This window comes from Moraxella sp. CTOTU49097, from assembly GCF_032064105.1.
In the GTDB taxonomy this organism is placed as follows: Bacteria; Pseudomonadota; Gammaproteobacteria; order Pseudomonadales; family Moraxellaceae; genus Faucicola; species Faucicola osloensis_B.
Map to the genome: position 1 here is coordinate 57,672 of NZ_DAMBOA010000005.1, position 57,671 is coordinate 115,342.

Below are 57,671 nucleotides of genomic sequence, written 5' to 3' on the forward strand. Positions count from 1 at the left end.
CTGATCGTTCAACCATGAGTTACCGTACCCGTATTCGTACACCGACCTTTGCGCACTTACAGCAAATGCCGTCAGTCATTAATGGTAGCTTAGTATCTGACTTAATTATTTATCTAGCGTCAATTGACGTTGTTATGGCAGACGTTGACCGTTAGGAGAAAACCACCGATGAAGATTGTAACTGATAAAACCCCAAAGGTGGATGTCGCAAGCATTCTAACCGAAGCAGAAATTCACGACATTCATGAATTTATGCATCACTACCCACAAAGCCGCGCGGCATCACTTGATGCGCTAAAAATTGTCCAACGCCGTAACGGCTGGGTGGATGATGCACAAGTCAACGCGATTGCTAATATCTTAAAAATCCCAGTCACCGATGTGGAAGGGGTTGCAACATTTTATAACCGTATCTACCGCTCACCGGTTGGTCGTCATGTGATTTTGGTCTGTGACTCGATTGGTTGTTATCTGGTAGGTGCAGAGAATTTAGGTCAAGCTTTTGAGCGCACCTTAGGCATTAGTTTTGGTCAAACCACCCCAGACAATCGTTTTACTTTATTACCCATTTGTTGTTTAGGTAACTGTGATAAAGGTCCGGCGGTTTTGATTGATGAAGATACCTACGGTCCTGTCCAAATTGAAGAGATTGCTGAATTGCTGGAGCAATACGCATGAATATAACCCGTCAAATTAATAATCGAAAAATTGGCAAATCACCCAGTCAATTGGGCGAGCAAAGCATTCCTATTTATGGTGACAAAGCGACAGCGACCAGTGAGACCAAGCCCCTGACTTGGCGTTTGGCGCATTATGACTCAGTGCTAGATTTGGCAACCTATGAAAGCCTAAAAGGGTTTGAAGGTCTAAAAAATGCCTTGGCTAAATCTGCCAAAGAAGTGGGCAACATGATTAAAGATGCCAACGTGCGTGGACGTGGTGGTGCAGGCTTTAATGCAGGTCTTAAATGGACCTTTATGACGCCACCCGATGGCGGACCCCGTTACTTGATTTGTAACGCAGATGAGATGGAACCAGGCACGTTTAAAGACCGTTTACTCATGGAGCGCCTACCATTTCAGCTGATTGAAGGGATGATTATCTCAGGCTATGCCATTGGCGCAACCGCGGGGTATATTTTTATCCGTGGTGAGTACATTGAAGCCGCCAAACGCCTAAATAATGCATTGGATGAGTGCCGTGCCAAAGGGTATTTAGGCGATAATATCTTAGGTTCAGGCTATAGCTTTGATTTACATGTGCATACCGGTGCAGGCCGTTATATCTGTGGTGAAGAAACTGCGCTCATTAACTCACTTGAAGGTCGCCGTGCCAATCCACGTACTAAGCCACCCTTCCCACAAGTATCAGGGGCATGGGGTCGTCCCACTGTGGTCAATAACGTAGAGTCTTTAAACAACATGCCGGGCATCATGCTGCATGGCGTAGAATGGTATAAAGGCTTGGCGCAAGGCAAATCAGAAAACCCCGGCACCAAAATCATGGGTTGTTCAGGTCTAGTTAATGACCCAGGGCTATGGGAACTGCCATTTGGTACCACCGCTCGCGAAATTATTTTTGATTATGCCAAAGGCATGAAAGACGGTCGTAAACTAAAAGCTTGGTTACCAGGCGGTGCATCAACTGACTTCTTAACCGCCAGTGATGAGCATTTAGACCTGCCAATGGACTTTGAACCCATCATGAAAGCGGGTAGCCGTTTAGGTACCTGCTTGATTATGGTGGTAGATGAAACGCAAGATATGGTGTCACTGTCGCTCAATTTGCAAAAATTCTTTGCCCGTGAATCCTGCGGTTGGTGTACGCCTTGCCGTGATGGGTTGCCATGGGGGGTCAAAACCTTGCATGCCATCGATACAGGCAATGGTCAACCTGTCGATATTGACGTGCTGCGCCAATTGACCAAAGATTTGTGGTTAGGTAAAACCTTCTGCGCCCACGCACCGGGTGCGGTTGAGCCATTACAAAGTGCGTTAAAATACTTTTTACCAGAATTTGAAGCTAAAATTGGTAACAATGTGGTGCCTGAAGAACAATTGTCCCCAACGGGCGTGCCTTCATTTGCAAACAGCGAAAAAGTTGAAGTGTATCAACCGGTTAAGGCCACCAATGGACAATCAGTGTAAGGAATTAACATGGCAATTATTCATATAGACGGTCAAGACGTCGAAGTTGATGGTGCCGATAACTTGCTACAAGCTTGTTTATCGCTTGGCATCGATATCCCTTATTTTTGTTATCACCCTGCATTGGGCTCGGTGGGTTCTTGCCGTCAATGTGCCGTCAAGCAATATAATAACAAAGAAGATTATGAAGCCGGTCGTGGTCGTTTGGTCATGTCCTGTATGGTCAACCCGACCCCAGACATGTGGATCTCAGTGACTGATGCAGAAGTGAAAAACTTCCGTAAAAGTTTGGTTGAGTTCTTAATGACCAACCACCCCCATGACTGTCCAACCTGTGAAGAGGGCGGTCATTGTCACTTGCAAGATATGACCTACATGTCAGGTCACAATCATCGTAAATACCGCTTTACCAAACGTACCCACCAAAACCAAGACTTGGGTCCATTTATCAATCATGAGATGAACCGCTGTATCGCGTGTTATCGCTGCGTGCGTTATTACAAAGACTACGCAGGTGGTGAAGATTTGGGCGTTTACGCATCAGCAAGCCGTGTGTATTTTGGTCGTGATAAAGACGGTCAGTTTGAAAGTGAGTTCTCAGGTAACCTTACCGAAGTTTGTCCAACCGGGGTATTCACCGACAAAACTCACTCAGAGCGCTACAATCGTAAATGGGACATGCAATATGCCCCAAGCATTTGTCATGGCTGTTCGGCAGGTTGTAATATCTCAGCAGGTGAGCGCTATGGTGAATTGCGCCGTATCGAAAACCGTTTTAATGGGGAAGTCAACGCTTACTTCCTCTGTGACCGTGGTCGTTTCGGCTATGGCTATGTCAACCGCCAAGACCGCCCAATTCAAGCGATTGAAACACTAGGCGGTAAACAAACCAATCTGAGCATTGACCATACTATCGATACCATCAAAAACCGGTTACAAGGCAAAAAAGCCATCGGTATTGGTTCACCCGTTGCCAGCCTTGAATCAAACTATGCGCTCAAACGCTTAGTCGGTGCCGAAAATTTTAGCATTGGTATTACCAATCAAGAAAAAACTGTGGTACAAAAATGTATCGATGTGTTGACCACAGAAAATATCCATAATCCAAGCATGCGTGAGATTGAGGATTATGATGCGGTATTGATTTTGGGTGAAGATATTACCCAAACCAGTCCACGTATTGCACTGGCTGTACGCCAAGCGGCAAAAAATCGCGCCAAACAAATGGCAGATGCGCTAAAAACGCCAGATTTCTTGGCAGAGCCTGTGGCTCGTATCGGTCAAAAAGACTATAGCCCAATCTTTATTGTGGATGTCAAAGATACGCGCCTTGATGATATTGCCGAAGTAAGCTGCGTCGCTACCCCAAGCGATATCGCTGAATTAGGCTTTAGCATTGCTGAGCACATGAAAACGTTGGCTACCTCACAATTACCAAAAGATTTGGTCATCGATGAAGACGATAATGCTGATATGCAAGCATTTGCTAAACGTATCGCGCAGACGCTGCTTAAAGCAACCAAACCACTTATCATCTCAGGCTCATCACTGTATCACACCGCTATCATAGAAGCGGCGGCACAAATTGCCAATATCGCTGAGCAAAAACGCGGTGAAGTGGTCATCTATGAAAAAGGCGTGGTTGACACCCACAATATCCAAGTGGATGCAGAGATTGCCAAAATCGATGCAGAGCAAGCCAAGCTCAAACAAGAGATGGATGAAGCGGCATTTGCTGAACAAGCCAAGCAAGTTAAACGCCCAAGCCGTATGAACCCGACCAAAGGCTATCAAGAAAAAGCAGGTTTGTACTTGTCAGTACCTGCTGCCAATAGCATAGGCGTCAACTTACTTGGTGGTAAAGCGATTGATGAATTAGATGATGATGCCGATGTGGTGATTGTCATGGAAAATGACATCAGCCGCCGCCTAACCGCTGAGCAAATGAACCAATTGCTAATCAACAAATCACTGATTGTACTTGATCATGAAGCTTACCAATGGCATAACCAGGCTGATGTGATGGTACCTGTAGCAACCTTTGCAGAAGCGGACGGCACACTAATCTCAGCAGAAGGTCGTGCACAGCGTTTCTTCCAAGTTTATGATCCTGTTTACTATCGCCCGCAAAGCATGGTGAAAGAAAGCTGGCGTTGGTTGCATGCGGTAGAGTCTGAGCTCAATGGCCGTGCGATTGACTGGACGCAGCTTGATGATGTGATTACTGCAGTCGCAGACACCAATCCACAATTAGCCGCAATCAGACAAGCAGCACCATCAGCCGATTACCGTATTACCGGTCTAAAGGTCGCGCGTGAGCCACGCCGTTATTCCGGTCGTACAGCGATGCGTGCACCGATTTCTGTGCATGAGCCAGAGCAGCCGAAAGATATCGATACGGGCCTGACCTTCTCCCAAGAAGGTTATGTGGGCACCCAAACGGATTCATCAATGATTCCATTTGCTTGGTCAGCAGGTTGGAACTCACCGCAAGCTTGGAATAAATACCAAGATAAAGTGGGTGGTCATCTCAAACATGGCGATCCAGGGGTGCGTATTTTTGATGCGTTAACCGCATTGCCAAAACGTGAGTATATTGCGCCTGCGGCAGCTAGCCAACAAGGTTCCACCCAGCTAGTGCCTGTGTATAATATTTTTGCTAGTGATGAACTCACTGCCCGTAGTGAAGTGGTTGCCTCACAATTGCTGCCAGCTGCTTTTAGTGTATCAACGGATGATGCGGATAAATGGCAGCTGCAATCAGGTGATATGTTAACGGTCACAGTGAAGGGTGTAGCGACCACATTGCCTGTGCAGCTTGTCGATTATTTAGCCGAAAGCTGTGTGGGCTATCCTGTGGGTCAGGCGGGTGAATTAGAAGCCTTGCTAGCGCAACCCTATACGGACATCAGTATCGTAAAATCAGCAACTACCAACACTGTCACCCAAGCGGTACCACCAGCTAATAATGGTGGCGTGACAGCTCAAGTAACTCCAGGGGAGGGGGTATAATGGATTATTCTGTTAGACAGATGCCCGATTTACCTGCATGGCTGGCTGGGGTAATGTCCCCTGAAGCTTGGTCAATTGTATTTTTGGCAGTGCAATCAATTGTTATTTTCTTGGCGGTGGTGATTTTTGCCGCGTTGATGATTCCTTATGAACGTCGCATGTTGGCACTGTGGCAAGACCGTTATGGTCCAAACCGTGTGGGTTGGCAAGGTTCGCTACAAGTTGCCGCGGATATGCTCAAAATCTTCTTTAAAGAAGACTGGACACCCAAATTTGCCGATAAATTTATCTTTGTCTTGGCGCCTGCGATTTCATTGTTTACCGCTTTAGCCGCTTATATCATTGTGCCAGTTACGCCATCACTCGGTGGTGCAGACTGGAGCATCGGTATTTTGTTCTTTTTTGCGATGGCAGGGTTGGCGGTTTATGCCGTGATGTTTGGTGGCTGGGCATCAGCCAATAAATACGCCTTGCTCGGTGGTCTACGCTCTGCTGCCCAAACCATTAGTTATGAAGTCTTTCTAGGATTATCGCTAATGGGTGTGGTGGCATTGGCAGGGTCATTTAACTTACGCGATATCGTATACTCACAAGCCGGTGGTTTTTGGCACTGGAATGTGTTTGGTCAAATTTTAGGGTTTTTAACCTTTATGGTCGCAGGTGTGGCAGTCACCCACCGTTTCCCATTTGACCAGCCAGAAGCAGAGCAAGAATTGGCAGAAGGTTACCATGTTGAATACTCAGGTATGAAATTTGGTATGTTCTTTGTCGGTGAGTATGTGAATATCGTGTTGGTATCATCGCTGATTACTATTTTATTCTTTGGTGGTTGGTTGCCATTATTTGATGGATTGAGTTTTATCCCGCCGATTATTTGGTTCATGTTAAAAACGCTATTTTTCATGACCATGTTTGTATTGGCGCGTGGGGCGTTGATGCGTCCACGTTATGACCAAGTAATGAACTTTGGCTGGAAAATTTGTCTACCCATTACCTTGATTAATTTACTCGCGACGGCGGCCTATGTATTGTGGCGCACTCATGGTGTAGGGTAAGGTGGAGATTAACGTATGTATTTGACTATGGTAAAAAACACGATTACGGGTTTTGGCTCAATCTTGCGCACCCTAATCATGGTCGCAAGTCATGCGACCCGTAAACGTGATACGATTTTATACCCAGAACAACCTGTCCCTGTACCGCCGCGTTTTCGGGGGCGTATTGTATTGACACGTGACCCGGATGGGGATGAGCGCTGTGTGGCCTGTAATCTATGTGCCGTCGCTTGTCCAGTGGGTTGTATTTCACTACAAAAAGCGGAACGTGAAGACGGACGCTGGTATCCAGAGTTTTTCCGTATTAATTTCTCGCGTTGTATCTTTTGTGGTATGTGTGAAGAAGCGTGCCCGACAACGGCTATTCAGATGACGCCAGATTTTGAGATGGGTGAATATAACCGTCAAAACTTGGTGTATGAAAAAGAGCATTTGTTAATTTCAGGCCCGGGTAAATTTCCTGACTACAATTATTACCGTGTGACTGGGATGGCGACCAAAGATAAACCTAAAGGGGCACACCAAAATGAGTCTGCACCGATTGATTTACGGAGTTTATTGCCATGATAACCGGAGCAACGATAGGGTTTTATTTATTAGCGATTGTCGCTATTTTGGCTAGTTTGCGCGTGATTACTCGTACCAATCCTGTGCATGCGTTATTAAACATGATTGTCACGCTGCTAGCATTATCAGGTATTTTCTTTGCCTTAGGGGCGCCATTTGCCGGTGCACTTGAAATCATCGTTTATGCCGGGGCGATTATGGTATTGTTCGTCTTTGTGGTAATGATGCTGAACTTAGGCACCCAAAGCACCTTAGAAGAAGAAAGCTGGTTGGCATCCTCGGCTTGGGCAGTGCCGGCAGGACTTGCATTTATTGTAGGTTTAACCTTGTTTAGTTTGATTGGCATGAAACATGGGTCTGAAGGAATGATGCCAGCGTTTATTGGGGTGGAGCCAGTCACGGCAAAAATGATCGGTGCTAAATTATTTACCGAATATTTATTGTTGGTCGAAATTGCAGGGTTTTTATTACTAGCGGGTTTGGTGGCGGCTTATCATTTGGCAAAATCTGCCTTGGATGATGAAAACGAAAGTCATAACAGTGAGCTTGGTAATACTGTACAACCTGCGGTAACGAATTTTATTGATAAAGAGCCCAGCCAACCGGCTGTGTTACGCGAAGTTCAGGAGGAGAAGGCATAATGGGACACTTTCCATTAGAGCATGTGCCATTAGAGCACGGTCTAATCTTGTCAGCGATTTTGTTTGCCATTGGTTTTTGTGGTGTGATGGTAAGACGTAATTTTTTGTTTATGTTGATGAGTCTTGAGATTATGATGAATGCTGCTGCCTTAGCATTTGTAGTGGCAGGTAGTCGCTGGGTCAGTCCTGACGGACAAATTATGTTTATTTTGGTGCTAACTTTGGCAGCCGCTGAAGTCGCAATTGGGTTGGCTATTCTTTTACAGTTTTATCATAAGCGTGGTCATTTAGATGTCGATACGGCAAATGAGATGAAAGGGTGAAATCAAAATGAGTATGTTACCTTTAACCTTTATGCTGCCGCTGATTGGCTTTCTGATTCTAGCGACCATGCGTGACCGCTTAAGCGAAAACGCAGCCGCAGTGGTCGGTGTCGGTAGTATGGGTTTGGCTGCTTTGTGTGCCTTGATGGCAGGCAGTGATTTTTTAATGAACCACCCACAAGGCGCTGTCATTAATCAGACATTGTGGACGTGGATGCAAGTAGGTAGTTTTGCCCCAAAATTTGGTCTCATGCTGGATGGTTTGGGCGTGACCATGATGGGCGTGATTACCGGTGTCGGTTTTTTAATTCATATTTTCGCGTCATGGTATATGCGCGGTGAAACAGGCTACGCAAGATTTTTTAGCTATATGAACCTGTTCGTCGCAAGTATGTTATTACTTGTGCTTGCTGACAATTTAGTGCTGTTGTACTTAGGTTGGGAAGGCGTTGGTATCTGTTCTTACTTATTGATTGGTTTTTATTATCACGAGCGCGCCAATGGCCGTGCTGCGATGAAAGCCTTTACCATAACCCGTGTGGGTGATGTGTTCTTAGCGTTTGGCTTATTCTTGTTGTTCCGTGAATTGGGTACGTTAAATATCTCAGATATCAATGCTAATGTATCGCAAATGCTAACGTCGGCAGGGTCAACGGTGACTATTTTTGGTCATAGCTATCCTACCATTAAAGTTGCGGCTGTAATGCTAGTGCTTGGTGCGATGGGTAAATCTGCACAGATTCCGCTGCATTCTTGGCTTGCCGATGCGATGGCAGGTCCTACGCCTGTTTCAGCCTTGATTCATGCGGCAACGATGGTTACCGCAGGTGTGTATTTAATTGCCCGTTTACATCCTGTGTTCTTATTGACCCCTGATGTATTGGCAAGTTGGGTGGGTATTGTTGGGGCAACGACATTGTTGGTTGCGGGTTTCTGTGCGCTGGCACAAACCGATATCAAACGTATCTTAGCTTATTCCACCATGAGTCAAATCGGCTATATGTTCTTGGCATTAGGGGTAGGCGCTTGGCAAGTTGCGATTTTCCACTTGATGACCCATGCGTTCTTTAAAGCTTTATTATTCCTAGGGTCAGGCGCTGTTATCTTGGCTTACCATCATGAGCAAAACATCTTTAAAATGGGCGGCTTGTTTTATAAAAATAAATTCCTATTTGCGGTGTTTGCGATCGGGGGTGGGGCGCTTGCTGCGATTCCTTGGATTACAGTGGGTTATTACTCAAAAGATGAAATCATTTGGGAAGCCTTTGCATCAGGTCATATGAATTTATTTTGGATGGCAGTGGTGGGTGCATTTTTAACCTCGATTTATACGTTTCGTATGATTTGGATTGTGTTTTTTGGTGAAGAAAAAACGCCTATTCACGATCTTAAAGGTTGGACATACTGGCTGCCGCTTGCGGTATTGCTAGTGTTATCAACTGCAGTGGGGGCGATGATTCATCCACCATTAGCAGGCGTATTGCCACAGAGTTTTAGCGTGATTCATCCTGAGGTAGAATCAGGTAAGCACACGGCAGAAATGATTGTGATGGCTGCAATGTTGGCGGGTTTGATTGTGGGTGCTTTCTTGTTTGCCCTAGATAAAGGTCGCATCGTGAGTAAGTTTAACCAAACAGGTTTGGGCCGTGCGCTTAATTACTGGTGCTATCATGGTTTAGGCTTTGATGCTTTGTATGACATTGTGTTTGTTAAACCATTCTTATTGATTGGTAAGTTGATTAAAATTGACCCGATTGACCGTACTTGGAATATTTTACCCGCCCTATCGCTGGCAGGTAACCGAGTGGCGACATGGTTCCAATCAGGCTCGATTCGTGGGTATGCTGCAAGCTTCGGTCTTGGCATGGCAGTATTGTTGGTGTTGGTAATGATGATGATAGGGAAGTAACAGTTATGCAAAATAATCTCTTATTACCCGCCTTGATATTTATTCCAATCATTGCAGGTTTTCTGTGCTGGTTGGTTGAAAAAGTTGATGAACGTTTTCCGCGTTGGATTGCGTTTCTTGGCATGCTATTAACGTTTTTGATTACGGTAGCTATTTGGCAAAACGGTAACTTTATTGGTGCAGCACAAACCATTGCGGAAGTGACTGCTAAACCGACTTGGTTGGCAGAGTTTCAACTACCTTGGATGCCCTCATTAGGGGTCAGTTTCCATCTAGCCATTGATGGATTATCGCTGCTGATGGTGAGCCTAACAGCCTTCTTAGGTATGATGGCGGTGGCGTGTTCATGGGGTGAGATTACTCGCCGTGTGGGCTTCTTCCATCTCAATCTACTTTGGAGCTTGGGCGGTGTTATTGGTGTTTTCCTAGCAATCGATATGTTCTTGTTCTTCTTCTTTTGGGAGATGATGTTAGTTCCTATCTATTTCTTGATTGCAATCTGGGGACACAATGCGATTGGTGGTAAAACCAAAGAATATGCGGCAACCAAATTCTTTATTTATACCCAAGCATCGGGTCTGATTATGTTGATTGGTATTTTGATTTTGGTGATGATTCATGCATCAACCACAGGTCAAATAACGTTTAACTATATGGACTTGCTCGGTACAGATCTTGGTAAATGGCAATATCCCATCATGCTGATGTTCTTCATTGGCTTTGCGGTTAAATTACCAATTTTCCCATTGCATGGCTGGTTACCCGATGCGCACGCACAGGCACCGACTGCAGGCTCGGTGGATTTGGCTGGTATTTTGATTAAAACTGCGGCGTATGGTTTATTGCGGTTTGTTCTGCCATTATTCCCAGAAGCCAGTGCTCAGTTTGCACCGATTGCAATTACCTTGGGCGGTATTGGTATTTTCTACGGGGCTTGGCTTGCGTTTATGCAGCAAGATATCAAGCGGTTACTGGCTTATACCAGTATTTCACACATGGGTTTTGTGGTACTTGCGTTGTATGCCGGTACGTTAATTAGTTTCCAAGGCTTGATGATTCAAATGTTGGCACATGGTCTTAGCTCAGCGGCATTATTTATCATGAGTGGTCAGCTTTATGAGCGTCTACATACCCGTGATTTGAGCCAAATGGGTGGTATGTGGGGTCAAATGCGTTATTACCCACCGTTACTTATGTTCTTTGCCGCGGCATTATTAGGTATTCCAGGTACTGGTAACTTTATTGGTGAGTTCTTAATTCTTCTAGGGTCTTTTGCCTCGCATCCTGTGGCAGTGGTGTTTGCCACCTTTAGCTTAGTCGTTGCAGGTTTATACGCATTAATTATGATTTATAAAGCATTATTTGGTACGCCAACAGCGACGATTGAAAAAATGTCACCGATGCGTGATATCAATGCGCGTGAAGCGGCAATCTTGTTGGTGCTTGCGTTTGGTTTAATATGGTTAGGTCTATATCCGCAATCATTCTTAGATACCTCTGATCACAGTATGCAGTGGATTAGTGAGGCATATCATGTCCAGCAAGTTGTACCTACTTCTCAAGAGCCATTTGCTCATATGGAGGTAAAATAGATGAATCCTATTATTCCATTTGCTAGCAATGTGCTCATGCCATTGTTTCCAATGATTTTAATTTCAATTACCACGGTGGTGGTGATGATTGCCATCGCCATGAAGCGTTCAAATTTTGTGGCAGGCACCCTTAGCGTCATTGGTCTTAATGCTGCCTTGGTTGTTGTGTTAATACAATTATTGGGTGGCAATCCTGATAGCATATTGCATGGTCTGTATGAATTATTTACGCCATCGCAAGGCTTGATTGCCCCCTTATTTGTGGTGGATAGCTTTGCCCAGTTCAATATGGTGATTATTTTAATCAGCTCATTGGCGTGTTTTACCTTGGCGTATGGTTACATTGAGGGCTATGGTGACAACAAAGAAGAATTGTATTTGCTAATGCTTATCTCAACATTGGGCGCGCTGTTTATGGTATGCGCTGATAATTTAGCCTCTTTCTTTGTCAGCTTAGAGTTATTGTCGGTACCGCTATATGGTATGTTGGCTTATACTTATGCGCGTGGTAAATCGTTAGAAGCAGGTTTCAAATACCTCATTTTATCGGCGACAGCCTCTGCTACCATGTTGATGGGTATGGCATTAATTTACTCAAACACAGGGACTTTATCCTTCCGTCAAATTGGTATGGCAATCGTGCCCATGTTTCAAAATGGTATGATTATGCCGATTTTGGTGGTGGGTACGGCATTAATGTTATTTGGTATCGCCTTTAAACTCTCAGCGGTACCATTTCACACTTGGACGTCGGACGTTTACCAAGGTGCGCCTGCACCTGTGGCGACTTTCTTAGGCAGTGTTTCCAAAGTAGCTATGATGGCGTTAGGGTTACGTTTTTTATTGTCGACGGCAACCTTAGCCTTGCCAGCAGTCAATACCTTGATTGTGGTGATTGCCAGTTTATCGATGATTATCGGTAACGTACTGGCGCTTCGTCAGCAAAATATAAAACGTCTGTTAGCTTATTCCTCCATTGCGCATATCGGCTATGTGTTAGCCATCATCAGCGCCGTGAAAGTTGAATCAGCAGGTTTTGTCAGCCTGTACATGGCAGTCTATGCGTTTACTACTATTGGAGCGTTCGGTGTCGTGACTATTATGTCAAGCCCGTACAAACGTCAAGGTGAAGCAGAATTGGTTGACAACTTCCAAGGTATTTTTTGGCAACGTCCTGTACTGACCGCTGTATTGACTGTGATGCTATTATCATTGGCAGGTATTCCATTGACCGCAGGCTTTATCAGCAAATTCTTTGCGATTTTTGCTACGGTTTCAGCGCAAAGTTGGTGGCTCACTGCCATGATTATCGTGGGTAGTGCAATTAGCTTGTATTACTATCTAAATCTTATGGTCACCTTGTTTAGACGTCCCCAAGCAGTGCAACCGCACGATGCAGTCAATCATTGGGGTGTTCAAGCAGGCGGCATTATGGTGTTGTTGGTGACGTTAGCAGTATTGTACTTCGGTATTTTCCCCGAAACGTTATCAAAAATTATCACGCTAGTTCGTCTGTATTAATCCAACTTTAGTACTGCGACATAAAAAAGCGTATCTTAGCTCATTAAGGTACGCTTTTTTGTTTATAATGATGCAAAAAAATGGTCAAGATAACATGTCAGATGATAAAAGTATTCGCGTTAAAGTGATTGAAGTGACCCGTTGGGCACCCACTTTGCTAAGTTTTAAAGTCACGCGTCCCGATGGCTTTAAATTTACCGCAGGACAATTTGTTAGGCTCGGTATCCATGGCAAAGATTTGCAATATTTTGGACAAAACCATGAGACCAAGCTAATAACTTCTGAGACGCAAGTTTATGAGGAGCAAGGTCATGAGGCGCAAGGTCAGCCCATTGACCTTGATGGCTATGTGTTTCGCGCCTATTCCGTTGCATCTTCACCCTATGATGAATTTATTGAATTCTTCTCGGTGGTCATTCCTGAGGGGGAATTTACCAGTAAGGTTAATCATATCCAAGTGGGCGATAGTTTATTGCTTAATACCACGCCATTTGGCTATTTGACCTTAGCCCGCTACCAGTTACCCCTGCCCAATGATTTATGGTTGCTGGCAACAGGCACAGGTTTAGCCCCATTTTTATCGATTTTAAAGACTATCGATGTATGGCAGCAATATCAGCGCATTATTTTGGTGTACAGCGCACGCACCTCACAAGAGCTTGCTTATCAAGCGGAGATTGGGTCGATTAAGTCAATCTATGGCGACAATGGGGCGGCGTTTGTATTCTTGCCTATTGTCACGCGGGAAGCGGATTATGCCGGGGAAAAAGCGCGGATTCCTAACTTGATATTGTCGGGCAAGTTAACCCAATTGGTAGGGCAAAAACTGGATAAAGAGCGCAGTCACGTGATGGTGTGTGGTAACCCACAAATGGTCGAAGATACCAAAGAAGCCTTAAAATCGATTGGATTGACCATGAATCGCCGCGGCGAAGGCAATATCGCCGTTGAAAACTATTGGTAAGCACCTCGTTAACTGGCAAAGCACAATCGGTAAAAAAATCAGTAGGGCAAAAGCGGTAAAGGATGAGTAATACCCATGAAAAATACTAAGCCGCTTTTGTTGCGTTAGTGGCCACTGCAGGATTATCCGCTTCGGTAATCAATTGTTCACTACTACCTATGTTGAGAATTTCACCGACGTTGGCATTGGCTCTCATTAGGAGCTGCTGTTCAGCAAGATAGCCATGATTCACCTGCACCTTGCGCAGCGTTGCCATGATTTTTTCGTTTTTCTTCAGCCAGCGACCAATATCGAGATACAAAATATCATCTTTTTGGTGCACCAAATTGATTTTCTCCAAAATCATGCCAAGCGGGTCTTTCTTTAACACCCGTTTAAAAAACCAAAGCGCCGCATGAATCGCTTTTGATTTCAGATATGAATCTGAATACAAGGCAATGACATCGGTGTCAGTCAGTTGCTGAAATACCAGGCGCTGGCGATAACGGTCAAATTGGGCATGTACCACACCTAAATTGACAGCAAGGTCAGCGTAGATGCCATTATAGTTAACCGTTGCATACAGTCGAAGCCAGCCTTCATGAATCTCCAGATGCATACTCAATATCGCTTTGACTTTTGCCACCACAAATTTTTGAATGGCATCGTTTAGCTGCTTTTCGGTGGCGGGCACGATAAACTCTTGACCGGCAAAATCTTCAATTTTCTCATACCACGTTTGCGATTTTTGCATCAGCTCACGTGCAATTTCTTCAGAATGGATGGCAAAAAATTCATCCAGTTGCGTTTTGCTTGTTATCACTATCGTTTCTCAGTTTTTTTATATTTGTATTGAAAGCTATTATTGTAGTCAGTTTTTGGGCATTGTAAAGTTGCTAATCATAAAGTCATTAATCATAAAGTCACTAATCATAAAGCTACTGACCCGTCTACAAAAAATCTTGTACCAGTAGTTGGTAACCATTAATTACTACTTATTAATTGCTCACCACTGATTGCTAATGGCGTATGAATTTAGCTTCAGCCAATGTTTGATTTAATCTATAATATCTGCGCGTTATAATACATGAGTGATTTGTATTTTTTTAGCAAGGTTGTAGAGAAGATAGCGTCGTCATCGTTCAAAGGGTTATATTTTGGTGTATAGCAAAGACAGTCACCGTGATGTTTTTCAAAAGTTAATGCCACATACTGCGGCTTGCAAAGACAGCGTCATGCTATTTGCTACGATTACGGCAGTGGTAATTCATGCGGCTGTTATTTTTGGTATCCAATTTGAAGATAAAAGCTCACCAACCGCAGCGGTGCAAGAAGTCACCACGGTATTGACCGAAAACCTGCAAAAGAATGAAAAAGCCGATTTTATTGCCAATGCCGGCCAGCAAGGTGGGGGTGAGTCCAACGAAAAGCTACGGCTTGAAAACAATACCATGAGTCCCTTAGAAGACCAAGCAGTCAATGAAACCGATGATATCGTGAGTCAAGAACGCCAAACGCGTCAAGAAGCGTTTCAAGAAAGTTATCTACGTACCACGTTAAGCTTTGAAAAAATCCGCAGGGAAAATAATAATAAGAAACAAGATGATAGCGAAAATCTAGCCGCGCAAGAACAACGGGTACAGGCACAAATTGCCACCCTTGAAACCAAAATCAGCAGTAACCGCCAATTACTAGCCAAAAAATCTGCGGTCAAAACTATCAGCAGTAACTCCACCACTACGGGTGAAGCCGCGCGCTATATCGAGAATTTTCGCCAACAAGCCTATCATATTGGCAACCAGCAATATCCGCAAGAAGCCCGCGCCAAAGGCATCAAAGGCGATGTCATGCTGATGGTGATTATTGAGCCTAACGGGCAAGTCAAATCCATCAAAGTTTTACAGTCATCAGGCGCTACCATCTTGGATGAAGCAGCAAAAAATTCGGTGCGTAAAGCCGCGCCATTTGGTAAGTTCTCAAAGGAAATGCAAGATTATTTGGAGCTGCGCATTATCCGTACTTGGCGATTTGGTGATACCTTAACCGTCGATGACCAAAACCCCGCAATTTAACTTTTCACTAACTATGCTAAAGGCTGTCCTATGTCAACCGTACTACACAAAGAATTGGCGCTATTTGACCTCGATAACACCCTCATTGATACTGATAGTGACTATATGTGGGGCGAGTTTTTGGTCAAACATCATCTGGTAGAAGAATCGCTGTATCGTGCTAAAAATCGGGAGTTTTATGAGCACTATATCGCAGGGACGCTCGATGCGGTCGTCTATAATGAGTTTGTGGCAGGCTTTTTAAAACAGCATACTTTAGCCCAATTACACGAATGGCGTGAACAATATTTGCAAGAAGAAATTGCGCCAAAAGTGCGTCCAAAAGCGGTTAACGCTATCCAATCACATTTACAAGCGGGGCACGATGTGGTGGTGATTTCCGCCACCAATGCCTTTGTGGTCAAAGCGATTGTTAACAAATTATTTTTGGTAGCGGAAGATAATATTTTAGCCACTGAGCTTGAAGTCACCAAGCAGGGATACACGGGTAAGGTCGCAGGGCAGCCAAACTTTAAAGAAGGCAAAATCATTCATTTAAAAAATTGGATTGCTCAAAAAAATGCGCAAGGCATTACTTATACCAAAACTTATGCCTATTCGGATTCAAAAAATGATTTGCCGCTATTAGAATGGGCAGATGTGGCGATTGCGGTCTGCCCCGATGATACCCTACACGCGCATGCCTTAGCGCATCATTGGGCAGTGGAAGATTGGTCGATGAAAGCACAGGCGTAGTAGGCGACAGCTAAGATGAATCCAGTGACAGATTCAGGTATAATAGCGTATTTTTCATAGTAACACGTTAAGGTAACCTCGCATGGAAATCAACCCGTATTTAGAGCATATCAAAGACTTAACTGACCGTGGCAACCAGCTTCGGGGGTATCTTTGACATCGAAGCCAAGCAAGAGCGTTTGGAAGAAGTCAATTTAGAGCTTGAAAACCCAGAATTGTGGAACGACCCAGAGCGTGCCACCAAAATCAGTAAAGAAAAATCGCAGCTTGATAATGTCATTGGCGTGATTACCGCTTTAGACGACAAGTTAGAAGACGCCAAAGCCATGATTGACTTAGCGGTGGAAGCCGATGATGCAACGCTATTAGCAGACGTACAAGCGGAACTCGATGAGGCCGAAGCCAAAGTCGCAGATTTAGAGTTTAAGCGTATGTTTAGCGGCGAGATGGATGGTAACAACTGCTATGTTGATATCCAGTCAGGCTCAGGCGGTACCGAAGCACAGGATTGGGCAGAGATGCTGCTGCGGATGTATTTGCGCTGGTGTGAATCACATGGCTTTAAAGCCGAAATCATGGAACTATCAGCAGGTGGGGTTGCAGGGATTAAAAGCGCATCGATTCATGTCAAAGGTGACTATGCGTTTGGCTGGTTACGTACCGAAATCGGTGTGCATCGGTTGGTAAGAAAATCACCGTTTGATAGCAATAACGGTCGCCACACGTCGTTTGCAGCGGTGTTTGTATCGCCTGAAATCGATGATAATATTGAGATTGATATCAATCCTGCCGATTTACGCATCGATACTTATCGCTCAAGCGGTGCAGGCGGTCAGCACGTTAATACCACCGACTCTGCGGTACGTATCACCCACCAACCGACAGGGATTGTGGTTGCGTGTCAAAATGAACGTAGCCAACATGCCAACAAAGACACGGCAATGAAAATGCTACGCGCCAAACTGTACGAACGTGAAATGATGCAGCGCATGGAAAAGCAACAAGCGCTAGAAGATACCAAGTCGGATATCGGTTGGGGTAGTCAAATTCGCTCGTATGTGCTGGATGACTCGCGGATTAAGGATTTGCGTACAGGGGTGGAAACATCGAATACGCAGGCGGTGCTGGATGGTGACTTGGATAAATTTATCGAAGCGAGCCTAAAAGCAGGGCTTTGATTTAACTGCATTGGCCACAATAACCCATTGCTAATTTATCCCCACTTGCTAAAATTAGAGGGTCAATTTTTTAGTTGACGCTCTTTTTTTTCATAAGGATTTGATATGCTGTACCAATGGCAAGACAAAAAACCCACCTATCAAGCACCCTTCACAGGCTGGGTCGCAGACTCGGCTGAAGTCATCGGTGATGTGCATTTAGCTGATAACGTCAGTGTGTGGTTTGGCGCGGTGATACGCGCGGACAACGCGCCGATTTATTTGGGCAAAAATAGTAATGTGCAAGAAAACAGTGTGATACACACCGATGAAGGTATCGCCGTCACTATTGGCGAAGGCGTGACGATTGGGCATTTGGCGATGCTTCACGGCTGCAGCGTTGGTGATAATAGCTTGATTGGTATCGGTGCGATTGTGCTCAATAATGCCCAAATCGGCAAAAACTGCATCATCGGTGCCAATGCGCTTGTCACCGAAAATATGCAAATCCCAGATAATTCCATCGTGATGGGAAGCCCAGCTAAAGTTGTCAAAACCTTGCCGCAGGCGCGTGAAGTGATGCTTCAACAATCAGCATTACATTATGTTGAAAAAGCAAACGCCTTTAAAACGGGACTTAAACCCATAGCGATTGAGTATTAAGTTGTTATAAAGTAATTCAAAAAAAATTAGACCAAAAAAAAGGATAGTCAATTTACTATCCTTTTTTTATGCAGAACATGATTAAGCGATACGTTGTCTTAACGCTGTGGCACGTTCTACCAACGCCGTGTTGTTGCTGTCTTTGATTTCATCAAGCAAGCGTTTGGCACTGTCGTATTCCCCTAAATTCACATACTGTTCTGCCAAATCTACGTTTAACGTATCCGTGTCGATATCCTTAATCACATCCAGTATCGCTGATAAATCCTCAATGACTGGTGCTGTTGTTAGGCTTCCCTCATCTGCCATCGATGTCGTTTCAAGACTAGCGGTTCGGGTCGTAGTTGTCTGATTAGTTGCTTGAGTAGCTGTATCATCAAAAGACAAATCAATCAGGTCATCCGATATGACAGGCTCAGTAACCAAGACATTTGACGTAGGGTCTTGCGCTTTGGTCGTGTCATCGTCTAGCGCAAAATCAAACATATCATCTGAGATAAGTAGCGAATCAGATTGGCTAGGGGCTTTGACTTCTATAGGAGCGTTGACTTCTGCCAAGTCAACAACAGGCTCAGCGACTGATGGGGTAGCAGCTGTGGCTAATGTGGCTGCTTCTGCTTGGCGTAGTAATTCATCATCCAAATCAAACGATGTAATATCTGTGGCTTCATCACTTGCAACCGGTACAGAAGTTGCTGCATCGGAAGTTAGATTGCTAGATGCTTTGGTATCTGACGCGTCAAAGCTTAAGTCGGCTTCTGTAGTAACGTCATTGGTTGGAGTAACCGTAACCGCTGGCTCAGCGTTCAACTCAAAGTCGAAATCAAAATCATCTGCGATATTGTTGTCAGCGCTCGGTGCAGCCGTTGGGGTCGTTATCATTGGTTCTACAGCAGTAGCGGTAGGTGTTGATTGCGTCTCTGGTAAACTAAAATCAAAATCAAAATCAAAATCACTGTCGCTAATAGCATTGTTATTGACGTTACTTGCCGAAGTGGTGGTTACAAGTTCCTCTTTCACTGGGGCAACAATTTCGGTAGGCGATTCTAGGGCAGCGACAGTCTCAGCGGTCGCGGGCTGTTTGCTAGTTAGATCAAAATCAAAATCGTCAAAAGTTAACTCATTTGATTGTGATTGCGCCGCGGTAGTCTCAGTTGTTTTAGTGGCAGGCGAAACAGGTGCGATTTTGGTTTCAGGCACATCGAGTGCAAAGTCAAAAGCTAACTCATCATCGGCATTGCTGCTAACACCATTAGCTAGGGTTGCTGGCTGTGCCGCTTCAGTGACGCTCGGCATGGCAACCTGTAAAGTGCTGTTGACGGCTGGCTTATCACTGTCTTGTTTAAAACCTGGCAAATCAAAATCAAGTCCATCTGATTCAACACCTTCAGCGGTATGGGTCATCGCTGTGCTGCGTGCATTTATCGATTGTTCTTCATCTACCAGCATTTTTAGGTTATTGGCTTGGGTGGTGAGATCAATATCGTTGAGTGCCAATACCTCTAGGTAGAAGGCATTAAAGTGCTGATAATCTTTAGCCAAGGCATAGCTATTAAGTAAAGTAAAATTCAACCCGCTATGTGAGGGATGATTTTTTAGCGCACGACGTAACGTTGTGATAGCGCCATCATAGTCTTGGTTTTGAATCAATTGCTCAGCCGCTTGTAACTCATGCTGCGCACTCTCGGCGGTATTGAGGGTTTGAACAGTCTGTAAAGTCGTTTGCGGTAGGTCAGGTGCAGCTTGGCTTGGCATCTGCGATTGACGTTGCAGTTCTAGTTCGCGCTGCTGTTCAGCCAAGGTTTTTGGACGTTTAACTTGGGTCTGAGTATCAACCGTTGTCTGGTTCTTACCCTTTTTCATCAAGAAAACGCCAGCAATAATCACCAAAATCACCACTGCTGCGATACCTATCATTATTGGATCCATCTTTCACCTCATCGTTACGGTAGATAGTTATCATTAGGGCATAGCAAGATATAAGCTACCGCTTTATGCGACTAATGAATCACCACAAATTTGTTGTACGGTATGAAATGACACAGCACACAGGCAATATCATCCACGCGCTGTATTATTTTTTGTTTAACTCTTTTAAGCGTTTTTCTAATTGGGCAAGCTTGGTGTTTTGTATTTCCAAGCGATTTTCAGCGCCCACTAAGTCTTGATTGAGTTTGTTAACTTTAGTGGCTTGCTGGGCGGTAGCTTGGCGTTTTTGCTGCACTTGAGCCGCCACTTGGGATGACATCCCTTTGCCTACCTTGTTGTTGGTACTTTGACCTCGCACTGACCCATTGGTATGGCTGGGTGCGATGATGGTCATTTCAGATTTTTTAGTCGCTGCGTATGGCCGCGGTGTTTTTTGTGCTTTAAGTGTCTTTTTTGTCGTTTTTAGGGTGGCTGGTTGCTTGGCAGCAGATTTTGCTGCGATAACAGATTTTTTGCTTGCGACACGTCTTTTGTTTTGACGATATTGTTGTCGCGCTTTATTAGCCGATTTTATCCCAATTTGTGAAGGGACTACTTTGTATTTTGGGATGTGTAATTGGGTATTGGCGACAAGTTTGGTTGGGTCGTTATCGGGGAACGCGGTCGGATTGGCTGCCATGATATCTGCCATCACTTGATCCACATCTTTGCGGTTTGCCGCTGCGATATTACTGGCGATGGTCCAAAGGTTATCATTGCGCTGTAGTGTATAAGTGGTTGTCTCGCCAATGATTTGCGGGTTTTTGGCGCTGTACTTAAATTTGGATTTGGATTTGTCTGAAGGTTGATTGCCATAACTAGCTGCTGGGCTTGGCAATTGATTATCTGCGGCGTTTGTTTGGATGGGGTTTTGCGGTTGTGGCACGACTGGCGTATAGACAGCGTTATTTGGCTGAACAGATCGAACCGTTCGCGTCTCTTGAATACGTAGGTAGTCACTGTTTTCGCTAGCCAGTGTCATTGGGGCTGCACCAGCGGGCATACCAGTTGTAGGTAAATTAGGCAGCTGGTTGATGGTGGTTGATTGCAATGTTATCGGCTGCAGGGGTATAGGGTCGGGCGACAGAACAGGCAACTGCACAGGATTGGCCGAACCTATGACGATGTTTTGCGCAGGTGATTGAAAAGCCGTGGTATTGGCTTGCGTGGTGATTTTTTGTGCGCTGTCGATGGGCATCAACAAGGTTTTTGGCAGCGTTTTGGTCACGCCATTTTCCGTGATATTGAGCACCACATCGGTAAATGGGGCGTTAATCGCACGTTTGGTGGTCAATACAATCTGACCGCCATTGCTACTGGTTGGGAAAAATTTGATTTGAATATCAGCATCTTTTGACAAGCCTAGCTGACGATACACATCAGCTTGGGCGACTTTGACAGAAAAAGTTCTTGGATTGATATCACTGACATTAATACTAGCATTTAAAGGTTGGTTTTGTTGGGTTTGTACATAAGTATCGCCAATATTGACGGCATAAGCGACAATGGGAAGCGATAAGGGAAAACCCAATACCAAGTGTACAGAGTATTTTTGCCAAGACATAAAAAATCCTTGCTGAAGGTATCATAGCCTAGTTAGAGGTGTTAAAAAATGCCTACTTGTGTGGTCGCATGGTAGTCAATATACCGACAGGCAATATTCAAACATCAAATTAATCGATAGTCCAACAACTTGACAAAAGTTTCAGTCAAATTATCTGCTCAACTTTACACTTTTTGTCCAAAACTCTCAATAGTCTGACTCGCTTATTATTGGCATAAAGCTTGGGATAAAGCCCGCTGCTGATATCACTTTATGTGTGGATTGATACGTGGATTGATGCTTGGATAATGACGCTGTACTATTAATATCCTGACAATACCCTGATAACGGCAATCCCTGTTTACTGGTCATGGCGTTTTTTAGGGGTAAATAATGCATTAACACTATCAGATTTATCTACTCAGGCATAAAAAAACACGCCCTAGTCAGCGTGTTTTTTTATAAAACCTTGGGTTTATAATTGATTGCGGATAATCGCAAGTGTGCGGCGTAATGGCTCTGCCGCGCCCCATAACAACTGATCGCCCACGGTAAAGGCGGATAAATACTCACCACCTAGATTCATCTTACGAAGACGACCTACGGCAACTTTAAGGGTGCCCGTGACCGCCACTGGGGTCAAACGCTCAACCGATGCAGACTTGTCATTTTCTACTACATCTAGCCACTCATTGCCACTGTTACGAAGCGCAGCTTCAATTTCTTCTAGAGGGATGTCTTTTTTTAGTTTGATGGTCAAGCCTTGTGAGTGACAACGCATGGCACCGATACGCACGCAGATACCATCAATCGGCACAATGTTGGCATTAGTCTTGTCTGCATCATTGCCTAAGATTTTATTGGTTTCAACACAGCCTTTCCATTCTTCTTTTGATTGTCCGTTTTCTAGCTGCACATCAATGTAAGGAATTAAGCTACCAGCAAGCGGCGCACCAAAGTATTGTTTTGGGAAGTCGCTGCTACGTTGTAATTCGGCTACCTTACGGTCAATCTCTAAAATTGCGCCTGCCGGGTTATTAAGTTCGTCTGCGACGCCATCATGGATGTAGCCCATGCCTTTGATAAGCTCACGCATGTTATTGGCGCCCGCACCACTTGCCGCTTGGTAAGTCATCGCAGATACCCATTCAACCCAATCACGTTTGAACAACTCGCCAATCGCCATCAACATCAAAGATACCGTACAGTTACCACCGATAAAGTCTTTTTGACCATTTTTGATAGCGTCATCAATGACATTGCGGTTGACTGGGTCTAGGACGATGATGCTATTGTCCGCCATACGTAGGGTGCTTGCTGCATCAATCCAGTAACCGGTCCAGCCTTTATCACGTAGCGGTTGATGGACTTCTTTAGTATAGTCACCGCCTTGACAAGTAATAATGGCATCACAAGCCGCTAAAGCCGCTAAGTCATGCGCATCTTCAAGCTTGCTAGGGGCAATCCCATTTGGGGTAGGGGCATCGCCACCGGCATTACTGGTAGAGAAAAACACGGGGGTAATCCCTTCAAAATCGTTTTCATCTATCATACGTTGCATTAATACCGAACCGACCATTCCACGCCATCCGACCAAACCTACGCGTAGCTGACTCATGATAACCCTTCCTTACTGTAAACAAAATAAAATAAATAGTGCAGAAAATTCACATTGATTTTTCAATTAGTAACCTGTTACCTTGCCTGTATTTGTAAGGTTTTGCAAGTGAATTTTTTTTTACATGGGGCATCTATTTAGCTATAGATGGTAGGCTGATAGCGATGTCACGGTGAAAAATAGCGTTTGGCAACACAACTGCAATTTATCAGCATTATTTTTGCGGCTACTATATCGCCATGCTATTGATAACAAGCTAATGATAACAAGCTAATATTGACCAACGTGAAATGCAATATAACATGAAAGGATAGACAATGACGCTGTTGTTACAGTTGCTAGCAGGTTTTGTGGTTTTTGCAACTTTTTGGGCGACCATCCCTAGGTTTGAATGGTGGTTTAGGGTTGCTGATTTTCCCAGAAATCAATTGATTTTTTTGGGGGTGGTGGCGCTCATTGGCTTACTTTGGCTGGGCGCTTTTGACAGTCGTTGGCAGATGGGATTGATTTTACTGCTGCTTATTGCCCTGGCTATGCAAGCGTACATGGTGTTGCCTTATACGTTTTTGTGGAAGAAACAAGTGCAAACGGCACAGCCAAAATCACGCGATTATCAAGTGAAATTGTTGGTTGCCAATGTGTTGACGACCAATCCAAATAAACAAGCTTTAATTAACCTTATCCATACCCATCAACCCGATATTGTATTGACACTCGAAACTGACCAAGTGTGGCAAGACGCCTTAAGCCCCATTGAGGCTGACTATCCATTTAACGTCAAAGTGCCACTCGATAACTTATATGGTATGCATTTGTACTCAAAGCTTGAGCTTATCAATCCCCAAGTAAAATATCTGGTGGTTGATGATATTCCATCGATTCATACCCAAGTTCGCCTAGCCATGGGAAAGGTTGTTTGGCTATACTGCTTGCACCCCATGCCACCGAGTCCAACCGAAGCCGATAAATCGGTGACACGGGATGCTGAGCTATTAATGGTAGGCAAACACATCAACACCAACGACTTGACGGTGATTGTTGCAGGCGATCTCAACGATGTGGCGTGGTCGCATACCACACGCATGTTCCAGCGTATCTCAGGGCTACTAGACCCTCGCATTGGGCGTAAATTCATTAATACCTTTCATGCCAGCTACCCATTTTTGCGCTGGGCGCTTGACCATGTTTTTCACAGCAATCACTTTACCCTAGTATCGATGGCGCGTATGCCGAACATTGGCTCCGACCATTTTCCTGTGCTGACTACTTTACAATATGAACCTGAAGTCATGGATGAGCAGCCTGAACCTTTGCCAAGCATCGCCGATCACCAAGAGGCGAAAGAAACCATCAAAGAAGGCATTAAAGAAGGCATTAAAGAAGGCGAAAAACTATCGGAAGCTCAGACTGATAACGCTAATGATGCAAGCAAATTATTGAAAGGCGCATGAGAAAGCTAGTAGTGAGCAAGCTAAAACCCCATGTAAGCATTTGCTTACAACAGATTCCGCCTTTTGCGGCTAGTAACCAACCGTGCAACAACCTACAATGAACTCATCAACACAAGGATGATACCAAGGAATGGTAGTGTTGAGACGCTCAGGATGAGTAATATCATGGAAAGCCAATAATAATAACATAGTTGACATGAAGTGCCCTAAAACCCAAGTCTATTGCCCTAAGACTTGGGTTTTATCTTTTTTGGTACTTATCAATCATAATCTAGCCTAATTTAGCATAGTCTAGCTACCTTGTTTTGGCGACTTAAATGCAAATGCTGCAAGCCTTGTCGCGGTAGTTATTTTCAAGGGCAGCAAATAATCGCTGTCGATAGTCACAGTTAACAAATAATAGCCACCAAATAATAGCCGCCAAATAATAGTCACCAAATAGTCTAAGTTTTTTAAAATAATCTTTGCTAAAATATCCGCAATTTTTAATCAAAGCTGACGGACAATGATGATGAACCAGTCTGAAATTCTTGAAGACTCACCTAAACAAGCGCCTAATAAATTTGCCCATCCCAACAATGATAGCCAATTTTTGATTGCCCCTTCGATTTTGTCGGCAGATTTTGCCCGTTTGGGCGAAGAGGTCGAGAAGGTTATCGCCGGGGGTGCTGACGTGGTGCATTTTGACGTGATGGACAATCATTATGTCCCAAATTTGACCTTTGGTAGCATGATTTGTCAGGCACTGCGTGATTATGGGGTAACTGCGCCGATAGATGTGCATTTGATGGTATCACCGGTTGATAGTATGATTGAGCAGTTCTTAAAGGCGGGCGCCAGCATCATTACCTTTCATCCAGAAGCCACGCAACATGTCGATCGCTCTTTACAACTCATCAAAGATGGGGGCGCTGACTGTGGATTGGTGCTGAATCCTGCCACGCCGCTACACTATCTCGACTATGTAATGGATAAAGTTGACCAAATTTTATTGATGAGTGTCAACCCAGGTTTTGGTGGGCAAGCATTTATTGATGGTACCCTCAAAAAAATTGAAGCGGTGCGCGAAATGATTAGGCTATCGGGTCGCAATATTCGCCTTGAAGTCGATGGCGGTATCAAAGCCAGTAATATTGGTGCGGTTGCCGAAGCAGGGGCTGATATGTTTGTCGCAGGTTCAGCGATATTTAATCAACCTGATTATCGCCAAGCGATTGATGCGATGCGTGCCGAGCTGGCTTTGGTCGGTCGCTTGCCAGCGTAAATGCGCCACAAGCAATGATACACAAGCAATGATACACAAGGAAATTGGTATGGACGTTCAATCCCCGTCTTTAGTACCCAAAGGTCTGACAATTGGGCTGGCAATATTTGCGGTGTTGCTAGGGTTGGCAGGTTTTGGGTTTAGGTTGATGTTTGGCGATAGTTTATCATCAATGCTGCCCTCACTGGTGAGTACCATTGCGATTTTTTGGCTCGGTATTCCACTGGCTTTTGTCGTGGGTTCACAGGTGTTAAATCGCTACTCAGGGCGTGCACCGATTCAAAATCGCAATGCATTAACCTTGGGTTTGCTATTTAGCTGTGTGGCGATGCTATGGATGATGGCAGCATATTCGTAACGGTTCGTTTAGCGAGTCGGCACCCATCAAGATATTGACATTAACGCGATAAATTGATGCTAGACATTGACGCTACACATAACACTAATCCTCAGTAATTATTTAGGAATTTATTGAATGGCATTGCCACATTATACTAAGCAAGAATTATCGATTTATCCCAGTAATCTTCCAAAAGGCTTAATCAACACACTGATAGTTGCTTGTTTGTTGTTAGGGTTGGCGGCTCTACGCAGCAGCAAGGGAATGCAAGGCTGGCTCAATGTCATCGAAAATTGGGTGTTTATGCTATTGTGGATTCCGCTTGCCGTCACCCTTTGCGCATTACCTTTTAAGTTACGGGATGACAGTTTTGAGCTTAAATTGGCGTATTATCTCGGCATGTTTGTGGCATTCTTATTTGAAATTAATAAACTTCGCTATTGGCATACCATGTAAACATAACGATTTAGGACAATAGTTAATAGCTAAAAGTAATCGCTAAAATTTCTGGGCAATACTTTTTTTGACCGATGAATATTTAGGCTTAGCCAACGCTAACATGCTTGAATTTTTAAACAGTTGCAATCATAGTAAGGCTATATTTGCTTTTTATAGGCAGGCTGTTATTGATAGACAAGCTGTTAAGGCGTATAGATGAATATTTTGCTCGGTATATTGTTGACTGTATTGATAAGCTTTTTGGTGTATCGATGGATAAGGCTGGCTTGGTATAAACTACATGACATGGCAGGTATTGAGGTGGGTATGTCTCAATATTCCGTGCCGTCCACAGCATCACCGGCAAAACCAGAAACCATGCGCTTGGCGTACCAATCAAACCTGCCAATTCCCAATACCTTCGGTAGTGATAGCCGTTTTGAGCTGATGCCACGTGCCAGCAAAAATGCAAGCAATAAAAAATGGTTTAAAGCAAAAAATCAACAACCGCGATTATCTTCACCTTCGATTTTAGGTATTGATGGCGCGTCAATTGAACGTATGCCAACAGCTGCTGTAATGCTGCTTGATACCATCCATGACAAACTCATGCGTTATCAGGCGTGGCAACGCGACCAAAGCCAGTCAGGTAATCAAGCAGACCACCAACACCAGCAAACCCAATGGTTGACTGAAAATAAGTTTGTGGTCAACCGCTTGATTGAGCAGACGATTCCCGAAGCTGTGCACCAGTATGACCAAATTGCCAAATATCATCCCGGTCAGCTCAATCAAAAAATTCAGGGGGAGATGACCGCAGGCGATATGCTCATTGAGGTATTGGCTCGGGTCAATCTGCAATTGGATGAATTGCTTAATGAGATGTTTCATGAAGTCAGCCAGCAATTTGCGTCAACTTACCGCTATGTCAAAAATCGCACGTAGTCGATGGTAGATTAATATCGGCATATTAAAATGAAAAAAGCGTATCAAATGGATACGCTTTTTTTGTAAGTTGCTTTTTGTGTAAATTTTATCGCGGTTAGCTGCTTCTTTTTTCTTTATCGCGGCGTAAGTGATGACCGCCGCGGCGAGCTTTTAGCGGTTTTTTTTCAAAGCGTTCTTGGCGGCGTTTGGCAATGCCGTAAAGCCCTGTGCCTTGGCGCGGGCGAATGTTGACAAGTCCTGCTAAGGTGTCAATCTCACGGCGATCTAGCTCAAGATAGCGACCCGTGCGAAGTTCCCTTGGGAGACTGACAGAGCCGTAACGGATACGCAGTAATCGGCTTACTTTTAAGCCTTGCGATTCAAATAAGCGGCGTACTTCACGATTGCGACCTTCTTTGAGTTTGACTTGGTACCATTTATTAATACCTTCACCGCCTTTTTCAACGATGTCATCAAACTGTGCCATACCATCTTCTAGCATGACGCCTCGTTTGAGGTTTAAGATAATCTCAGGGGTGACTTCCCCCATCACACGCACCGCATATTCGCGCTCTATTTCATTTGATGGGTGCATCAGACGGTGAGCCAGTTCACCATCATTGGTAAATAGCAATAAACCTGTTGAGTTGATGTCCAACCGACCCACCATTACCCAGCGGTCATGGTTCAGTGGTGGCAGGCGCTCAAATACCGTGGGACGACCTTCTGGATCATGGGCTGAGCAAATTTCGCCTTCTGGCTTGTAATACATCAAGATACGGCGGCGTTTTTCGTTTTCTGCGGTATAGCGTAGCAAACGTCCATCGACTCGGATTTCATCGCCCTGTCCGACACGGTCACCAATGGTAGCGACAGTGCCGTTAACACTGACGCGACCTTCGCGAATCACATCTTCCATTTGGCGGCGCGAACCTAAGCCTAAACGGGCGAGGGCTTTTTGCAGTTTTTCGTCTTTCATTCAATAATCCTTTAATAGGTAGCAACATTTCACAATGTTGTGCTAGCATGAAACTTCATGCTTGTGCCTATTGTAGGATAAGCGATGGCTGAATGCTAGTATAAAGTCATGTGGCTAAATTTTAACCAGTATTTTAATCAAAAATTTAACATAAATAATGTCACATTGTAAAAATTATTTTACGTTATAATTATCGACATAAGTAAATCAATACAACTACAGGGAATAATAACAATGAAAGGGCAAATAGCCAATTTCTCGCCGCAACATGGTCAAGGTATCATCATGGCGGAGGACGGCAAAAATTACCCATTTACTAGCCAACAATGGCAACAAGCAACGGCACCGATGGCAGGACAGCAAGTAGAATTTAGTGTCGATGCGCAGGGTTATGCAGTGGCAGTTGCCGGTCTTGCCGCAGGCAATACAATCAATCTGAACAAACCGATAGATAGCACGATTGCGCCCATCCATCACGGCTATACAGGCAACTCTACAGCTGCCAACTATGGTCAGGTTACTCACGCAGCGGGCATCAATGCCGTCAATCCAGCATGGGCGATTGAAGAAAATTATGGCTTTTTTGATTGGGTTAAAAAAAGTCTCAGCAATTATGCCAATTTTAAAGGGCGTGCTAGACGTAAAGAATATTGGTATTTTTATTTGGCGTGGTTCATGTTGTATCTGGGTGCGGCAATCATCGATTATATGATTGGCACTGATGGCATTGTGGCGGGGCTTATTTCTTTGGCATTGGTGATTCCCAATATTGCAGTCGGTGTTCGTCGTTTACATGATATTAATAAATCAGGTTGGTGGATGCTCATTGCCTTTATCCCCATCATTGGCGGAATTGTGCTGCTGGTGTGGTATTGCACAGATACCAAGCCGAATGTCAACCAGTGGGGCCCCCCTGCTCGCCGCTTGCCTTGAGGCAGGTTGTTGTTGAGGTAGGGTTTTTAAACAGGGTCTTTAAGAAGCTGCCCAGTCGGCAGCTTTTTTATATCTCAAGCTGTTGCACATCAGCTAGCTTTGGTAAATCTTGCAAGCTTTTAAGCCCAAAGGCGGCTAAAAACGCTGGGGTGGTATGCAGTAGTGCAGGACGTCCTAGCGTATCGCGAAAGCCTTGCTCAATAATCCAGCCCTTATCAAATAGTTGCCGTAAAATATTGCTTGATACAGTCACGCCACGAATTTGCTCAATATCGCCACGCGTCACCGGTTGTTTATAAGCAATCACACTTAACGTTTCTAATAACGCTTGGCTTAGGGTTTCTTGACGCTGGGGAAAAACTTGCTGAATAAGTGGGCTAAAGTCATTGGCGATTTGCAATCGGTAGCCGCTCGCGGTATCCGCTAAGGTTAATGCGCCTTGTGATAGACGCTGCTGCAAGACCGTGAGCGCCATGCTCAGTTGGTTTGGATTAATCGATAACCAGTGACATAGCTGTTTGGCAGTAATTGGGGTTTCTGAGGCATGTAAAATCGCTTCAATAGATTTGCTATGCTGCTGGGCAAGATGATGTTGTTGGTTAAAATCGGTCATGACGATGCCCATATCAAGGTTAGTTCGCTTACATCGGAAGCGTTGTCATCCTCTTGTGCGACAAATTTTAGCATCCGCTGTTTGGCTAATTCCAAAATGGCAACAAAACTCACCACCACACCCAGTTTGCCTTGTGATTTATCTAATATGTCGTGGAAAGTGCCTTGACCCCGACTTGCCAACATACGGCTAATACTTGCCATACGTTCTGCTAAAGGCACGATATCGGCTTTGACATGGTGCATTTGGTAATCGGGCTTTAGCTGCATTTTGATTAAGCTGTCGGCAAGCATGGTGGCAGGATAGGGTGCAATCTCTTTGGCTAATATATCAGGGTTTGGCAAACTGGCGTATGCCAAAAACACATCGCGCTCAAGGCGCATTAACGCATCGATACGCTGACTGGCGTGTTTGATTTGGGCGTATTGTTCAAGTCTGTCAATCAGCTGCTTGGTGGGGTTTTTTTCATCCTCTGGCAGTTGGGGGCTTGGTAGCAGTAATTCGCTTTTGATAGCAATTAAGGTACTTGCCATCAGCAAATAATCGCCTGCCAACTCAAAATGATTGTCATCCAATTCCTCAATATAAGTCAGGTACTGCTCGGTAATCGGCAAAATCGCTGTGGTGGTGATATCAAAGTTATTTTTTTTGACTAAGTACAACAAAAAATCCAGCGGACCTTCAAACTGCTCCAGCCAAATGGCAAAGGCTTCAGGCGGAATATAGAGGTCCTCGGGCAGACTTTGAACAGGCGTCTCAAAAATTCGAATGGCTAAATTGGTCATTTGTGATGTTGTTTTTTTAGGTTTTGAATATGCTGATGGCGAGTTTTGAGCGTATTACCAAGACGATTTGTAGCCAATAATTGGCAGATTTGCTGAACTTGTAGGTCGCTGAGTTTTTGTTGGTCAAATGACAAAATATAATCTGTGAAATTTCCCAAGCGACAGATATTGGCTGGAAAATTACTTTTTAATTCACATTCACCTGTAAATACGATAACTGAATGAAAAACGTCAGTCGGTAAATCTAATAAATTCTCCAATGTTTTGATATGTTTATAATTTTGTCGTAACGGATTTTGGAAAAGATGTTTTTTGCCATAAATGTTTTGCGTCCATTTGGCATCTTTGACTTTACCATAAATCCAGCCTTTATAGTTTTTAGTTTCAACCACGAAAATACCAAAACGCGACACATAAATATGGTCAATTTGCGTAGAACCCTCATCAGTTGCTAAAGTGACGTTTTGAAAATCATGGTAGCTATCATGTGGCAGCTTGCGATTAGCAGCTTTTTCAACCATTTTTTCGCCAAACCAACCTTTAAAAGTAGGCGATTTTAAAAAACTAATGATAAGGAAAAGAGGAATTAACCACCAAATTTGTTTTAATAATTCCCATAGCATTTTGTTATTAATCCTTTGATTGTTTAACTGCTAAAAACAATCCTGCCCCAATTGATAGGGTAGAGCACAAATAGTCGCTGTCCTGTTCAAAGGCTGACAAAAACGCTGTCACTTCATCGGCATGAGAAATCACATTATCGACAATCAGCATATCGCCAAAGGTCAGCAATCGCTTAAAATCGGCCACATAGTCGCCATATAACCTGCGCTCTGCATCCAAGAAAATCACATCAAAATGGGCGGTTGACTGACGTAAAAAATCCTTCGCATCGACTTGTTGTAGCGTGATATTGTGGTCAAACTGCAAGGTGCGCAGGTGATTGCGCGCGGTTAGTAATCGCCATTCATCAATATCAATCGAGGTCAACGTGGCAGTATCCGCGGTATTGGCGCGATTGATTTGGGCTAACGCATAGCCTAGCCATAGTGTAGAGTAGCCTGTTGATGTACCGATTTCTAATATATTTTTAGCCCGCTTACTGATAACCAGACTGGCAAGAAACTCGGCTGAATCAGGCTCAAGGTGGCGATGTCGGTTGAGACGGTTGGGCTGCGCATCGTCAAAGGCTTTATCGATTTGATAAAGCCTATCGGTGTAGATTTTGAATTTTTGAAAATCTAGATTTTCTTGCATATAGTCTATTCTTATTGAAAATTGAAACCGTACGTTATTGGGTCAAATACGGCTTGCTGAATTTAATATGGAATATTCATCCTATTATTCAAAACGCATAGGTTGTAACGTAGTCGTACCGTCTGCATTTTTGACAAATTTTTCTAATAAAATATAGCACTTTTTATAGTCCGAAGTTCCTGTAATACGGTAGTCTGTATTGGGTTGAGGAGTAAATTTGCCACCGATTTTACAAGCAATCTGTGAAACGCTAATGTTATACTCAATTTGAATTTGTTCATTGGCATTAACATATCTTTCTACCACATTAGTGGATTTTGCTCGGGTAGAATCGATTTGTGGTTTAGGCATACCTAAATTATTTCGTATAGTTCTTTGATTATCCTCTTTACTAAATAAGATATTATCAAAATTACCTCGGCTCTGAGCAACAATACCAAGGTTTTTACCGTTAGCTTTAGTATTTTGCGAGTCTGGTAAAGCAATAAAACGACCTACCACACTGGTAATAACAAATTGAACACGGCTCGAAGACGTTTCAGGAAGTTTTGCTACCTTTGTTTCTCCTCCTGTAAAACCATTCAACAAATTTTTTGATGTTTGACAACCTGTCAAGCCTAGTGTGGTTGCCATTAATAGCATTAGGGTAGGTGTAAGTTTCATCTGCACTTTCCTTAGTCAAATAAAGGTTAAAATTACTTTTTCAACTTTGCCAAGGGCTTAATACCAATGGCTTTTCGTACTTTTTCTAGGCGTTTTCGCGCATCACGGCGGGCTTTTTCAGCGCCCATTTGTAAGATTTCTTCCAATTCTTTTGGATTCGCCATCAATTCATTGTAACGAGCTCGGAAAGGGGCAATTTCGCTGTTAATTTTTTCAAACAACACTTCTTTGGCATCGCCCCAACCGATACCTTGCTCAAAACGTTGACGCAGTAGTTGTTGTTCTTCCGCGCTAGCGAATGCACGATAAATCTCAAAAATCGTGGATTCATCGGGGTTTTTGGGTTCTTCTGGCAGCTGTGAATTAGTAACAATACGCATGATGGCTTTTCGCAGCGCTTTTTCACCGTCTACTTGCGACTGATTTGATGAAGGGTCGCCAAATAACGGAATGGTATTGCCATAGCTTTTTGACATTTTACGACCATCAAGCCCCGTCAGTAGCGGCGTGTCATCATCTACCATGGCTTCGGGCAATACAAAAATCGGTTTTTCTGGGTCACAATAGCGAAAATTAAAGGTACCTGCCATATCACGTGCCATCTCGATATGTTGGATTTGGTCTTTCCCCACAGGGACATGGGTGGCATTAAACATCAAAATATCCGCGGCCATTAGCACAGGATAACTAAATAATCCCATCGAAATGCCATAATCAGGGTCAGTGTCTGGCGTTTCACGGTTAGCATCTACGGCGGCTTTGTAGGCGTGCGCACGGTTCATCAAGCCTTTAGCACAGTTACAGTTGAGCACCCAAGTTAGTTCTGGAATTTCGATAATATCCGACTGGCGGTAAAACACCACGCGCTCAGGGTCGAGACCACACGCAAGCCACGTTGCGGCAATTGCCTTGGTTGATGCATGAATCGCCTCAGGGTCGTGGCATTTGATGAGTGCGTGCAAATCCGCCAAGAAAAAATAAGCGTCGCTTTCTCCCGTACTGGCGCCTTGTATCGCCGATTGTATGGCTGGGCGAATGGCACCGACATAGTTGCCAAGATGGGGAATACCACTGGTGGTAATACCGGTTAAAATGCGGCGCGGCGCGGCTGTTTTATCATTCATGTTCAAAATTCCAAACAAAAGCAAAAAAAGTACAAAATAGGCAAAAAAATTGTCCGTTAGTATAGCGGTTTTTGACTACAAATTCATGCCAAAAATTGGCTGAGCCACATGACTCGCATGAGCAAAATTAGCGGTAATAGCGGATACCAGTAGGCTGGGTTTTATAGCGCCGATGAAACCACATGTATTGGGTCGGGTCGATACGGATATAATTTTCTAATAGCTGATTTATGCGTTTGGCATCCGCTAATTCATCTTCGGTTGGATAGTTGTCAATGATAGGCGAGAAGATGATGTGATAATGCGGTTTGCGACCTTTTGGCATCTCATCCGGGGTTTCCCGATAAAAATGCAATACCATCACGGCAGGCGGATTGGCTTTATTGCCCAGTTTTGCCATGCGACGTGGTGCAGTCAAAGTGGCAGCGGGTACTCCAAAAAAGTCTGCCATCACGCCTTGTTTAAGCCCAAAATCTTGGTCGGGGGTAATCCATACCACATGGTTGTCTTTAAGATTTTTGGCAAAATGGCGCATATCGCGATGACTGATTTGGTCGCTATAAACCTTTGAGCGAGCGTTAAAAATGAACCAATCAAGCAGCGCATTGTTTTGCGGTCGATATACCACATCTAGCGGGGTAAACATGGTGGTCAGCCGTCCACCCAAATCAAGCAAAGTTGAATGGATACCGAGTAAAATCACCGCTTTACCTTGCGATTGGGCGTTTTTGACATGTTGCAGCCCTGATACAGTGACGCAGCGGGTAAATACATCAGGTCGATACCACGCACACAGGCTTTCAAACACACCCACGCCGGCATTGATAAAAATCTTCTCTGCCATCTCTAAACGCTGATCTTCGCTGAGCTCTGGAAACGCCAATGACAGATTGGTCAAAGTATCGGCTCGGCGGCTTTTAATCAGTCCAAATAACAATTTTCCCAAAAAATGACCGATTTTAAATTGGTAGCGCAACGGCAAATAAATCAATGGCAAAATCAGCGCAACCCCAAGCCAAATCCCCCAATATTTCGGCAACAAAAACTGCCACTGGAAAGGCTTGCGCGCTGTACGGTTATCTGATTGCAGTTTTTGCAACTCGCTCACCTTTGGCATGCCTTCAAGTGTTACGGTTGACTGATGCAGCAGATTGGCATCGACATTACTGGCAGTATCAACCGAGTTCATTTTGTCTGTTGGGTCAAACATTTGAGGCTGATGATTTTGGGTTGGTTTCATAGGGTATGTTTCATTAAAAAAAGCATAAAAATACATAAAAAATGCAAAAATAAATGCCGTAGCAGCAACTTGGCCGATTAAGTTTGTAAAACTGGTCAAAAAATATAGGCTAAGATGTACAGGCATTTAAGCCGATTAGGTCATTATACCAAACAACGACGCAGGCTAAAGCCAGTAAATTTGGTATATATTGGGTAACAGTCATACATTGAGTGACGAATAACCATTAATTCATGTTACAATTTGCAAAATATTACAAAAAACTAGCAAGGATTGTTTAACGTAATTACATGTTGATTTAGTTCCATTTAACACGATTGCTTTTTAACATACTTGCTTTTATCTCTATCCTAGGATGATCTTCATATAAAAAGGAGTTGACATGCAGACAAATTCCGCAATGACAAGTAACTCCCCCATGCTATCAAAGATAGTATGGTTACTTGTTGCAATTATTGGCGCAGTGGCATTAGGGACAATTGCCCTTCACCGCGGCGAAAGTATCAATGCCGTGTGGCTTGTTGCTGCTGCCGTGTGTTCGTATAGCATTGCTTATCGCTACTATAGTTTATTTATCGCCAAAAAAGTCTTTGAACTCAATCCCCGCCGCGTGACACCCGCTCATCGCCTAAAAGATGGCTTAGATTATGTTCCTACCAATAAATACGTCTTATTTGGTCACCACTTTGCTGCGATTGCTGGGGCCGGTCCATTAGTCGGTCCTATCTTAGCGGCACAAATGGGTTATTTGCCAGGTACGCTATGGCTCATTATTGGGGTGGTATTTGCAGGTGCGGTACAAGATTTTACTGTACTATTTATCTCGACCCGCCGTGATGGCAAATCACTGGGTGAAATGGCAAAAGACGAGCTGGGTACTTTTACGGGTATTACGGTGATGCTCGGTGCACTCGGCGTGATGGTCATTATTCTTGCCGTACTGGCACTGGTGGTGGTAAAGGCGCTAGCGCACAGTCCTTGGGGGCTATTTACCATCGCGGCAACGATTCCAATCGCGCTACTGATGGGCGTCTATATGCGTTATTTACGCCCAGGTAAAATCATGGAAGTGTCTATCATCGGCTTTGTGTTGATGATGGCGGCGATTGTATTTGGTGGCGATATTGCCAAAGACCCTGCGATGGCTGAATTGTTTACCTTGACAGGTACCCAGCTGACTTGGGCATTGATGATTTATGGGGTAGTGGCATCGGTATTACCTGTGTGGCTGCTGCTTGCGCCGCGTGATTATTTGTCAACTTTTTTAAAAATAGGGGTGATTGCAGGTCTGGCATTGGCGATTGTCTTTACCATGCCCGAGTTAAAAATGCCCGCGGTTACCAAATTTATCGATGGTACAGGTCCCGTATTTAAAGGCGGGTTATTTCCGTTCTTGTTTATTACCATTGCTTGTGGTGCTATCTCTGGTTTTCACGCCTTGGTATCGAGTGGTACGACCCCAAAACTTGTGGACAATGAAGTAGATACTCGCGCCATTGGTTACGGTGGTATGCTCATGGAGTCGATGGTTGGTATCATGGCAATGATCTGTGCCACCATTCTTGACCCTGGTATGTATTTTGCGATTAATGCGCCAGCAGCGCTTTTAGGTACAACACCCGAGACAGCGGCAGCCGCTATCCAAAAATTGGGGTTTGTAATTACCCCCGATGCGCTTACGACGCTAGCGCAGCAAGTGGGTGAGAGCTCCATTATCTCACGGACAGGCGGTGCACCGACCTTTGCAATTGGGATGGCGCATATCCTGTCCTCTATCTTTGGTAGTACCGCGATGATGGGTTTTTGGTATCACTTTGCGATTTTATTTGAAGCCTTGTTTATTTTGACTGCAGTCGATGCAGGGACGCGTGCTTGTCGTTTTATGGTACAAGACACCATTGGCATCGTGGTGCCATCGGTACGTGGCTCAACCAATCTAGGCGTGCATTTGCTTGCGACTTTGATTGCAGTCGCCGCTTGGGGCTTCTTTGTCTACCAAGGCGTCATTGATCCGCTTGGGGGCATTAACTCATTGTGGCCGCTATTTGGCATCGGTAACCAAATTTTGGCAGCCATGGCATTGACACTAGGCACCGCAGTTTTATTTAAAATGAAAAAACAAAAGTACGCTTGGGTCACTGTGGCACCCACGGTTTTCTTATTGGTTACCTGTCTGACGGCGGGTTGGCAAAAAATCTTCCATGAAAATCCAGCGATTGGTTTCTTAGCGCAAGCACAAAAATACAGTGCCGCGATTGCCAAAGGTGAAGTGTTAAAACCTGCCAAAACCTTGGATGAGATGCAAACCATCGTATTCTCAAACTATGTGGATGCCGTGCTTTGTGGCTTCTTTATGATTGTGATGATTGTGATGATTTTCGGTACGATTCGCGCTTTAACAAAAGCCTTGGCAAGTGATAAACCTACCGTGGTTGAAGGTGAGGCGATTTATGAAGATCCAAAACCCTTGAATATTTCTGCACCGCATTAGTGAAAAATTAACAGTGATTGCACTTATATTGTGCAATTGCTTGATTTTCACCAAAACCATGCTAGGCAGATAGAAGGAGAATCACATGAGTAATAACGCGTTAATCGCTAACTTGATTAAAATGACCTTAAAGGCGCAAAAGGATATAATTTTTAGTCCAAAAAATATGACCCGCCTAATCACGCTGGTCAAACGGATGCAACAAAGCTTTCGTTTGATGGTCGGTGTCCCTGATTATGCGACCTACGTCAGCCATATGCAGGAGCAGCATCCTGACCTAGAGCCAATGGATGAAAAGACCTTTTTTCGCTACTGCGTCGATGCGCGCTACCCGAGTAATGGCGGTAGCATGAAGCGATGTCCTTGCTAACGCTATAAATCGGTAAAAAACAGTCTAAATTTAGGCTGTTTTTTTTATCAAAAATTGAATTGTTAATTTTTGTAAATATTGGCAATGATTTTGCATATCACTGGCAGCTTGTCGATTGACCATGCGTCGTTGATGCCTCGCTTAGGGGCAAAAAAGGGTAGCGGTTAAAAAGATTTATTGCTTTAGCAAGCGTTTTTGATTTTGCCTAAGTGTTTGACCATGTGAGTGAGGTGTGTTAATGCAGCAACCAGTTTTGCATTCAAGTTTAGATGTGTTGTTTTTATTGATTGGGTCAGTGATGATTCTAGCGATGCATGCAGGTTTTGCGTTTTTAGAATTAGGCACAGTGAGGGCAAAAAACCAAGTCAATGCGCTCGGTAAGATTTTGGGCGATTTTTGTATTTCCACCATTGCGTATTATTTTATTGGCTATCCACTTGCGTATGGTATCAATTTTTTTCATAGTACTGATGTTTTGTTGCTCGACAATGGCTATGAGCTGATGAAGTTTTTCTTCTTACTGACTTTTGCCGCCGCAATTCCCGCTATCGTATCAGGTGGGGTAGCAGAGCGCGCCAAAATATTGCCGCTTTTTTTGGCGACCTTTGTGATTGTGTCTTTCTTTTATCCTGTGATCGAAGGGGTGGTATGGAATGGCAATTATGGGTTGCAAGGTTTTTTTGCGTCGCTATTTGGCGTGCAGTTTCATGATTTTGCGGGCTCTATCGTGGTGCATGCGTTTGGTGGTTGGATAGCCTTGGGCGCGGTGTTGTTGCTTGGTGTCAGACGTAACCGCTATAAACACGGCTACGCCAGTACCCATCCACCGTCATCTATTCCGTTTTTGGCATTGGGTTCATGGATTTTGATTGTCGGTTGGTTTGGCTTTAATGTCATGTCGGCACAAAAAATCGGCAGTATCTCAGGACTGGTGGCCGTCAATTCGCTGATGGCGATGGTGGGCGGTACTTTGGTGTCGATGATAGTGGGCAAAAACGACCCAGGCTTTATGCATAACGGTCCGTTGGCAGGTCTGGTTGCAGTGTGTGCAGGCTCGGATATTATGCACCCTTTAGGCGCCTTGGTGGTCGGTGGTATCGCGGGCGGGTTGTTTGTATGGTTGTTTACCTTTACCCAAAATCGTTTAAAAATTGATGACGTACTTGGCGTATGGCCGCTGCATGGGGTGTGCGGATTGTGGGGTGGGATTGCCGTGGGTATCTTTGGGCAACATTGGCTTGGTGGTCATGGTGGCGTGAGTTTTTGGGCGCAGCTGCTCGGCAGTTTGATGGGCGTCCTTTTTGCGACAGCGACAGGATTTTTGGTGTATGGGATTATCAAGCAGTTCATGGGACTACGTTTAGGCGATGAAGAAGAGTTTAATGGCGCGGATTTGTCGATTCATAAAATATCTTCTACCTTTGATCGTGATATGTTTTAGTGATTTGAGTTTTAGTTATTTAGTTGAACAAAGGGCAATCGTGAACGTGATTGCCCTTTTTTATTGTTTAATGATTCGTATGCGGCTAATGCGACTTGGGTTCATCGGCCAATTTTTCAAACCGCTCTTTTTCTTTTTGGAGTTCATTTTTTGCGGTGGTCATATCGCTATCGAATAAGCTTTCGAGTTCTTGAATCGCCGATTGTGCTGAGGCAATCATCTCTGCTTCATCTTCATAGATGGCGCGCTGCCGTTCAATCAACGCGTCATCATAATCGCGGAACATTTGCACGGTTTTTCGTGCAGTTTTTGGCTCCATGCCCAATACTTCCAAGGTTTCGCGTGACATATCCAGCGAAGATAGGTAGGTTTCTCGCCAAATATACTTAACACCCGCATCGCGCAAACGATAATAATGCTCACGGTTTTTGGCACGTGCCAAGATGGTCAGATGCGGATAATTGCGTACGGCATAATCGGCCACCGTTGCAGACAGCTCGATATCACCAATGGCAATAATAAAAACTTTGGCTCGTTGAAGCCCTGCTGCGCGTAGGATTTCAGGGTTTTGGGGATTACCATAGTATACTTGGTTACCAAATTTGCGGACGAAATCGACTTGGTTGGCAGATTTTTCAATCGCGGTAAATTCAATATTGTGCATGCGTAGCACGCGACCGATGATTTGCCCGACGCGTCCAAAGCCTGCAATCACCACTGCGTGCTCATGGTTGGGTATTTTGTCGTATTCTTTACTGGGTTTAGCTTTGGCAAATATCGGATCGCCAATTTTTTCCAGTAATAAAAATGCCAGTGGTGTCATTGCCATTGAGACAGTCACCACAAGGTTTAGAATATTTTGTTGTTCACGGGTTAACAGATGCTGGGCGGTCGCCACGCTAAACAGTACAAACGCAAATTCCCCGCCTTGCGCTAGCGTCACCCCAAGACGGATACTGCTTTCGTTTTTGTTGCCCATGAGCCGCGCAATGATTGTCAGCACCACAAACTTAATAAGCATTAGCAATACTGCCAAGCCAATGATGAGTAAGGGCTTGGCGACAATTAATTTGACGTTGGTAAGCATACCAACTGACATAAAAAACAGCCCAAGCAGCAAACCCTTAAATGGCTCAATACTCGCCTCTAACTCGTGGCGGTATTCGGAGTCAGCCAGTAGCACCCCAGTTAAAAATGCCCCAAGTGCCATTGACAAGCCTATATAATTCATCAATAGCGACACACCCAGTACGATAAACAACGCCGTGGCGGTGAGCAGTTCGGTGGCGTTACTAGAGGCCACGAACTTAAAGAAAGGACGTACCACAAACCGACTGACAAATATCATGCCAGCAAAAATACTGATGACTTTGGCAAAATAAATCCAATCGTAATTTTGCTCTTGCGCGCCCGACAAAAATGGCAATGCCGCAAGTAAAGGAATAACCGCGATATCTTGAAACAATAAAATAGTAAAGGCTTGCTGACCATGCGTGGTGGCAAGCTGCTTTTTTTCACCCAATAACTGCAACACAAACGCCGTAGATGACAGCGCCAAGCCAAAACCGATGACAAAACTATGTGATAGCCGAATATCTAAAAAATACCACGATAGCAGCATCAGCACCACGCCCGTGACAATCACCTGCAGCCCGCCTAACACAAAAATCTGTTGCCTAAGTGCCCAAAGCCGAGAGGGCTGTAGCTCTAAACCAATAATAAATAATAGCAGCACGACCCCAAATTCAGAAAAATGCAGCAAGTCATCGGGGTTACCCGCAACTTTTAAAAAACTTGGACCTAGCAATAAGCCTGTAAACAAATAACCCAAAACCGTTGCGATACCAAAACGCTTTGCAAGCGGTATCAAAATCACTGCCGCACCCAAAAAGATAGTTGCGTCAAGCATCATAGAACTATCAGCACTGGCAGCAAGCACAAACATACAAAACCTCAATTATTTTTAATTTTTGACAAAAATTTTCCAAATCCCATTATCCGCAATCGCATTTTTATAGGCGTCATTGCGTTTTTTACGGGGAGTTTGCCGACTGTCCACCACTTTAAAGTCTGCTAATGTTTGAATGACCAAACCTGTGCGATAAAAACGAATCCGTTCAGGCTCTAGCAATTCACCTTTGGGATTGCGACAAAACACATAAGCGCGTAAATCAATAAATTCACGATGCGCCACCAGCCGCACGTCTTCGCTTTTCGCTAGGGCATTTTCCATCGCCATCAACTGGGCATCCTCATACGGACCGCATTTTTCAACCAGTGCACCCACTGACCCAAAATTTTTGGATTCTTTGGCTTTGGTACGGGTCAAATGCAGTTTTTGCACATGATAAATAAACTGCGGTATCTCAAGGCTTGCAGGTAATGGCAGATAATCAGGCGGCAATCCTGCCGAAGGATAAAACCCTTTGGCGCGGTCAATCAACCCTTGCCAGGTTTGCTCATAGCTTTGCACCTCTGCCAAATTGCCTGCATAAATAGGCAAGTCTTGAATTTGGGTGAGATAGGGCGGCGGAAAAAAATTATCCCGAAATTGGGCAATATCGGCTTGCAAGGTGGAGAGCAATAACTTGACCTGTTTTTTATGCGCCTTTTCATCAACCAGCAATGCTGAGGGATTGCCATTATCTGAGTTGTCTGAGCCATCAGATTGGTTGAGATGCAAGTTGGGTGCCACGAAAGGTGCAGAACGGTGTGTCATACGCGTTTACCTCCAGTAAGCTAATGATTTTTATATAGATTTAATAGAAACTTAAATAGATATTAAATACAGATGTTTAATTGTTTGGCAAGCGTTTAGCAAATAAGGCTTGCCACAGCATGGTGCTGATTCATCCTAACATATTTAGCCTAAGTAATGCGCAAAATTACGCAGTTAATCGTAAGAAAAGTTAAGCAAGCAAACAGCATACCCCAGAAAGCAAAAACTAAAAACGCTCAGCGGCAGCACCGATTTTTTGGCACCTTAGGTCAAAAAGTCGGTTAGTGTGCGTGCGCATGGACAGGGGGTGTGCTGGTAATGTCACAATTAAACTGCGCGGCGTGCGCATGCAAATCACTTTCAAATTGAATAGTACTGTGCCCAATGCCTAAATGCTGTAACTCGTGTTGTAATTCTGATAATAGCGCATCAGTTTGCTGCAGGGTAAGCGAGCTTGGGACAATGATATGACAAGATAAGCTATGTAAGCCGCTGGTAATCGTCCAAACATGTAAATCATGAACCGATAACACATTTGGGTGGGCAGAGAGGGTGTTGATAATAACGCTTTGGTCAATATCATTGGGCGCGCCTTCCATCAAGATATGGGCGGCATTTTTGACGACAGCATAGCCACTGCGAACAATCAGTAGTGCCACCAAAATACTCACTGCCGCATCTGCCCACACCCAGCCAAACAGCATAATCACAACAGCGGCAATAATCGCAGCTACCGAGCCTAGCAAGTCACTTAATACATGTAAATAAGCGCTTTTCATATTGAGATTATCGGTATCACCACCGTGCATCAGTTTGGCGACCACTAAATTGACGATAAGCCCAATAGTACTGATAACTAGCATACCCGTAGTGGCGATTTGTGGCGGCTGCTGAAAACGCAGCACGGCTTCATAAATAATACCTGCACTGATAATCAGTAGCGTCAGACCATTGATGAGTGCAATCAAAATCTCAAAACGGCGATAGCCAAAAGTTTTATGGGAGGTAACAGATTTTTTACCGATGACAAACGCAAACAAAGTCATCGCAAGTGACACCGCATCACTAAACATATGACCTGCATCTGATAACAACGCCAAACTGCCGGTAATATAACCGCCGATGACTTCAACAATCATATAGCTTGCAATGATGGCAAACGCTATGGTGATGATACGCTGATTATCGGTATGGCTGTGACTATGACTGTGGCTGTGACTGTGGTCAGCATCCTCATGGCGGTGATTGTTGCCATGACCATGCGCATTAGGGTGCGCATCAGTAGGCTGCTTTGAATCTTGAAGCGGTTTTGGGGTCATTGTTATTTACTTACCCTAATGAATGGTAAAAATTAGCTAAATTGTAGCCCAATCAGCGAGTTGAAAAAAGCCCATTTAAACATCAGCATGAAATAAGCGCTTTAGCAAAAGCAATTGTCTTGCTAGTACCGTTAAGACCAACTCATCGGATCAATGTCAATCGATACTCTGGCATACTTTGCCGATGGCAACGCAATCGTCTGTCGCCACGAGTCCGACAATAGCTGCTGGCGAACGTGGCGTGTTTTGGTCAAAATTAATAAATGCGAGTGGTAGCGACTGTTTTTCTTTGCCATCGGCGCATCCACCGGACCATTAATGGCAATACCCAAGGCTGTCATGTGTTGGCGTGATGGCAACAGCGCCATCGCTTGATGCAAAATTTGCTGATTGTTTTCTAACGATTTGCTTTCCACCCGCACCAAACAAGCGTAAGTAAATGGCGGCAATCCCAACATGCGCCGCTCAACCAATAATTGCTGGGCAAAACTCAGATATCCTTCACGTACCAAAGTCAGTAATGCCGGATTTTCAGGTTGCAGGGTTTGTATCAGTACCAGACCTGCTTTATCGGCACGACCTGCACGCCCTGCCACTTGGATAATCAGCTGGGCGGTATGCTCAGGCGAGCGAAAATCTGACGATAAAAAACCACGGTCAGCATTGGGAATTGCCACCAACGTCACATTGGGGAAATGATGCCCTTTTGCCACCATTTGCGTGCCCACCAAAATGGCTTTGGGATTATCAGCAATACGCTGATACACTTGCTCCCAACTGTTTTTTTTACGCGTGGTATCGCGGTCAATTTGAATCACAGGCACATCGGGGAAAAGCTCAGTTAACCCTTCAACCATCCGCGCGGTACCCATGCCCACAGGGTCAAGATTGCTACTACCACAGCTGGGGCAATGGTTCGGGATAGCTTGCTGCCAATCGCAGTGGTGGCATTTTAGCATTGCCACTGGCTGAAAATGCACTGTCAAATGCGCATCACAGCGCGGGCAATCTGCTTGCCAACCGCAAGCATCACACAATAAGATGGGCGCGTAGCCACGACGGTTTAAAAATACCAATACTTGCTCATCTTTATCCAACGTTTGCCGAATGGCTTGAATTAAACTCTGCGCCAAACCGTTTTGCCATGCCTGTTGCCGCGCATCAATCAGCTGCATAGTGGCAGGCTTGGCATCGCCTGCACGCTGGGTCAAAGTAAGCTCGGTGAGTTTACCTTGTTGTACCAAATATAGGCTTTCAAGCGATGGCGTCGCGGTGCCCAAAATCACCGGACAATTAAGCTGAAACCCCCGATAGAGCGCCACGTCACTGGCGTGATAGCGCAGTGAGTCTTGCTGTTTGTAAGATTGGTCATGCGATTCATCGACAATAATCAGCCCTAAATTGGCAAATGGATATAACACTGACGAACGCGTACCGATAATAATTTGCGCATAGCCCAGTCGGCATTGTTGCCAGCCATCCAGCCGTATGGTGTCATTAAGTCCTGAATGCAGCATCAATACTTGGGCTTCAAATCGTTCGGCAAATCGCTGTCTGGTCTGTGGGGTAAGCCCAATTTCTGGCACTAAGATAAGCACTTGTTTGCCTTGTGCCAGTACCGTTTGCATCACTTGCAAATACACTTCGGTCTTGCCACTTCCGGTAATCCCATTGAGCAAAAAACCTTCATAGTGTGGCTGATGGCAGGCGCGGGTAATTTTTTGCACCGCTTGTTGTTGCTGCAAATTTAAGGTGAGCGGCGTGGTGGCAAGCTTAGCAAGCTTGGGTAAAGATGGCATTTGATAAACAGGCGCAATCAGACCTTTTTGCTCAAATTTTTTTAAATAAGCCGGCTCGACACCGTTGTCTAATAGCGCAAACTCAGTTACAAGCTTTGTGTCATTACTATGTGAGTTGCTATGCGAATTACCATGCGAGTTGATGACCAATTCACATAAAGCAAATTGTTGGCGTTGCTTTTTTGCACTGGCGGAAAAATCCTCGTCAGTGGCATCGCGTAATTGTCGCCAACATAATTGTCGGTAATCGAGCGTCATCCCTTGGCGAATTAACGTCGGCAGCATGACAGAAAACACATCGCCAAGCGGATAGCAGTAATAAGCAGACAGCCAATAAGCGAGTTTTAGCAAGGCCTCATCGACAATCGGCAGCTCATCAAGTATGTCCAATACAGGTTTAATCGCATTTTGCGTAAGCTGACTGTGCTCAATATGCGCCACCACAATGCCGACCAATTTGCGTGTACCAAACGGTACTCGGACGCGGCAGCCAATTGCGGGCAACGCATCGCCCACAACGCGATAATCGAACACCGAATCAATGGGGACAGGTAGGGCAACTTGGATTAGCAAAACACACCTTTAAAAATTGTTGTAGGGTTGAATTATAGCCCAATTCTAGGCATTAAATTGTTATCAGATGGGCAAAAATTTGACATAAAAAAAGGCAAGTCTTGTAACTCACCTTTCATTTAAGCGGGTTAACAGTCATCTAAAACCAAAATCAATCTAAAACCAAAATCGCTTCAATTTCGACCACCGCACCTTTTGGCAAGGCGGCCACTTGTACCGCGGCACGGGCAGGGTAAGGTGCAGTTAGGCGCGCTACAAAAATCTCATTTAAGGCAGTAAAATCTGCCAAATCGGTGAGCGAAACATTAAATTTCACCACATTGGCAAGCGAACCACCTGCGGCTTGGCAGATAGCATCGATGTTTGACATGACTTGGTTGGCCTGATTGACAAAGCCATCGGCTAAGATCATGGTGTTTGGGTCAAGTCCGATTTGACCTGAAATATAGACAGTCTTATCAACCTTTACGGCTTGTGAATAAGTGCCTACCGCGGCAGGGGCATTGTCAGTATGAATGATGTCACGGCTCATATTATTTCCTATTACAGTATAATGAGTTTATAAAATATCTTTATTTTTTGGTGCAGACGTGTTTTGGCTCTGAGAAAGTAGCACTTCGTCATTCCATTGATACAGCCTTACAATATTGGGGTAGCCCAAGAAGGTACGTAGGCGCTGAATTAAGCTTGCAATCTGGTCACGGCTTTGCACTACCACAAACAGCAAGGTATAGCCATTACGCTGTTCGATATATTCAAAACCCGCCTGAGTGTCACGCACAATAAAGATTAAATCGCTGATTTGCTCATCGGTCAGGTTTTGATTAATTTTTAGCGCAGCATCAAAATAAATACGCTTGGATATCTCATCCTCACTGTTAGAGACTCGCCAATGTAGCGGAATTACTTGGTATTCGTTGACACGGCGAATTTCATCAATTGAAAAACATTTATGGCGATGCACTACCAAGCCATTTTTTGAAATATGCCCGACAATCGGGTCGCCATACACAGGATGACAACAGCTGGAAAAATTCATCTCCATATTGGCGGCATCCGCAATCAAGCTTTGCGGTTGGTTAGCGGCATGGGCGCTGGCTTGGTTTTTGGCAAGCTGCTCTTGGGTCAATAGGCGCGAAACGGCAATCTGCGGTAGCAATTTACCTGTCGTAAACTCCGTAAAGAACGCACTTTTATCCTGTAAGCCGCGCCAATCAAGTAGCAATTGCCATTGTTCATCACTCAAATCAGCGAGTGAAAGATTTTGCGTTTTAAGCGCGCGCTCAAAGGCGGTTTTACCTTCGTGCTCTTTTTGCTCAGGATTTAAGCCTTTTAACCATTCAAACAACGCACGCCGCGCTTTATTGGTTGCCACAAAACCCAGCCACTCCGCTTTTGGAATCGCATTGGGGTCAGTATGAATTTTGACCCGATTGCCAGTTTTCAAAATCGTACCTAGTTTGGCTTCTACGCCATTGATTTCAGCGCCCGTTGCACGGTTACCGATATGGGTACTAATAGTATAGGCAAAGTCAAGCGCTGTGGAGCCGCGCGGCAACTCGTAAGCATCACCGTTTGGGGTATAGCAAATAATTTTACGTTCGTGAAGATAATCAATCAGTTTATCGACCACTGTCACCGCATCGGATGGTTGCTCTTCGATATCGCTTTCATTGTCGGCAATCAAGTTTTGCAGATTGCGTAGAGAAGCCTGAATCACCGACTGACTAAGAGGCGATGCTGCTTCACCCATCAAAATCCCTAAACGGGTAGTTTTGAGCATGGTTTTAGTCAAAATGACCACTTTGATGGTGTCATGGTCGTTTTTATAGGTAATGGTAAACGATTGGTTGCCCCCCGCACGTGGATGGCGGATATTGTCTTCGATACACTCAGGCGCAATTTGGTATTTATTGATAAAATACTTGGCAATTTGGTCGCAGTCTTCCACTTTATCCATGACTAGCATAAATTCATAATGCCACAGCAAATCGGTGATTTCGCCGCGGTTTTTAAAAAACTGGCGAAACAAAGTCACGCGGTTATCGACATCTTTGACATAACCTTTAACGCCCAGTCGGCTCAAAACAATATTTAAATAGTTATGAATCGCTTCTTGTTGAAACGTCCGCCCCAAACCATGCTGCATAAGCTTATCGGATAACTTGTTATACATGGGCGCATTCAAGCTGCGATAACATAAAATCTCGATATAGTCGGCTAAATCATTAAGCCCAAGCGTACGAGCAAACGGCACATAAAAATCCAAGGTTTCTTGTGCGGTTGCCTGTTGTTTTTTTTCGGGCACCGCTTCGATGGTGGTCATATTGTGCAAGCGGTCAGCCAATTTGACAATCAACACGCGCGGATCTTCTAGCGTTGCGGTAATAATGCGATAAAAAGTCGCGGCTTTATTGATGTGTTTTTCATTGGAGGATTTTAATTTGGTGACTCCATTGACGATTTGGGCAACTGCCTTGCCAAACTCTCGAGTCAAATCTTCTTCAGTGGTAGGTGTATCTTCCACGGTATCATGCAAAATCGCCGCTACAATAGTATCCACATCCATGCGAAAACTACCCAAAATCTCCGCTACCGCCATAGGGTGGGTGATATAAGGCTCGCCAGATTTGCGTTTATCTTTGATATGGGCTTGGTCGCCAAAGGCACAGGCTTTGAGAACAATTTGCTGTTCGTCATCATCCAAATAATCCAATACACGCATTAGGTCAAACTGTGCAATATCCACATCAGGATGGCTTAATTTTGGTAAAGTTGATATATTCAAAAATGTGCCCTCAACGTACGGTCGATAGGTTTAACCTGCTAAAAAATTCATATTGTCCTGGTCAGCAGTTAACTCTATCATAAAAAACGGTTGGATAAAAATAGCTGGTATCAAACCAGCTAAAGTTAGTAAAAACGTATTATAAAGATATCTTAATTATTCGCAAAATTACCCTGTATTGTCAAGACCAATTACATAATAGTTAAAAGAAAATGCAGTTATAAAAGCTAAGTTACTGACAAATAAAAAGTCACCTAAAAAAGGTGACTTTTTATAAATAACAGTGGCTTAAGCTACCGTTAGAATCCATGACCACTTGAAATGCTCAAATCGACATGGTGAAATTTGTTAGGCAATTCGCGCTCAGGTTGATTTAAAATCTCTTTAGTCACAAGGCCTTCAGCGATTTCGCGTAGGGCAAGTACGGTTGGTTTATCATTTTCACGCTCAACCATAGGTTCTGATACACCGCGTGCGATTTGGCGCGCACGTTTACTGGCAACAAGAATCAAATCAAAACGGTTGTGGATATTTTCTAGACAATCTTCTACAGTGACACGTGCCATGACTATGGTTATCCTATTCAAAACTAAAAAAGTAATTGATTATTTTAACAAAATTAAACCCATATTGCCAGTGACAATGCACTAATCCAAGATTTTTAACCCTGCTTTGTTTTCACGTTTTGGACGTTGTGCGTCGGTGGACTCCGCTGGTTGACTGGCGTTGATGTCAGATTGCGGTGCATTATCGTATTCCGTTGGGTCAAAGAACATGCCTTGTGAATTTTCTCTGGCATAAATCCCCATCACTGCTTGCATCGGTACCCATAATTCTTGCGAAACACCGCCAAATCGCGCATGAAAATGAATAAAATCATTATTAATGACCAAATTACCTGTGGCACGGCTGGCGATATTAAGTACGATACGACCATCTTGCACATATTCGACAGGCACGGTGACATTGGGCTGTGTTGTATCGACCATGATATGTGGGGTCAGGTTATTGTCTTCAAGCCATTCAAAAATAGCGCGTACCATATAAGGGCGAGTCGGGGTGAGTTGAAAGTCGTTTTCCATGGTGATTCTCTTATTTTAATGATTACTATTTTAAACTAGTTTTAAAGGTTGGGCGATTAAACATCCGCTCCATATATTGATACAACGGACGGCACAGGTGCAGCGGCAATTCAATACCCATGGGTTTTAAGCGATATAAAATCGATGACAAAATGCAATCACATACACCCATGGTATCTGAAAGAAAAAAAGCTTTATGGGCAAACAGCGGCGCTATGGTAACCAGAGATTCAGTCAGTTGCTTTCTTGCAATCTTTGCTTGGTTGACATCTAAGGTATCCTTATGGGTCAATAGCGTATCTGCCAATTTAATCCAGTCTTTCTCAATGCGCCACCATAATTGACGGTATTGTGCCTTTTCAATCGGATTTTCAGGTAGCAGTTTGTTCTGATGATAGCGCTCTTCAAGGTATTCAAAAATAATGCGATTGTTATATAAAATCAATTCACGATGAATAAATACCGGTAGCGTGTTGTAAGGATTGATATCAGGCAAATCTTCGGCAAAATCCTCATCATCACGAATATTCGTCTCACTAAATTCTATTTTTTTCTCAAGTAAAACCAGTCTTAATTGGTGACTTAGGTAGCCATCATCGGCATAAATCAACGGGGTGTTCGAAGTAGGGGTCAACATAGTTAAAAATAATAAGCTGTATCAGCGTAAAGGATAAGCCTAGCTTAAAATGACTGAATTAGCAATAACTGTGAAAGTTATCATACCAATCAAGCAATAAATGCGCATAAAAAAAGGCAGCCTAAGCTACCTTTTTTTATATCAACCCTTATTTAACGTCTTTCCAAAATTCTTTATTAAGTAAGTACACTGGAATTAATAACGCAAGTAAGAATAAGATGACCCAAAAACCATAGACTTTACGTTGGTGCGCTTGCGGCTCTGCCATCCACGCCATAAAGTTGACGATATCACCAATGTTACGACGATATTCTTCTTTTGAAGTGTTCATTTGCATATCATGAAGGACGAACGGCATAGCAACATTCGGCAGTACGATATTGTTGGCACCCCAAGGACGACTTGGATCTTCATAGAAGGCTAACAAGTACGTATAAACCCAATCATTACCACGTAGACGGGTTTCAAGTGATAAATCAGGTGGCTGCGCACCAAACCAAGCTTTTTGCAGCTCTGGGTCTACGCCTGCATTGATATGGTCACCGACTTGGTCAGTGGTCAGCATCAAGTATTTTTCCACCAACTCTTTTGGAATGTCCAAGTCTTTGTACATTTTTGAGTAGCGAACATATTGCGCTGAGTGACAGCCTGCACAGTAACTCATAAATAATGAGGCACCACGTTGAATGGACGCTTTATTGGTCAAATCTACAGGTGCGGTTTCACAAGCCAAATGTGCTTCTTTACCATCAACTGTTTTATAGGTGCCACAGCCGCCTTCGCTAGCTTGTGCGGCTGTCGCGCCCAAACCTAGTGCAACTGTCAAACCCAATCCAGCAACTAATTTTTTAACCGCTTTCATTAGTGACCTCCAGTTACACGTTCAGGTGGCTGTTTGCAAGTTTCAATCGATGTATAGATTGGCATTAGCAAGAAAAACAAGAAATACAAAATAGTACAAATACGTGCCACAAGCGTTGCGGTATCACTTGATGGAATTACCCCTAAGTAACCTAAAATCAAGAAACTAACAACAAAGATAGCAAGTGCGATTTTTGACAACATACCTTTATAACGCATTGAACGCACAGGCGATTTGTCTAACCAAGGCAATACAAATAAAATGGCGATTGATGCTGCCATTACAATAACACCCGGCAGGGCTGAACCAAACATAGACGGGGTTGCACGTAACATCGCATAAAAAGGCGTATAGTACCAAACAGGGGCAATGTGAGCCGGTGTTTTAAGTGGGTTTGCTGCTTCAAAGTTTGGTGGCTCAAGGAAGAAACCGCCGCCTTCTGGGAAGAAGAATACCACAGTAAAGAAAATGATAAAGAATACCACGATACCAATCATATCATGTACGGTGTAGTATGGGTGGAATGCCACGCCATCAAGGGGTACACCATTTTTATCTTTAAGTTTTTTGATATCGATACCATCTGGGTTGTTAGAACCAACATGGTGCAATGCTACCAAGTGAACAAACACCAGACCCACTAAAATCAAAGGAATCGCAACGACGTGCAACGCGAAGAAGCGGTTTAGGGTAATACCAGAGATGATATAGTCACCTTTTACCCATTCTCCCAATGCATCACCAATAAATGGAATCGCTGCTGGTAGGTTTAAAATAACCTGCGCACCCCAGAAAGACATATTACCCCACGGTAATAAGTAACCGAAGAAACCCTCTGCCATTAAGCACAGATAGATACCCATACCGATGAGCCAAACCAGTTCACGGGGTTTTTGGTATGAACCATACAGTAAGCCACGGAACATATGCAGATACACGACCACGAAGAATGCCGAGGCACCAGTTGAGTGCATATAACGAATTAACCAACCACCTTGTACATCACGCATAATGTATTCTACAGAAGCAAATGCGCCTTCTGCACTTGGGTTGAACATCATGGTGAGCCAAATACCCGTCACTAACTGATTGACCAATACCACCATAGATAATACGCCAAAGAAGTACCAAAAGTTAAAATTCTTTGGTGCGTAATACTTTGACATATGGTATTCATAAGTTTCTGTCGCTGGAAAGCGCGCATCCACCCAATGCATAAATTTCTTTGCACTCATATTATGCCCCCACCGTTAAGATAGTACCGCTGATGCTATACTCAGGAACTGGCAAATTACGAGGCGCAGGTTGACCCTTAAAAACACGTCCAGCTAAGTCATACTTTGAGCCGTGACAGGGGCATAAAAATCCGCCAACCCAACTGCTGCCACCCAAATCTGCTGCGCCGACATCAGGACGATAACCTGGTGCACAACCTAAGTGAGTACAAACCCCTTCACACACTAGAACTTCACTATTGTCTTTTGAGCGGCTATTATTTTTGCAGTAGTCAGGTTGTAATGAACCTTCTGATTTTGGATCGGCAAGTGATGATTCTACTTTTGATAAATTATCCATCATCTCTTTGGTACGTTTGACAAGATAAATCGGTTTACCACGATATTTGATAACAATCATTTGTCCTGCTTCGAGTTTGCTTAGGTCTTGGCTAACAGGTGCACCCGCAGCTTCTGCTTTTGCACTTGGATACCATGAACGCACAAACGGCGTAGCAATAGCAGCGACACCGACTGCGCCCATAGCGGCAGTGGATGCGATTAAAACTCTTCGACGCTTAACGTCGACGCCTTCGGCATGGCTCATTAAGAACTCCTCCAGATTAATGAAGTGGGTAACCATATTCCCACACTGGGTTTGTGGCTATTGTAAATCAGTTGTTACAGAATTGCCACCTTAGCTGTGCCTAAATTACGCTAATTTTGCTATTTTATGCTATTTTTGCAATAAAATAAATTACCTAAGGTAAATAAAAAAGACCCTTGCAGTAAACAAGAGTCTTTTTTGTAAACGCCAAAAAACGCGGTCGATACGAGAATTTCGACCACGAAAAATATTAACGTTTTGAGAATTGGGGACGTTTACGTGCTTTACGTAAGCCCAATTTTTTACGTTCAACTTCACGCGCGTCACGAGTCACAAAGCCCGCTTCTTTAAGCGCTGGTTTTAAGGTTTCGTCTGACTCAATCAATGCACGGGTAATACCGTGGCGAATTGCCCCTGCTTGACCATTGATACCGCCACCTTTTACAGTCACATAGATATCATATTTGCTAGCAGCATCTAGTAATTCTAAAGGTTGACGTACAACCATTACTGATGTTTCACGACCAAAGTATTGATCAAGTGGTTTACCGTTGACGACGATGTTACCTGTACCCGCAGATAAGAACACACGAGCTGTTGAAGTTTTACGACGACCTGTACCGTAATTGCGTTCCATGTGTTACTCCTTAGATATCTAATACTTGAGGTTGTTGAGCAGTATGAGGATGCTCAGTACCTGAGTAAACTTTTAACTTTTTAATCATCGCATAGCCCAATGGACCTTTTGGCAACATACCTTTAACGGCTTTGTTAAGTACGTCAGCGGGTTTGTGTGCGATAAGTTTGGTAAAGTTAGTTTCTTTGATACCACCTGGGTAACCGGTGTGACGGTAGTATTTTTTGTCTTGCGCTTTTTTACCAGTCACGGCAACTTTCTCAGCATTAATCACAACGATATAATCGCCTGTGTCAACGTGAGGGGTGTAAGAAGGCTTATGCTTGCCACGTAAGCGTGATGCGATTTCGCTCGCCAAGCGACCTAATGTTTTACCTTCAGCGTCGACGATGTACCAATCGTGTGTCACTTCATGTGGTTTAGCACTGATAGTTTTCATGTTTAAAAACCTTTTTGAGTTAATAGTTGAGAGTGAGTGTCTGGGAAACGAGGGCTCTCAAAATTACGAACGCATATTATAGGGATTAAGATAGTGACTTGCAATACAAGTCAAGCGTTTTTGAAAAATAAACTTGCAAAAAATAGGCAACTAAAATTGCCTATTTATATCAATCAGCATATCAGTACACAATTTAGACATTAAATCTAAAGTGCATGACATCGCCATCTTGCACGATGTAGGTTTTACCTTCGAGGCGAGATTTACCGGCCGCTGCCGCGCCTTTTTCACCGTTGTATTCAATAAAATCATCAAATGCAATCACTTCGGCACGGATAAAACCACGCTCAAAGTCGGTATGAATCACGCCTGCCGCTTCTGGGGCCGTGGCACCGACTTTGACCGTCCAAGCGCGTACTTCTTTGACCCCTGCGGTAAAGTACGTTTGCATATTAAGCAGCTCATAACCTGCGCGAATCACCCGATCAAGCCCTGCCTCAGTCATACCCATACTTTCTAAAAACTCTTGTTTTTCATCGTCATCCAGCTGGGCGATTTCTGATTCGATTTGGTTGCATAGCGCGACGACCAACGCATCATCTTTTGCCGCAAATTCCCGTACTTGGTCAAGATAAGGATTGTTGTCAAAGCCATCCTCGCTCACGTTAGCAATATACATGGTCGGTTTTAGGGTGATTAAACCATAGCTACGGATGATTTTTTTCTCATCCTCATCCAGATTTGCCATGCGCGCAGGCTTACCATCGGCTAAAAATGGCTCAATTTTGTTAAACACATCGAGCATGGCTTTGGCGTCTTTATCACCGCCTTTGGCTTTTTTACCGACATTTATAAGCGCACGGCTGACCGCTTCAAGGTCAGCTAGGGCAAGTTCGGTGTTGATGGTTTCGATATCGGATAATGGGTTGACGCGTCCATCGACGTGAATCACGTTGTCATCATCAAAGCAGCGCACCACATGGGCAATCGCATCGGTTTCACGGATATTGGCTAAGAACTGATTACCCATGCCTTCGCCTTTGGATGCGCCTGCCACTAGACCGGCAATATCCACAAATTCCATTGAGGTGGGCACAACGCGCTCAGGTTTGACGATATCGGCAAGTTGTTTGAGACGTGGGTCGGGTACAGGTACAATCCCAGTATTGGGATCTTTGGTACAAAACGGGAAATTTTCTGCCGCAATCCCAGCTTTGGTCAATGCGTTAAACAGGGTTGATTTACCAACATTTGGCAGTCCGACGATACCACAATTAAAGCCCATACAATGCTCACTAAATAAAGAGTTAGTTAAATTTGTTGCATTATAACAACTTAGTCAGCAGAATTCGACAGGCGATTGACCCATCAAAGAATAGACCCATTAAAAATTTGTAGCATGATATAAACTACAAAAATTCAAATTGAGCGATTGGGCAGATTGCTGTCATGCTATTGCAAAGCTATTGCTATCCTATTGCCCTAGTCTCGAGTTGTCATGAAATTGTCATGATTGAAGGTCAAGCTATGCTATAATGAGCAGTTTGATAATGATTTGTGTCTGATGACGGTGAGGGTTATCGTATACTGCACAACATTGATAATTATTTCATTTTTATAGGAATGTTTTGAGTGACAGTCTCTGCTTTTTTATCCCATCAGCCTAGAAAACGTTTTGGGCAAAATTTCTTACATGATCAAGTGATTATCGGGAGAATTATTGACAGTATTCATGCAGGTCGCGATGATTTGATGGTTGAAATTGGTCCAGGCATGGGCGCGATTACTGAGCCGCTACTCAAGGAAGTCAATCGCTTGACCGTTGTCGAGCTTGATACCGATTTGGCAGACAGCCTGCGCATTCGCATTGGCGCCAATAGCAATGAGGGCTTAACGATTGTCAAAGCCAATGCCATGGAAGTGGATTACCGCGCGCTGTTCCAGCAAATCATTGGCGATAACCCCAATCATACCACCGACAAGAAAATGCGCATTGTCGGTAACTTGCCATACAATATTTCTACGCCGTTATTGTTTCATTTACTAAGTTTTGCCGATGTCATTGAAGACATGCACTTTATGCTACAAAAGGAAGTGGTGGATCGCATCACCGCAGCGGTGAATAGCCGAGAATATGGTCGTTTATCCATTATGATGCAGTATTATTGTGAAACCGATTATTTACTGACGGTGCCAAATGGGGCATTTAACCCACCACCCAAAGTGACGAGTGCGGTATTTCGACTCAGACCTTATCAACAAAAACCGATTGTGGCTGACGATGAAAAGATGTTTGCCCTTGTGGTGCGTGAGGCATTTAATCATCGCCGTAAAACACTGCGCGCGATTTTTAAAAAATCGCCGATTTTGCCTGCGGTCACAGAACACCAGCTTGTGGCATGGGGACTCAATCCACTGGCGCGTCCCGAAACGTTATCAGTACAAGATTTTGTGAACTTGTCTAATGGCATCGCGGCTAATGGTATCGCGGCAAACGGCATTGCGGCAAATGGTTAATTTTTTTATAGCTGTTTAAAATTTTACTTTCAAGATGTATGAGGTGTTATGGGTTTTCGACATCAATTTGTCATTGGCGATATTCAAGGCTGTTATGCCGATTTGCAGGCACTGCTCAAGCAAATTGGGTTTGATGAAAAGCAAGATAAATTATGGTTTGTTGGCGATATCGTGGCACGCGGTGAAGACTCGCTGAGCGCGCTGCGTCTGGTAAAACGTCTTTGCGAAGCCGGTGCTGCCGAAATGGTGTTGGGCAATCATGATATTAACTTGATCGCCGTATGGCGTGGTGTCATAAAGATTAAGAAAAAGGATAGAACCCAAGCGATTTTTGACGCCGCAGATTGTGATGAATTACTCAATTGGCTTCGTCATCAGCCGCTGCTTGTCTATCCCAATGATAAAACCGTGATGGTGCATGCAGGCATCCCACCAAACTGGAGTATTACCCAAGCAGCCATGCATGCGTCAGAATTGCAAACTCAGCTGCAAAGTAGCTTATGGCAACTCGATAGACTGCTGCCAAACCTGTATAGCGATACCGCTGTTCCTTGGTCAAATATGCTGACAGGCTACGCGCGCATGCGGGCGATTTGCAATTATTTTACCCGTATGCGCCTGTGTCAAATGGACGGCACGCTAGAGTTTAGCTTTAAATCCAGTCTCGATGATAAAATGCCAGAGGGGTTTCGTCCG

General features: G+C 44.2%; 54 protein-coding genes (2 of these 54 cut by a window edge). 27 read left to right on the forward strand and 27 right to left on the reverse strand.

What is annotated here, in order from left to right:
• The 12 genes from nuoC to RT064_RS04835 form a co-directional block, all read left to right on the forward strand.
• A protein-coding gene (nuoC, locus tag RT064_RS04780; protein ID WP_409519527.1) for an NADH-quinone oxidoreductase subunit C/D crosses the window boundary here: on the forward strand, positions 1 to 155 show its final stretch. 1,648 nt of this gene lie to the left of the window's left edge; 155 of the gene's 1,803 nt are visible here — the last part of the coding sequence; its start codon lies beyond the left edge, outside the window; its stop codon occupies positions 153 to 155.
• Positions 156 to 168: 13 nt separating this feature from the next.
• Positions 169 to 678, forward strand: a complete 510-nt coding sequence (gene nuoE / locus RT064_RS04785; protein ID WP_007115470.1) for an NADH-quinone oxidoreductase subunit NuoE — start codon at positions 169 to 171, stop codon at positions 676 to 678.
• Complete coding sequence (gene nuoF / locus RT064_RS04790) at positions 675 to 2,147, forward strand: NADH-quinone oxidoreductase subunit NuoF (RefSeq protein ID WP_313062050.1); 1,473 nt, start codon at positions 675 to 677, stop codon at positions 2,145 to 2,147. Before nuoE ends, nuoF begins: the two co-directional genes overlap by 4 nt.
• 9 nt (positions 2,148 to 2,156) lie before the next feature.
• Complete coding sequence (nuoG, locus tag RT064_RS04795; protein WP_313062055.1) at positions 2,157 to 5,159, forward strand: NADH-quinone oxidoreductase subunit NuoG; 3,003 nt, start codon at positions 2,157 to 2,159, stop codon at positions 5,157 to 5,159.
• Positions 5,159 to 6,214 (forward strand): NADH-quinone oxidoreductase subunit NuoH, encoded by a 1,056-nt coding sequence (gene nuoH, locus RT064_RS04800; RefSeq protein ID WP_007115473.1) that lies wholly within the window; start codon positions 5,159 to 5,161, stop codon positions 6,212 to 6,214. The genes nuoG and nuoH overlap by 1 nt, the downstream gene beginning before the upstream one ends.
• 15 nt (positions 6,215 to 6,229) lie before the next feature.
• Positions 6,230 to 6,781 carry an NADH-quinone oxidoreductase subunit NuoI gene (gene nuoI / locus RT064_RS04805; protein ID WP_100269660.1) on the forward strand — a complete coding sequence of 184 codons (552 nt, stop codon included), beginning with the start codon at positions 6,230 to 6,232 and terminating at the stop codon, positions 6,779 to 6,781.
• Entirely contained in the window at positions 6,778 to 7,422 is a 645-nt protein-coding gene (gene nuoJ, locus RT064_RS04810) for an NADH-quinone oxidoreductase subunit J (protein WP_313062062.1), read from the forward strand. Before nuoI ends, nuoJ begins: the two co-directional genes overlap by 4 nt.
• On the forward strand, positions 7,422 to 7,745 hold the full coding sequence (gene nuoK, locus RT064_RS04815) for an NADH-quinone oxidoreductase subunit NuoK (protein ID WP_007115476.1): 324 nt from the start codon (positions 7,422 to 7,424) through the stop codon (positions 7,743 to 7,745). The genes nuoJ and nuoK overlap by 1 nt, the downstream gene beginning before the upstream one ends.
• A 7-nt stretch (positions 7,746 to 7,752) precedes the next feature.
• Positions 7,753 to 9,654 carry an NADH-quinone oxidoreductase subunit L gene (gene nuoL / locus RT064_RS04820; RefSeq protein WP_313062064.1) on the forward strand — a complete coding sequence of 634 codons (1,902 nt, stop codon included), beginning with the start codon at positions 7,753 to 7,755 and terminating at the stop codon, positions 9,652 to 9,654.
• Positions 9,655 to 9,659: 5 nt separating this feature from the next.
• A complete protein-coding gene (gene nuoM, locus RT064_RS04825) occupies positions 9,660 to 11,246 on the forward strand; it encodes an NADH-quinone oxidoreductase subunit M (RefSeq protein WP_159769296.1) in 1,587 nt (528 codons plus the stop codon).
• Positions 11,247 to 12,767, forward strand: coding sequence for an NADH-quinone oxidoreductase subunit N (locus RT064_RS04830; RefSeq protein WP_313062065.1), 1,521 nt, complete (start codon positions 11,247 to 11,249; stop codon positions 12,765 to 12,767).
• A gap of 94 nt (positions 12,768 to 12,861) precedes the next feature.
• The gene (locus tag RT064_RS04835) at positions 12,862 to 13,731 is read left to right on the forward strand and encodes a ferredoxin--NADP reductase (protein WP_313062066.1); all 870 of its coding nucleotides are present in this window, start codon (positions 12,862 to 12,864) and stop codon (positions 13,729 to 13,731) included.
• 85 nt (positions 13,732 to 13,816) lie between these two features.
• Here the strand turns inward: RT064_RS04835 and RT064_RS04840 are convergent, their stop codons facing one another.
• Positions 13,817 to 14,533: a hypothetical protein gene (locus RT064_RS04840; RefSeq protein ID WP_313062068.1), complete on the reverse strand. Its 717-nt coding sequence runs from the start codon at positions 14,531 to 14,533 to the stop codon at positions 13,817 to 13,819.
• A 379-nt stretch (positions 14,534 to 14,912) separates the two neighbouring features.
• On the opposite strand from RT064_RS04840, the gene RT064_RS04845 reads away from it, so the two are divergent.
• The 4 genes from RT064_RS04845 (at position 14,913) to RT064_RS04860 (ending at position 18,337) form a co-directional block, all read left to right on the forward strand.
• A complete protein-coding gene (locus tag RT064_RS04845) occupies positions 14,913 to 15,782 on the forward strand; it encodes an energy transducer TonB (RefSeq protein ID WP_313062069.1) in 870 nt (289 codons plus the stop codon).
• Positions 15,783 to 15,812: 30 nt separating this feature from the next.
• Positions 15,813 to 16,517, forward strand: coding sequence for an HAD family hydrolase (locus RT064_RS04850; RefSeq protein ID WP_313062070.1), 705 nt, complete (start codon positions 15,813 to 15,815; stop codon positions 16,515 to 16,517).
• A gap of 82 nt (positions 16,518 to 16,599) precedes the next feature.
• Positions 16,600 to 17,695 (forward strand): peptide chain release factor 2 gene (gene prfB / locus RT064_RS04855; protein WP_159374384.1). Its coding sequence is split into 2 segments (ribosomal slippage): positions 16,600 to 16,671 and positions 16,673 to 17,695, totalling 1,095 coding nucleotides; the frame shifts between segments, so codons are not numbered across the junction.
• Between the two features lie 105 nt (positions 17,696 to 17,800).
• The gene (locus RT064_RS04860) at positions 17,801 to 18,337 is read left to right on the forward strand and encodes a gamma carbonic anhydrase family protein (RefSeq protein WP_313062073.1); all 537 of its coding nucleotides are present in this window, start codon (positions 17,801 to 17,803) and stop codon (positions 18,335 to 18,337) included.
• 81 nt (positions 18,338 to 18,418) lie between these two features.
• Here the strand turns inward: RT064_RS04860 and RT064_RS04865 are convergent, their stop codons facing one another.
• The 3 genes from RT064_RS04865 to asd form a co-directional block, all read right to left on the reverse strand.
• On the reverse strand, positions 18,419 to 20,254 hold the full coding sequence (locus RT064_RS04865; RefSeq protein WP_313062075.1) for a hypothetical protein: 1,836 nt from the start codon (positions 20,252 to 20,254) through the stop codon (positions 18,419 to 18,421).
• A 157-nt stretch (positions 20,255 to 20,411) separates the two neighbouring features.
• The gene (locus RT064_RS04870; RefSeq protein ID WP_313062077.1) at positions 20,412 to 21,869 is read right to left on the reverse strand and encodes a type IV pilus assembly protein FimV; all 1,458 of its coding nucleotides are present in this window, start codon (positions 21,867 to 21,869) and stop codon (positions 20,412 to 20,414) included.
• A 454-nt stretch (positions 21,870 to 22,323) separates the two neighbouring features.
• Positions 22,324 to 23,466, reverse strand: coding sequence for an aspartate-semialdehyde dehydrogenase (asd, locus tag RT064_RS04875; protein WP_313062079.1), 1,143 nt, complete (start codon positions 23,464 to 23,466; stop codon positions 22,324 to 22,326).
• A gap of 317 nt (positions 23,467 to 23,783) precedes the next feature.
• Here asd and RT064_RS04880 point away from each other — a divergent pair, with 317 nt between their 5' ends.
• The 5 genes from RT064_RS04880 to RT064_RS04900 all read left to right on the forward strand — a co-directional run bounded on the left by RT064_RS04880 (position 23,784) and on the right by RT064_RS04900 (position 27,904).
• Positions 23,784 to 24,917: an endonuclease/exonuclease/phosphatase family protein gene (locus tag RT064_RS04880; RefSeq protein WP_313062080.1), complete on the forward strand. Its 1,134-nt coding sequence runs from the start codon at positions 23,784 to 23,786 to the stop codon at positions 24,915 to 24,917.
• A gap of 505 nt (positions 24,918 to 25,422) precedes the next feature.
• Positions 25,423 to 26,181, forward strand: a complete 759-nt coding sequence (rpe, locus tag RT064_RS04885; protein ID WP_409519528.1) for a ribulose-phosphate 3-epimerase — start codon at positions 25,423 to 25,425, stop codon at positions 26,179 to 26,181.
• A 49-nt stretch (positions 26,182 to 26,230) separates the two neighbouring features.
• A complete protein-coding gene (locus RT064_RS04890; RefSeq protein ID WP_099807756.1) occupies positions 26,231 to 26,539 on the forward strand; it encodes a hypothetical protein in 309 nt (102 codons plus the stop codon).
• A 117-nt stretch (positions 26,540 to 26,656) separates the two neighbouring features.
• Positions 26,657 to 26,977: a hypothetical protein gene (locus tag RT064_RS04895; RefSeq protein WP_007115494.1), complete on the forward strand. Its 321-nt coding sequence runs from the start codon at positions 26,657 to 26,659 to the stop codon at positions 26,975 to 26,977.
• Positions 26,978 to 27,175: 198 nt separating this feature from the next.
• Positions 27,176 to 27,904 carry a hypothetical protein gene (locus tag RT064_RS04900; RefSeq protein WP_313062081.1) on the forward strand — a complete coding sequence of 243 codons (729 nt, stop codon included), beginning with the start codon at positions 27,176 to 27,178 and terminating at the stop codon, positions 27,902 to 27,904.
• A gap of 97 nt (positions 27,905 to 28,001) precedes the next feature.
• On the opposite strand, the gene rluB is transcribed toward RT064_RS04900, so the two are convergent.
• Positions 28,002 to 28,865, reverse strand: a complete 864-nt coding sequence (gene rluB, locus RT064_RS04905) for a 23S rRNA pseudouridine(2605) synthase RluB (RefSeq protein WP_036591148.1) — start codon at positions 28,863 to 28,865, stop codon at positions 28,002 to 28,004.
• 234 nt (positions 28,866 to 29,099) lie between these two features.
• Here rluB and RT064_RS04910 point away from each other — a divergent pair, with 234 nt between their 5' ends.
• Entirely contained in the window at positions 29,100 to 29,798 is a 699-nt protein-coding gene (locus RT064_RS04910; protein ID WP_313062082.1) for a DUF805 domain-containing protein, read from the forward strand.
• 67 nt (positions 29,799 to 29,865) lie between these two features.
• Here the strand turns inward: RT064_RS04910 and scpB are convergent, their stop codons facing one another.
• The 7 genes from scpB to RT064_RS04945 all read right to left on the reverse strand — a co-directional run bounded on the left by scpB (position 29,866) and on the right by RT064_RS04945 (position 35,357).
• Complete coding sequence (scpB, locus tag RT064_RS04915; RefSeq protein WP_313062083.1) at positions 29,866 to 30,411, reverse strand: SMC-Scp complex subunit ScpB; 546 nt, start codon at positions 30,409 to 30,411, stop codon at positions 29,866 to 29,868.
• On the reverse strand, positions 30,408 to 31,196 hold the full coding sequence (locus RT064_RS04920) for a segregation and condensation protein A (protein ID WP_313062085.1): 789 nt from the start codon (positions 31,194 to 31,196) through the stop codon (positions 30,408 to 30,410). The genes scpB and RT064_RS04920 overlap by 4 nt, the downstream gene beginning before the upstream one ends.
• Positions 31,193 to 31,819, reverse strand: a complete 627-nt coding sequence (locus tag RT064_RS04925) for a nuclease-related domain-containing protein (RefSeq protein WP_313062087.1) — start codon at positions 31,817 to 31,819, stop codon at positions 31,193 to 31,195. The genes RT064_RS04920 and RT064_RS04925 overlap by 4 nt, the downstream gene beginning before the upstream one ends.
• A gap of 7 nt (positions 31,820 to 31,826) precedes the next feature.
• Complete coding sequence (locus RT064_RS04930; RefSeq protein ID WP_313062088.1) at positions 31,827 to 32,453, reverse strand: O-methyltransferase; 627 nt, start codon at positions 32,451 to 32,453, stop codon at positions 31,827 to 31,829.
• 84 nt (positions 32,454 to 32,537) lie between these two features.
• Entirely contained in the window at positions 32,538 to 33,116 is a 579-nt protein-coding gene (locus RT064_RS04935; protein WP_313062089.1) for a hypothetical protein, read from the reverse strand.
• Between the two features lie 32 nt (positions 33,117 to 33,148).
• Positions 33,149 to 34,240 (reverse strand): tryptophan--tRNA ligase, encoded by a 1,092-nt coding sequence (gene trpS / locus RT064_RS04940; RefSeq protein ID WP_313062090.1) that lies wholly within the window; start codon positions 34,238 to 34,240, stop codon positions 33,149 to 33,151.
• A 127-nt stretch (positions 34,241 to 34,367) separates the two neighbouring features.
• The gene (locus RT064_RS04945) at positions 34,368 to 35,357 is read right to left on the reverse strand and encodes an LpxL/LpxP family acyltransferase (RefSeq protein ID WP_313062162.1); all 990 of its coding nucleotides are present in this window, start codon (positions 35,355 to 35,357) and stop codon (positions 34,368 to 34,370) included.
• Between the two features lie 523 nt (positions 35,358 to 35,880).
• Between RT064_RS04945 and RT064_RS04950 the strand changes: the two genes are divergently transcribed.
• From RT064_RS04950 to RT064_RS04960, 3 genes are all read left to right on the forward strand, one after another.
• Positions 35,881 to 37,971 (forward strand): carbon starvation CstA family protein, encoded by a 2,091-nt coding sequence (locus RT064_RS04950; RefSeq protein ID WP_409519531.1) that lies wholly within the window; start codon positions 35,881 to 35,883, stop codon positions 37,969 to 37,971.
• Between the two features lie 85 nt (positions 37,972 to 38,056).
• Complete coding sequence (locus RT064_RS04955) at positions 38,057 to 38,341, forward strand: YbdD/YjiX family protein (RefSeq protein WP_313062093.1); 285 nt, start codon at positions 38,057 to 38,059, stop codon at positions 38,339 to 38,341.
• Positions 38,342 to 38,579: 238 nt separating this feature from the next.
• Complete coding sequence (locus tag RT064_RS04960) at positions 38,580 to 39,782, forward strand: ammonium transporter (RefSeq protein ID WP_313062094.1); 1,203 nt, start codon at positions 38,580 to 38,582, stop codon at positions 39,780 to 39,782.
• Positions 39,783 to 39,867: 85 nt separating this feature from the next.
• Here the strand turns inward: RT064_RS04960 and RT064_RS04965 are convergent, their stop codons facing one another.
• The 15 genes from RT064_RS04965 to ychF all read right to left on the reverse strand — a co-directional run bounded on the left by RT064_RS04965 (position 39,868) and on the right by ychF (position 55,743).
• Positions 39,868 to 41,727: a monovalent cation:proton antiporter-2 (CPA2) family protein gene (locus RT064_RS04965; RefSeq protein WP_313062096.1), complete on the reverse strand. Its 1,860-nt coding sequence runs from the start codon at positions 41,725 to 41,727 to the stop codon at positions 39,868 to 39,870.
• A gap of 18 nt (positions 41,728 to 41,745) precedes the next feature.
• Positions 41,746 to 42,501, reverse strand: a complete 756-nt coding sequence (locus RT064_RS04970; protein WP_313062098.1) for a hypothetical protein — start codon at positions 42,499 to 42,501, stop codon at positions 41,746 to 41,748.
• A 281-nt stretch (positions 42,502 to 42,782) separates the two neighbouring features.
• A complete protein-coding gene (locus RT064_RS04975; protein ID WP_313062101.1) occupies positions 42,783 to 43,820 on the reverse strand; it encodes a cation diffusion facilitator family transporter in 1,038 nt (345 codons plus the stop codon).
• A gap of 131 nt (positions 43,821 to 43,951) precedes the next feature.
• Positions 43,952 to 46,192, reverse strand: a complete 2,241-nt coding sequence (locus RT064_RS04980; protein ID WP_313062103.1) for a primosomal protein N' — start codon at positions 46,190 to 46,192, stop codon at positions 43,952 to 43,954.
• Between the two features lie 151 nt (positions 46,193 to 46,343).
• Positions 46,344 to 46,724 carry a Rid family detoxifying hydrolase gene (locus RT064_RS04985; RefSeq protein WP_313062105.1) on the reverse strand — a complete coding sequence of 127 codons (381 nt, stop codon included), beginning with the start codon at positions 46,722 to 46,724 and terminating at the stop codon, positions 46,344 to 46,346.
• A gap of 27 nt (positions 46,725 to 46,751) precedes the next feature.
• A complete protein-coding gene (locus tag RT064_RS04990; RefSeq protein WP_313062164.1) occupies positions 46,752 to 48,917 on the reverse strand; it encodes an HD domain-containing protein in 2,166 nt (721 codons plus the stop codon).
• A gap of 362 nt (positions 48,918 to 49,279) precedes the next feature.
• Positions 49,280 to 49,546, reverse strand: a complete 267-nt coding sequence (gene rpoZ, locus RT064_RS04995) for a DNA-directed RNA polymerase subunit omega (protein ID WP_036601878.1) — start codon at positions 49,544 to 49,546, stop codon at positions 49,280 to 49,282.
• 81 nt (positions 49,547 to 49,627) lie between these two features.
• Positions 49,628 to 50,062, reverse strand: coding sequence for a ClpXP protease specificity-enhancing factor (locus tag RT064_RS05000; RefSeq protein WP_313062107.1), 435 nt, complete (start codon positions 50,060 to 50,062; stop codon positions 49,628 to 49,630).
• A gap of 25 nt (positions 50,063 to 50,087) precedes the next feature.
• Positions 50,088 to 50,699 (reverse strand): glutathione S-transferase N-terminal domain-containing protein, encoded by a 612-nt coding sequence (locus RT064_RS05005; RefSeq protein ID WP_065252157.1) that lies wholly within the window; start codon positions 50,697 to 50,699, stop codon positions 50,088 to 50,090.
• 148 nt (positions 50,700 to 50,847) lie between these two features.
• Positions 50,848 to 51,561, reverse strand: coding sequence for a cytochrome c1 (locus RT064_RS05010; RefSeq protein WP_007116514.1), 714 nt, complete (start codon positions 51,559 to 51,561; stop codon positions 50,848 to 50,850).
• Positions 51,561 to 52,778 (reverse strand): cytochrome b, encoded by a 1,218-nt coding sequence (locus RT064_RS05015; RefSeq protein WP_172823566.1) that lies wholly within the window; start codon positions 52,776 to 52,778, stop codon positions 51,561 to 51,563. The genes RT064_RS05010 and RT064_RS05015 overlap by 1 nt, the downstream gene beginning before the upstream one ends.
• A 19-nt stretch (positions 52,779 to 52,797) precedes the next feature.
• Positions 52,798 to 53,382, reverse strand: a complete 585-nt coding sequence (gene petA, locus RT064_RS05020; RefSeq protein ID WP_007116512.1) for a ubiquinol-cytochrome c reductase iron-sulfur subunit — start codon at positions 53,380 to 53,382, stop codon at positions 52,798 to 52,800.
• A gap of 250 nt (positions 53,383 to 53,632) precedes the next feature.
• Positions 53,633 to 54,019 (reverse strand): 30S ribosomal protein S9, encoded by a 387-nt coding sequence (gene rpsI / locus RT064_RS05025; RefSeq protein WP_007116510.1) that lies wholly within the window; start codon positions 54,017 to 54,019, stop codon positions 53,633 to 53,635.
• Between the two features lie 10 nt (positions 54,020 to 54,029).
• Positions 54,030 to 54,458, reverse strand: coding sequence for a 50S ribosomal protein L13 (gene rplM / locus RT064_RS05030; RefSeq protein WP_036601896.1), 429 nt, complete (start codon positions 54,456 to 54,458; stop codon positions 54,030 to 54,032).
• Between the two features lie 193 nt (positions 54,459 to 54,651).
• On the reverse strand, positions 54,652 to 55,743 hold the full coding sequence (gene ychF, locus RT064_RS05035) for a redox-regulated ATPase YchF (RefSeq protein WP_007116508.1): 1,092 nt from the start codon (positions 55,741 to 55,743) through the stop codon (positions 54,652 to 54,654).
• A gap of 347 nt (positions 55,744 to 56,090) precedes the next feature.
• Between ychF and rsmA the strand changes: the two genes are divergently transcribed.
• Together rsmA and RT064_RS05045 are read left to right on the forward strand one after the other, a co-directional pair.
• Positions 56,091 to 56,975: a 16S rRNA (adenine(1518)-N(6)/adenine(1519)-N(6))-dimethyltransferase RsmA gene (gene rsmA, locus RT064_RS05040; RefSeq protein WP_313062111.1), complete on the forward strand. Its 885-nt coding sequence runs from the start codon at positions 56,091 to 56,093 to the stop codon at positions 56,973 to 56,975.
• A 48-nt stretch (positions 56,976 to 57,023) separates the two neighbouring features.
• Positions 57,024 to 57,671, forward strand: the 5' portion of a protein-coding gene (locus RT064_RS05045; protein ID WP_313062112.1) for a symmetrical bis(5'-nucleosyl)-tetraphosphatase. It continues 183 nt past the right edge of the window; only the first 648 of its 831 coding nucleotides appear in the window; its start codon is at positions 57,024 to 57,026; its stop codon lies beyond the right edge, outside the window.

Bases quoted from the DNA above. Each gene is read 5' to 3' on its own strand.
- nuoE (WP_007115470.1), top strand. From the start codon at position 169: ATGAAGATTGTAACTGATAAAACCCCAAAGGTGGATGTCGCAAGCATT.
- nuoF (WP_313062050.1), top strand. From the start codon at position 675: ATGAATATAACCCGTCAAATTAATAATCGAAAAATTGGCAAATCACCC.
- nuoG (WP_313062055.1), top strand. From the start codon at position 2,157: ATGGCAATTATTCATATAGACGGTCAAGACGTCGAAGTTGATGGTGCC.
- nuoH (WP_007115473.1), top strand. From the start codon at position 5,159: ATGGATTATTCTGTTAGACAGATGCCCGATTTACCTGCATGGCTGGCT.
- nuoI (WP_100269660.1), top strand. From the start codon at position 6,230: ATGTATTTGACTATGGTAAAAAACACGATTACGGGTTTTGGCTCAATC.
- nuoJ (WP_313062062.1), top strand. From the start codon at position 6,778: ATGATAACCGGAGCAACGATAGGGTTTTATTTATTAGCGATTGTCGCT.
- nuoK (WP_007115476.1), top strand. From the start codon at position 7,422: ATGGGACACTTTCCATTAGAGCATGTGCCATTAGAGCACGGTCTAATC.
- nuoL (WP_313062064.1), top strand. From the start codon at position 7,753: ATGAGTATGTTACCTTTAACCTTTATGCTGCCGCTGATTGGCTTTCTG.
- nuoM (WP_159769296.1), top strand. From the start codon at position 9,660: ATGCAAAATAATCTCTTATTACCCGCCTTGATATTTATTCCAATCATT.
- RT064_RS04830 (WP_313062065.1), top strand. From the start codon at position 11,247: ATGAATCCTATTATTCCATTTGCTAGCAATGTGCTCATGCCATTGTTT.
- RT064_RS04835 (WP_313062066.1), top strand. From the start codon at position 12,862: ATGTCAGATGATAAAAGTATTCGCGTTAAAGTGATTGAAGTGACCCGT.
- RT064_RS04845 (WP_313062069.1), top strand. From the start codon at position 14,913: ATGCCACATACTGCGGCTTGCAAAGACAGCGTCATGCTATTTGCTACG.
- RT064_RS04850 (WP_313062070.1), top strand. From the start codon at position 15,813: ATGTCAACCGTACTACACAAAGAATTGGCGCTATTTGACCTCGATAAC.
- RT064_RS04860 (WP_313062073.1), top strand. From the start codon at position 17,801: ATGCTGTACCAATGGCAAGACAAAAAACCCACCTATCAAGCACCCTTC.
- RT064_RS04865 (WP_313062075.1), bottom strand. From the start codon at position 20,254: ATGATAGGTATCGCAGCAGTGGTGATTTTGGTGATTATTGCTGGCGTT.
- RT064_RS04870 (WP_313062077.1), bottom strand. From the start codon at position 21,869: ATGTCTTGGCAAAAATACTCTGTACACTTGGTATTGGGTTTTCCCTTA.
- asd (WP_313062079.1), bottom strand. From the start codon at position 23,466: ATGAGTCAGCTACGCGTAGGTTTGGTCGGATGGCGTGGAATGGTCGGT.
- RT064_RS04880 (WP_313062080.1), top strand. From the start codon at position 23,784: ATGACGCTGTTGTTACAGTTGCTAGCAGGTTTTGTGGTTTTTGCAACT.
- rpe (WP_409519528.1), top strand. From the start codon at position 25,423: ATGATGATGAACCAGTCTGAAATTCTTGAAGACTCACCTAAACAAGCG.
- RT064_RS04890 (WP_099807756.1), top strand. From the start codon at position 26,231: ATGGACGTTCAATCCCCGTCTTTAGTACCCAAAGGTCTGACAATTGGG.
- RT064_RS04895 (WP_007115494.1), top strand. From the start codon at position 26,657: ATGGCATTGCCACATTATACTAAGCAAGAATTATCGATTTATCCCAGT.
- RT064_RS04900 (WP_313062081.1), top strand. From the start codon at position 27,176: ATGAATATTTTGCTCGGTATATTGTTGACTGTATTGATAAGCTTTTTG.
- rluB (WP_036591148.1), bottom strand. From the start codon at position 28,865: ATGAAAGACGAAAAACTGCAAAAAGCCCTCGCCCGTTTAGGCTTAGGT.
- RT064_RS04910 (WP_313062082.1), top strand. From the start codon at position 29,100: ATGAAAGGGCAAATAGCCAATTTCTCGCCGCAACATGGTCAAGGTATC.
- scpB (WP_313062083.1), bottom strand. From the start codon at position 30,411: ATGACCGATTTTAACCAACAACATCATCTTGCCCAGCAGCATAGCAAA.
- RT064_RS04920 (WP_313062085.1), bottom strand. From the start codon at position 31,196: ATGACCAATTTAGCCATTCGAATTTTTGAGACGCCTGTTCAAAGTCTG.
- RT064_RS04925 (WP_313062087.1), bottom strand. From the start codon at position 31,819: ATGCTATGGGAATTATTAAAACAAATTTGGTGGTTAATTCCTCTTTTC.
- RT064_RS04930 (WP_313062088.1), bottom strand. From the start codon at position 32,453: ATGCAAGAAAATCTAGATTTTCAAAAATTCAAAATCTACACCGATAGG.
- RT064_RS04935 (WP_313062089.1), bottom strand. From the start codon at position 33,116: ATGAAACTTACACCTACCCTAATGCTATTAATGGCAACCACACTAGGC.
- trpS (WP_313062090.1), bottom strand. From the start codon at position 34,240: ATGAATGATAAAACAGCCGCGCCGCGCCGCATTTTAACCGGTATTACC.
- RT064_RS04945 (WP_313062162.1), bottom strand. From the start codon at position 35,357: ATGCCAAAGGTGAGCGAGTTGCAAAAACTGCAATCAGATAACCGTACA.
- RT064_RS04950 (WP_409519531.1), top strand. From the start codon at position 35,881: ATGACAAGTAACTCCCCCATGCTATCAAAGATAGTATGGTTACTTGTT.
- RT064_RS04955 (WP_313062093.1), top strand. From the start codon at position 38,057: ATGAGTAATAACGCGTTAATCGCTAACTTGATTAAAATGACCTTAAAG.
- RT064_RS04960 (WP_313062094.1), top strand. From the start codon at position 38,580: ATGCAGCAACCAGTTTTGCATTCAAGTTTAGATGTGTTGTTTTTATTG.
- RT064_RS04965 (WP_313062096.1), bottom strand. From the start codon at position 41,727: ATGTTTGTGCTTGCTGCCAGTGCTGATAGTTCTATGATGCTTGACGCA.
- RT064_RS04970 (WP_313062098.1), bottom strand. From the start codon at position 42,501: ATGACACACCGTTCTGCACCTTTCGTGGCACCCAACTTGCATCTCAAC.
- RT064_RS04975 (WP_313062101.1), bottom strand. From the start codon at position 43,820: ATGACCCCAAAACCGCTTCAAGATTCAAAGCAGCCTACTGATGCGCAC.
- RT064_RS04985 (WP_313062105.1), bottom strand. From the start codon at position 46,724: ATGAGCCGTGACATCATTCATACTGACAATGCCCCTGCCGCGGTAGGC.
- RT064_RS04990 (WP_313062164.1), bottom strand. From the start codon at position 48,917: ATGCGTGTATTGGATTATTTGGATGATGACGAACAGCAAATTGTTCTC.
- rpoZ (WP_036601878.1), bottom strand. From the start codon at position 49,546: ATGGCACGTGTCACTGTAGAAGATTGTCTAGAAAATATCCACAACCGT.
- RT064_RS05000 (WP_313062107.1), bottom strand. From the start codon at position 50,062: ATGGAAAACGACTTTCAACTCACCCCGACTCGCCCTTATATGGTACGC.
- RT064_RS05005 (WP_065252157.1), bottom strand. From the start codon at position 50,699: ATGTTGACCCCTACTTCGAACACCCCGTTGATTTATGCCGATGATGGC.
- RT064_RS05010 (WP_007116514.1), bottom strand. From the start codon at position 51,561: ATGAAAGCGGTTAAAAAATTAGTTGCTGGATTGGGTTTGACAGTTGCA.
- RT064_RS05015 (WP_172823566.1), bottom strand. From the start codon at position 52,778: ATGCATTGGGTGGATGCGCGCTTTCCAGCGACAGAAACTTATGAATAC.
- petA (WP_007116512.1), bottom strand. From the start codon at position 53,382: ATGAGCCATGCCGAAGGCGTCGACGTTAAGCGTCGAAGAGTTTTAATC.
- rpsI (WP_007116510.1), bottom strand. From the start codon at position 54,019: ATGGAACGCAATTACGGTACAGGTCGTCGTAAAACTTCAACAGCTCGT.
- rplM (WP_036601896.1), bottom strand. From the start codon at position 54,458: ATGAAAACTATCAGTGCTAAACCACATGAAGTGACACACGATTGGTAC.
- ychF (WP_007116508.1), bottom strand. From the start codon at position 55,743: ATGGGCTTTAATTGTGGTATCGTCGGACTGCCAAATGTTGGTAAATCA.